General features: G+C 60.8%; 39 protein-coding genes (1 of these 39 cut by a window edge). 17 read left to right on the top strand and 22 right to left on the bottom strand.

The features are described 5' to 3' along the window. Positions 1-260, bottom strand: the beginning of a protein-coding gene (locus MF4836_RS20500; protein WP_078471778.1) for a prepilin peptidase. 613 nt of this gene lie to the left of the window's left edge; 260 of the gene's 873 nt are visible here — the first part of the coding sequence; its start codon is at positions 258-260; its stop codon lies off the left edge, out of view. A gap of 2 nt (positions 261-262) precedes the next feature. Continuing rightward, positions 263-1,480 (bottom strand): type II secretion system F family protein, encoded by a 1,218-nt coding sequence (locus MF4836_RS20505; protein ID WP_078471779.1) that lies wholly within the window; start codon positions 1,478-1,480, stop codon positions 263-265. Positions 1,481-1,827: 347 nt separating this feature from the next. Here MF4836_RS20505 and MF4836_RS20510 point away from each other — a divergent pair, with 347 nt between their 5' ends. Together MF4836_RS20510 and MF4836_RS20515 are read left to right on the top strand one after the other, a co-directional pair. After that, positions 1,828-2,244, top strand: a complete 417-nt coding sequence (locus tag MF4836_RS20510; RefSeq protein WP_020296480.1) for a pilin — start codon at positions 1,828-1,830, stop codon at positions 2,242-2,244. Between the two features lie 331 nt (positions 2,245-2,575). Further along, positions 2,576-2,932: a BON domain-containing protein gene (locus MF4836_RS20515; protein ID WP_078471780.1), complete on the top strand. Its 357-nt coding sequence runs from the start codon at positions 2,576-2,578 to the stop codon at positions 2,930-2,932. Between the two features lie 184 nt (positions 2,933-3,116). Here MF4836_RS20515 and MF4836_RS20520 read toward each other — a convergent pair whose 3' ends face one another. The 15 genes from MF4836_RS20520 to dksA all read right to left on the bottom strand — a co-directional run bounded on the left by MF4836_RS20520 (position 3,117) and on the right by dksA (position 23,394). Continuing rightward, positions 3,117-6,038: a DUF748 domain-containing protein gene (locus MF4836_RS20520; RefSeq protein WP_078471781.1), complete on the bottom strand. Its 2,922-nt coding sequence runs from the start codon at positions 6,036-6,038 to the stop codon at positions 3,117-3,119. Positions 6,039-6,146: 108 nt separating this feature from the next. Further along, entirely contained in the window at positions 6,147-7,163 is a 1,017-nt protein-coding gene (locus MF4836_RS20525; protein WP_078471782.1) for a class I SAM-dependent rRNA methyltransferase, read from the bottom strand. Between the two features lie 147 nt (positions 7,164-7,310). Beyond that, a complete protein-coding gene (locus tag MF4836_RS20530; protein ID WP_078471783.1) occupies positions 7,311-8,177 on the bottom strand; it encodes an oxygenase MpaB family protein in 867 nt (288 codons plus the stop codon). A 51-nt stretch (positions 8,178-8,228) separates the two neighbouring features. Continuing rightward, positions 8,229-10,166, bottom strand: coding sequence for an acetate--CoA ligase (gene acs, locus MF4836_RS20535; RefSeq protein WP_078471784.1), 1,938 nt, complete (start codon positions 10,164-10,166; stop codon positions 8,229-8,231). A 218-nt stretch (positions 10,167-10,384) separates the two neighbouring features. Further along, the gene (gene pgi, locus MF4836_RS20540; protein ID WP_078471785.1) at positions 10,385-12,049 is read right to left on the bottom strand and encodes a glucose-6-phosphate isomerase; all 1,665 of its coding nucleotides are present in this window, start codon (positions 12,047-12,049) and stop codon (positions 10,385-10,387) included. 241 nt (positions 12,050-12,290) lie between these two features. Then, the gene (gene panD / locus MF4836_RS20545) at positions 12,291-12,671 is read right to left on the bottom strand and encodes an aspartate 1-decarboxylase (protein WP_020296487.1); all 381 of its coding nucleotides are present in this window, start codon (positions 12,669-12,671) and stop codon (positions 12,291-12,293) included. A 105-nt stretch (positions 12,672-12,776) separates the two neighbouring features. Next, a complete protein-coding gene (panC, locus tag MF4836_RS20550; protein WP_078471786.1) occupies positions 12,777-13,637 on the bottom strand; it encodes a pantoate--beta-alanine ligase in 861 nt (286 codons plus the stop codon). Next, positions 13,634-14,434, bottom strand: a complete 801-nt coding sequence (gene panB / locus MF4836_RS20555) for a 3-methyl-2-oxobutanoate hydroxymethyltransferase (protein WP_078471788.1) — start codon at positions 14,432-14,434, stop codon at positions 13,634-13,636. The genes panC and panB overlap by 4 nt, the downstream gene beginning before the upstream one ends. A gap of 235 nt (positions 14,435-14,669) precedes the next feature. Continuing rightward, positions 14,670-15,149, bottom strand: a complete 480-nt coding sequence (gene folK / locus MF4836_RS20560; protein WP_078471789.1) for a 2-amino-4-hydroxy-6-hydroxymethyldihydropteridine diphosphokinase — start codon at positions 15,147-15,149, stop codon at positions 14,670-14,672. Between the two features lie 4 nt (positions 15,150-15,153). Then, positions 15,154-16,548 (bottom strand): polynucleotide adenylyltransferase PcnB, encoded by a 1,395-nt coding sequence (locus MF4836_RS20565; RefSeq protein WP_078471790.1) that lies wholly within the window; start codon positions 16,546-16,548, stop codon positions 15,154-15,156. Positions 16,549-17,270: 722 nt separating this feature from the next. Next, complete coding sequence (locus MF4836_RS20575; protein ID WP_078471793.1) at positions 17,271-18,707, bottom strand: sigma-54-dependent transcriptional regulator; 1,437 nt, start codon at positions 18,705-18,707, stop codon at positions 17,271-17,273. Positions 18,708-18,729: 22 nt separating this feature from the next. After that, on the bottom strand, positions 18,730-21,684 hold the full coding sequence (locus MF4836_RS20580; RefSeq protein ID WP_161955754.1) for a sensor histidine kinase: 2,955 nt from the start codon (positions 21,682-21,684) through the stop codon (positions 18,730-18,732). Next, positions 21,668-21,844 carry a hypothetical protein gene (locus tag MF4836_RS34740; RefSeq protein WP_003176118.1) on the bottom strand — a complete coding sequence of 59 codons (177 nt, stop codon included), beginning with the start codon at positions 21,842-21,844 and terminating at the stop codon, positions 21,668-21,670. Before MF4836_RS34740 ends, MF4836_RS20580 begins: the two co-directional genes overlap by 17 nt. Positions 21,845-21,921: 77 nt before the next feature. Beyond that, complete coding sequence (gene gluQRS / locus MF4836_RS20585) at positions 21,922-22,815, bottom strand: tRNA glutamyl-Q(34) synthetase GluQRS (RefSeq protein WP_078471795.1); 894 nt, start codon at positions 22,813-22,815, stop codon at positions 21,922-21,924. A gap of 135 nt (positions 22,816-22,950) precedes the next feature. Continuing rightward, complete coding sequence (gene dksA / locus MF4836_RS20590) at positions 22,951-23,394, bottom strand: RNA polymerase-binding protein DksA (protein ID WP_020296495.1); 444 nt, start codon at positions 23,392-23,394, stop codon at positions 22,951-22,953. Between the two features lie 343 nt (positions 23,395-23,737). Between dksA and MF4836_RS20595 the strand changes: the two genes are divergently transcribed. Together MF4836_RS20595 and sfsA are read left to right on the top strand one after the other, a co-directional pair. After that, positions 23,738-24,910: a pyridoxal phosphate-dependent aminotransferase gene (locus tag MF4836_RS20595; protein WP_078471797.1), complete on the top strand. Its 1,173-nt coding sequence runs from the start codon at positions 23,738-23,740 to the stop codon at positions 24,908-24,910. Further along, a complete protein-coding gene (gene sfsA, locus MF4836_RS20600; protein WP_078471798.1) occupies positions 24,910-25,623 on the top strand; it encodes a DNA/RNA nuclease SfsA in 714 nt (237 codons plus the stop codon). The genes MF4836_RS20595 and sfsA overlap by 1 nt, the downstream gene beginning before the upstream one ends. Here the strand turns inward: sfsA and MF4836_RS20605 are convergent. Continuing rightward, entirely contained in the window at positions 25,620-25,937 is a 318-nt protein-coding gene (locus tag MF4836_RS20605; protein WP_078471799.1) for a Rieske (2Fe-2S) protein, read from the bottom strand. The two genes, sfsA and MF4836_RS20605, sit on opposite strands and share 4 nt — an antisense overlap. A gap of 215 nt (positions 25,938-26,152) precedes the next feature. On the opposite strand from MF4836_RS20605, the gene MF4836_RS20610 reads away from it, so the two are divergent. The 4 genes from MF4836_RS20610 to MF4836_RS20625 are packed head-to-tail and all read left to right on the top strand — an operon-like array spanning position 26,153 to position 29,723. Further along, positions 26,153-27,037, top strand: coding sequence for a heme/hemin ABC transporter substrate-binding protein (locus MF4836_RS20610; RefSeq protein WP_078471801.1), 885 nt, complete (start codon positions 26,153-26,155; stop codon positions 27,035-27,037). A 50-nt stretch (positions 27,038-27,087) separates the two neighbouring features. Continuing rightward, the gene (locus MF4836_RS20615) at positions 27,088-28,071 is read left to right on the top strand and encodes a FecCD family ABC transporter permease (RefSeq protein WP_178102972.1); all 984 of its coding nucleotides are present in this window, start codon (positions 27,088-27,090) and stop codon (positions 28,069-28,071) included. Then, positions 28,071-28,838: a heme ABC transporter ATP-binding protein gene (locus MF4836_RS20620; protein ID WP_078471803.1), complete on the top strand. Its 768-nt coding sequence runs from the start codon at positions 28,071-28,073 to the stop codon at positions 28,836-28,838. The genes MF4836_RS20615 and MF4836_RS20620 overlap by 1 nt, the downstream gene beginning before the upstream one ends. A 21-nt stretch (positions 28,839-28,859) precedes the next feature. After that, positions 28,860-29,723, top strand: coding sequence for a ChaN family lipoprotein (locus tag MF4836_RS20625; protein WP_078471804.1), 864 nt, complete (start codon positions 28,860-28,862; stop codon positions 29,721-29,723). Positions 29,724-29,973: 250 nt separating this feature from the next. On the opposite strand, the gene MF4836_RS20630 is transcribed toward MF4836_RS20625, so the two are convergent. The 4 genes from MF4836_RS20630 to MF4836_RS20645 all read right to left on the bottom strand — a co-directional run bounded on the left by MF4836_RS20630 (position 29,974) and on the right by MF4836_RS20645 (position 33,273). Then, on the bottom strand, positions 29,974-30,774 hold the full coding sequence (locus MF4836_RS20630) for a Crp/Fnr family transcriptional regulator (protein ID WP_078471806.1): 801 nt from the start codon (positions 30,772-30,774) through the stop codon (positions 29,974-29,976). 17 nt (positions 30,775-30,791) lie between these two features. After that, positions 30,792-31,064, bottom strand: coding sequence for a TfoX/Sxy family protein (locus MF4836_RS20635; RefSeq protein ID WP_020296504.1), 273 nt, complete (start codon positions 31,062-31,064; stop codon positions 30,792-30,794). A gap of 216 nt (positions 31,065-31,280) precedes the next feature. Continuing rightward, positions 31,281-31,625: a pentapeptide repeat-containing protein gene (locus MF4836_RS20640; RefSeq protein ID WP_078471807.1), complete on the bottom strand. Its 345-nt coding sequence runs from the start codon at positions 31,623-31,625 to the stop codon at positions 31,281-31,283. 91 nt (positions 31,626-31,716) lie between these two features. Further along, on the bottom strand, positions 31,717-33,273 hold the full coding sequence (locus tag MF4836_RS20645) for a bifunctional aminoglycoside phosphotransferase/ATP-binding protein (protein WP_078471808.1): 1,557 nt from the start codon (positions 33,271-33,273) through the stop codon (positions 31,717-31,719). 117 nt (positions 33,274-33,390) lie between these two features. On the opposite strand from MF4836_RS20645, the gene mrcB reads away from it, so the two are divergent. From mrcB to msrQ, 9 genes are all read left to right on the top strand, one after another. Continuing rightward, a complete protein-coding gene (gene mrcB / locus MF4836_RS20650) occupies positions 33,391-35,715 on the top strand; it encodes a penicillin-binding protein 1B (RefSeq protein ID WP_078471810.1) in 2,325 nt (774 codons plus the stop codon). 16 nt (positions 35,716-35,731) lie between these two features. Further along, entirely contained in the window at positions 35,732-36,442 is a 711-nt protein-coding gene (locus MF4836_RS20655; protein WP_078471811.1) for a tetratricopeptide repeat protein, read from the top strand. Then, positions 36,442-36,777 (top strand): YqcC family protein, encoded by a 336-nt coding sequence (locus MF4836_RS20660; RefSeq protein ID WP_020296509.1) that lies wholly within the window; start codon positions 36,442-36,444, stop codon positions 36,775-36,777. The genes MF4836_RS20655 and MF4836_RS20660 overlap by 1 nt, the downstream gene beginning before the upstream one ends. Before the next feature lie 555 nt (positions 36,778-37,332). Beyond that, positions 37,333-39,057 carry an acetolactate synthase 3 large subunit gene (locus tag MF4836_RS20665; RefSeq protein WP_078471830.1) on the top strand — a complete coding sequence of 575 codons (1,725 nt, stop codon included), beginning with the start codon at positions 37,333-37,335 and terminating at the stop codon, positions 39,055-39,057. 2 nt (positions 39,058-39,059) lie between these two features. After that, positions 39,060-39,551 carry an acetolactate synthase small subunit gene (ilvN, locus tag MF4836_RS20670; protein ID WP_003176102.1) on the top strand — a complete coding sequence of 164 codons (492 nt, stop codon included), beginning with the start codon at positions 39,060-39,062 and terminating at the stop codon, positions 39,549-39,551. A 48-nt stretch (positions 39,552-39,599) separates the two neighbouring features. Further along, complete coding sequence (gene ilvC, locus MF4836_RS20675) at positions 39,600-40,616, top strand: ketol-acid reductoisomerase (protein ID WP_003228216.1); 1,017 nt, start codon at positions 39,600-39,602, stop codon at positions 40,614-40,616. 145 nt (positions 40,617-40,761) lie between these two features. Next, positions 40,762-41,619, top strand: coding sequence for a CDP-diacylglycerol--serine O-phosphatidyltransferase (pssA, locus tag MF4836_RS20680; protein WP_078471812.1), 858 nt, complete (start codon positions 40,762-40,764; stop codon positions 41,617-41,619). 63 nt (positions 41,620-41,682) lie between these two features. Then, positions 41,683-42,696 carry a protein-methionine-sulfoxide reductase catalytic subunit MsrP gene (gene msrP / locus MF4836_RS20685; protein ID WP_078471814.1) on the top strand — a complete coding sequence of 338 codons (1,014 nt, stop codon included), beginning with the start codon at positions 41,683-41,685 and terminating at the stop codon, positions 42,694-42,696. Then, positions 42,696-43,316 (top strand): protein-methionine-sulfoxide reductase heme-binding subunit MsrQ, encoded by a 621-nt coding sequence (gene msrQ / locus MF4836_RS20690; protein WP_078471815.1) that lies wholly within the window; start codon positions 42,696-42,698, stop codon positions 43,314-43,316. The genes msrP and msrQ overlap by 1 nt, the downstream gene beginning before the upstream one ends. Positions 43,317-43,738: the final 422 nt, after the last annotated feature.

Here is a 43,738-nt window from a genome sequence, read left to right on the forward strand (position 1 = left end):
AGCGGGATGTTCTCCCAGGCGCGGATCTGGTGGGCGCAGTGCGGGCAGTGGGAGTGCGGCAACAGCAGGTTATAGGTCGGCGCTGGCGACTGCTCGGGCAGACCCAGCACTTCATGGGCCTGTGCCTGCCAGTCGCGCTGGAGCATTTTGGGCAGGCGCCAGACCAGCACATTGAGGAAGCTGCCGATCAGCAGCCCGAGAGTCAGCGCGGATAACACGAAGGCCAATGGGTAGATGGCCAGAACTTCAGTCAAAGACATGCTCAGATCGCTGTGCCGAGTTGAAAGATGGGCAGGTACATGGCCACCACCAGGCCGCCGACGATGCTGCCCAAAATCACCATGATAAAGGGCTCCATGAGGCTGGTGAGGGTGTCGACCAAGTTGTCGACCTCGGCTTCATAGTAGGTCGCCACTTTTTCCAGCATGGAGTCCAGGGCGCCGGATTCTTCGCCGATCGCCGTCATCTGGATCGCCATAGTAGGGAACATTCCACAGGTGCGCATGGCGAAGTTCAGTTGCATGCCGCTGGCCACATCCTCCTTGACCTGCTGCACCGCTTTTTTGAACTGGCTGTTGCCGGTGGCGCCGCCTACCGAATCCAGGGCCTGCACCAGGGGCACGCCGGCAGCAAAGGTGGTGGCCAGGGTCCGGGCGTAACGCGCCACCGCCGACTTGTACAACAGCGGCCCGGCCAGTGGCAGCTTCAGCAGGCTGACATCCAACCAGTCGCGCAGCCCCTGGAAACGCCGATAGCCGTAGCGCGCCGCGAGCAACGCAAGGGCGCCAGCCAGCAGCATTTGCCACCAGCGCTCCTGCATAAACTGCGAGAGCCCGATGACGGCCTGGGTAAAAGCCGGCAGTTGGGTATTCAGCCCGGCGAACATCGACTGAAATTGCGGCACCACCTTGACCAGCAAAATGCCGCTGACGATCAAGGCGACGCAGATGACCGCCAAGGGATAGGTCATGGCCTTCTTGATCCTGGCCTTGAGGCTTTCGCTTTTTTCCTTGTAGGTGGCTACCCGCTCCAGCAGGGTGTCCAGGGCGCCGGCTTGCTCGCCGGCATCCACCAGGTTGCAATACAGCTCGTCGAACTGCCGGGGATGTTTGCGCAGGGCCCCGGCAAAGCTGTTGCCGGCTTCGATTTCACGCTTGAGCGCGTGGATCAGATTGCGCATGCGCGGCTTGTCGAAGCCCTCGGCGATGATATCGAACGACTGCAGCAGCGGCACACCGGCTTTCATCATGGTCGCCATCTGCCTGGTGAACAGCACGATATCTCGCGCAACGATGGCTTTGCCGCTGCTGAACAGCGCCACTGGCTTTTTCCGCACCCGCCCCGGGTTGATTCCTTGCTGACGCAATTGCGCCTTGATCAGTGCCGGATTGTGTCCGGTCAATTCGCCGCTCAGCTTGCGTCCGTTTCGGTCGCTGCCTTCCCAGGCGTAGACACTGACTCTTGCTGCTTTTACCGCCATGGTTCGGTCCTTGCTGGCGCCTTTGGACTATTCCGGGCCGCAGGCAATGGGTGTGACGCCTTTAAGGTCGCGCCGACCGCCTGATAGATCGTGATTGCCCCGAGATGTTCCTGAGCGCTGGGGAACGGCGCCTCCCTGGGCCGTTTTCCTGTGCAAGCCTAGCCAGCAAATACCCTCGGCCCCAGGCTGGCGGCTGACGAAAATTGTCAGTTTGTGCGACTCCTTGTGATGAAAGCCATCGGCCATCCCCGCTGCACGCCTTGATCTACGGGCTTTCAGGGGCTGGCACAGGCCATGCTTCAAGCACTTCAGGTCATGACATTCCCGTTCATGCTTGGAGCTTGTCCATGAAGAGTCAGAAGGGCTTTACCCTGATTGAATTGCTGGTGGTGGTCGCCATCATCGGCATCCTCGCCACCTTTGCCCTGCCGCTGTATTCCAAATACCAGGCTCGGGCCAAGGTGGTGGCGGCATTGGCCGAAGCCTCAGCGCTGAAGGTCAATTTCGAAGATCAGCTCAACCAGGGCAGTGACCCGACCCTTGAACTGGTCGGCGGTACGGCCCTCACCACCAATTGCCGCATGACCGCCAGCGGCACGGCGGCCAGCGGCGAGGGCGTGATTGCCTGCACCATCCTCAACGCGCCGGGCCCGGTACTGAACCAGACCCTGACCCTGAGTCGTACCAACACGTCCGGGTGGCTGTGCAACACCACGGTAGGGGCGGACTACGCGCCCAAGGGCTGCACGGCCGGCGGCGCATGATGTAACGCCGGGAACGAACTGCGGATGTCGCGCCCGCTGGGGCATGGGGCGCGCCAAGCCGGTCTTCCGGTTCAGATACGGCCGGAATCCAGGGCGCAGGGAAAGTTTCGCGATTTCAGACGGTTAAGGTTGAGCGAGAAACCGCAACTTGCACGCAGATCCGCAGGGTGTCATGCAAATTGCATGATTCCGGATTTTTGCTGTTTTTATAACTTATTGTTTTATAAGGGTTTTATCTGTTATCAGAAGTTGGCACAGCGCCTGCAATATCTCTGGTAACCCTGTTGCCAGGACACGGCGCAGGCTTTCCAGAAAAACAGGAGTTACTCGTATGAAGAAGTTCGCTATCGCTGCCGCAACTGCTACCGCTCTGACCCTGACCATGGCCAACGCAGCATTTGCGCAGACCACTCAAAACACCCAGGCACCGATGGTTGTGGCTGCCGGTGAAGTGACCAAGGCTAAAGAAGCTACCTCCGATACCTGGATCACCACCAAAGTTAAAAGCGACCTGGTTACCGAAAAAGGCATCCCAGGCACCGACATCAAAGTCGAAACCAACAAAGGTGTAGTGTCGCTGTCGTCCACCGTCGCGGTGACCGATGCGCAGAAAGCCACCGCTGTTGCCATCACCAAGAAAATCAAAGGCGTTAAAGCGGTTTCCGCTGATGGCCTGAAAGCCCAGTAAGAGTTCTTGCCTGGACTGGGAGATGAGGTGTAGGGCGAGCTGAGTAACACGCCTGGCGCTTCCTGAAGGTTCATGCGGAAGACCACAAGGATGTGGTCATTACAGGCCCCGGCACTTTGTGTCGGGGCCTGTTCTATTGCGGCGGGAAAAGACCGCGGCCTTCAGGCTGCGGCGCAGTCAGGGGTTATTCCGCATCCAGGTGCATCGGGGTGATGACTCGGCCATCGCTTTCGGCTTCACCGAGATTGGCGTCGATGAAGTAGACGCGGTCATCGGCCAGTTGGCCCTTGTCCACCAGGAAGTCCTTGATGCTGCTGGCGCGCTCCTGGCCCAGTTGGCGCAACAGTACATCGCTGCCACTCCAGAACTTGATCACCGCTTCACGCATTTTTGCGCTGCGTTCTTCCTTGCCCAGGTCCTTCCACTCGGCCGGCGGCTGGGTCTTGAGGCGAGTGCGATAAATGCCTTCGAGGAGCGGGCTCTTCTCGCTGTCGGGTACTTGCAGCAGCGACGCTTGGGCGGGCACCTTGTCCCCACGACGCTGGAGCATCTTGTAGTAGTTGTACTGGTATTCCCGTTCCAGTCGTTGCTGGGCCAGCAGTGGACCATCGCTGCTTTGCGCCGCAGTGCCTTCGATCTCCAGGCGCAGGGCCGGACGCTCCTTGAGTGCGTTGGCAAGTTTTACCAGCGCGGCTTCCGAGTCCTTGCCCAGATCGCTTGAGCCAGGGGCGAACGACACGCTGCCCAGGTCTTCCGAACCTCCACCCGCGATCAGTCCGCCAATAAGTTTGAAGGGCGCAGCGGCAGCCTTGACGATCAGGTTACGCAGGGTCTGCCAGACAATCGGCATGACACTGAACTGTGGGTTGTTGAGGTCGCCGGTCACGGGCAGCTCGATGGAAATCTTGCCATCGACGTCCTTGAGCAAGGCAATCGCCAGTTTCAGCGGCAGGCTCACCGCGTCCGGGCTGTCGACTTTTTCACCCAGTTGCAGCTGTTCGACCACCACCTTGTTCTCGGCCTTGAGTTGGCCGTTGGTGATCAGGTAGTGCAGGTCTAGGTTGAGTCGGCCCTTGCGGATGCGGTAGCCGGCGAACTTGCCCGAGTAGGGGGTGAGGGTGGTCAACTCCACGCGTTTGAAGCTGGTGGCGATATCCAGCGCGGCCATGGGGTCGAACGGGTTGACGCTGCCCTTGATGGTGACCGGCGCATAACGATCGACCTTGCCCTTGACGTCGACACTGGCCGGTTTTGCCTGGCGACTGTCGATGGTGCCGATCTGCCCGTTGAGTTGTTGCACCGCGGTGGCGAAGTTGGGCGTCAGGCTGAAGTCGGCAAAGTTGGCCGAGCCGTCATTGATGGCAATCGCACCAATGTGAATCCCCAGCGGTTTGTCCTTGCCTGGCGCGGGTTTGGCAGCAGGCTTGGCGCCGCTGTTGGCCGGTTGCGGAATCAGCAAGTCGTCGACGTTGGTGGTGCGGTCATCGTTGATCATGAACCGCGCATAAGGCTGGTACAGGTTGACCTTGTCGATCGACAGGCTGTCGCCGTGTTGATAGTTGAGACCTTCGACCACGACCTTTTGCCACTTCACGAAGTCGCGGGTTTTCAGGGTGTCGAGGGTGTGCAACTGGTTCACTTCGGCGCGGCCGGTGATGGCGAGTGTCAGCGGGTCGACTTTTTTCAGGTTGACCGCCAGGTCGCTGTCGAGCATGCCGCTGCGCAGTTCCAGGCGAATGAACGGGCTGATATAGGACTGCGCGACCCGCAGGTCGATATCCCGGGTCTGCACCTGGAGCTTGGCCGTGACCGGGTTCAGGTTGACCTCGCCGTTCGCTTGGAGCTTGCCCTGTTTGCCCAGCCCGCTGTCGAGCTTGAGGGTAAAGGGCGACTGGTTGAGGCTGTCGAAATTCTGCAGGTCCAGGTTCAGCGGACCGACTTCCAGGGCCACCGCAGGTTTGGCTTTACGGTCTGCGAGGTGCACCTGGTAATTGCGCAGTTGCACATCCTTGAGCAACACCTGCCAGGGTTTGCTCGGTGCTGCCGGCTGCGCCTTGGGGGTGTCGGCAGTCGCGGGCGCTGGGGCCGGTGCCGGTTTGGCCGGTTGGCTGGCGAACAGTTTTTGCCAATCCAGCTGGCCATCGGCTTCGAGGGCGGCCCAGGTTTCCAGCTTCTGGCTGCGAATCTTGCCGACCACCACCTGCTGCTTGGCCAGGTCTATCGTGGTTTCGCTGACATCCAGGCGCTCCAGGCGGGCCAGGGGACGGCCGTCCGGGGCCTTGATGGCGAAGGGCGCGACGCTCAGCGAAGTATCGCTGAGCAGCAACTCGGTTTCCTTGGACAGGTTGAGCGTGTAGTGCGTGCTGAGGTTGAGGATGCCGTCCTCGAGAACCAGCGGCACGGCGTCGCGAACGTAGGGCCACCAGACTTTCATCTTGCCGTCAGTGACCTTCAGGTTGCCCTCGGAAGTCAGCGGGATCAGGCTGAAGTTACCGGACCAGTCGATCTGTCCGCCTTCGGGCCCGGCCGCGACCAGGGTCATGTCGGCGTTGTCATCGGGCAGGGTGCTGAGGTTCTTCAACTCGAAGTCGAGTTTGTCGTACAGGAACTCGATCGGCTCGCTCGGGCGCAGGTCCTGGAAGTGCACATAACCGCTCGCCAGCTTGATGCGCTCGATACGCAGTGGGAACGGCTTGGCGTCGGGATCGGCAGGGGTCGGTTCGCTGGCGGGGATCTTGAACAGCCCCAGCAGATTGAGTTTGCCTTCCTTGTCAAACAGGATCTCGGTCTTGGGTTTATCCAGTTCGATATCCGCCAGATGCAGCGCGCGGGTCCACAGGCTGTCCAGTTGCAGGTTCAGATAGAGGCGTTCGAAGCCTACCTGCTCTTTACCTGGCGCACCGATATTCAGCCCCCAGAGCGTGAGCTCCAGGCTGTACGGATTGAATTCGATACGTTGGATATGGGCCGGGGTGGTGGCGTAGTTGGCGAGTTGCTGATTGGCCACCCGCAAGGCAATGCCCGGCAAGATCAGAAAGCCCAACAGACTGTAAAGGGCAAGAGCAGTCAACAGGGCGCCGATAGCGCGAATCAATCCTTTGGTCATGCGAGGGCTTCATCTATCTGATATCGGAAGTGCCTTGGAGTATGGCACGCGTTTCCGGTTCCGAAACAATCGGTGGATACAGGATTGTTCAGATTTGCCGCTACCGGGTCAGAGTTGCAGGACCAGGGTCTTGAGCGGTGGCTGTTGGTCCTGCGACGGGAAGTCCGCGCCGGGGGTCAGTACCTGGCAGTCACGCACCGGGCGCCCGGCCTTTTCGGCGCAACGCAGCACCTGTCCACGCCAGTCGTCCATCGATACCTTTGCCAGGTTGTTGCAGCAGATCAGCACCCCATCCTCGGCGGTGGCCAGCAACGCCGGCTTCAGCAGGCTCTGGTAATCGCGCAACAGGTCGACGGTGCCGAAGGCGCTCTTGGCCCAGGCGGGCGGGTCGAGCAATACCAGGTCGTATTGACGCTGTTCCAGGCGCGGATAACTGGGCAGTTTCTGCCCGCGACGCTGGCTGATGGGCAGTCCGGCCAATTGGCGAATGGCCGGGAAGTAATCGGACTGCACGAACTCCATGGTCGGCAACTGCGGGTTCAGCGCACCGTTCTCCCGGCCCACCGCCAGGTTGCCTTCGGCGAAGTCCAGGTTGCAGACCTCGCGGGCGCCGCCGGCTGCGGCACTCAGGCCGACGCCACAGGTATAGGCAAACAGGTTGAGCACGCTTTTGCCGGCGCTGTGTGCCTTGACCCAGCCGCGGGCGTTGCGCAGGTCGAGAAACAGCAGGGGATCCTGCCCCGCATGTCGGCCGCGGACCCGGTAGTTCAAGCCCCATTCATGGCCCACCAGGTCTTGCAGCGCGGCCTCATCGGCGCGATACACCGTGTCTTCGCGGTCGATCCGCGAGTTGCCCCGAGAGCGGTCGTTGTAGACCAGCAGGGTGTCCAGGCCCAGGTGTTGGTTGATGGCCTGGTGCAGTTCCAGCAGCGTGTCGCGTTCCAGGCTCTGGTGAAAGCTCTGCACCAGCAGTTGCGGGCCATAGCGGTCGACGGTCAGGCCGCCGGCCCCTTCCTGGCTGCCGTGGAACAGGCGATAGCAATCGGTGCCTTGCTGATGCAACTCGGCGAGCAGGTCCTGGCGATGATCGAGGGCGGCGCGCAGCGCCTGATTCAAGGAAGACATGCGGGCGCCTTGCGAATGATTGGGCGCGGCAGTTTACCAGCTATGTCGCCAGAGGGCTTGTTCCTGCTGGCCTGCGCCCTGGGAGCGCAACCTATTCAACCGCCCCCGGGCAACTCATCAGTTTCTGCGTCCTTTACTGCTTCGGTCTTACAGCCCCATGCGCCGTTTCGCCCGTTGTACCGAGCCATTACGCACCGCCCAGCGCAGCATGGGCGCACTGCGGTTGACGCTGGCGCGGATCAACTGGCGTTGCAGCGGGTTCTGGCTGACGTCGAGCATCGCACTGGCCCAGTCCGGCAGCAGATCGATTCCGGCCTTCATCATCAGTGCGCCAAAAGGCTTAGCCAGACGGCTGGGAGCGGGGGCCGCCAGCAACAGCCGCAGCACTTCTCGACTGCGTTCGTCACACAACAACTGCTGTTGCATGCGGGCCAGGTAATCGCCGACCTCCCGGCGCGAGCGCGGGATATCGCGGGCGCCGAGGCGTTCGGCAACCAGCGCGATCTCGGCGTAATACCGGTCTTGATCGGCGGGTGACAAGTTCGGGTTGCGGTAGCGCAAGTGGGCCGCGAGGAAGCTGCTGACTTCAGCCACATGCACCCAGGTCAGCAGGTCAGGGTCGCTGGCGGCGTAGGGGCGGCCATCGGGCGCGGTGCCCACCACCTGCAGGTGAATGGTGCGCACCTTGTCGATCAGCCATTCAGCATCCTGGCGCGAACCGAAGGTGGTGCCGGAAATGAACTGGCCGGTGCGGCGCAGGCGGCCGAGCATGTCCTGGCGAAAGTTTGAATGGTCCCAGACCCCGGCCAGGGCCAGTGGGTGCAGAGCCTGCATCAATAGGGCACTGATGCCGCCGATCAGCATGCTGCTGAAATCGCCATGCACTTGCCAACTGACCGAGTCCGGGCCGAACAGGCCCGGGTCGCCCTTGGGGTTTTCCAGGTCGAGTTTGCCCAGCGACAGGCCGGACAGGCTCATGACTTGGTTTTCGATGCGGCTACGAATGAATTCCATGACAGCTCGGTGATGTCTTCATGAGAGAAGCGCGGCCTGGGCCGCGCCGATTCAGAGGTTCAGGCGTTTGTCGATCAGCCCCTCGACCACGCTGGGGTCGGCCAGGGTCGAGGTGTCGCCCAGGCTGTCCAGCTCGTTGCAGGCGATCTTGCGCAGGATACGCCGCATGATCTTGCCCGACCGGGTTTTCGGCAAGGCCGGCGCCCATTGCAGCAGTTCCGGCTTGGCGAAGCTGCCGATTTCCTTGCTGACCAGGGCCAGCAGTTGTTTCTTCAAGTCATCGTTGGCTTCGACCCCGTTCATTGGGGTGACGAAGGCATAGATGCCCTGGCCCTTGAGGTCATGGGGGTAACCGACCACGGCGGCTTCGGCAACGCTGTCATGCAGCACCAGCGCGCTCTCGACCTCGGCGGTGCCGATGCGATGGCCGGAGACATTGATCACGTCATCGATGCGCCCGGTGATCCAGTAATCGCCGTCCTCGTCGCGGCGTGCGCCGTCACCGGTGAAGTAGTAGCCGGGGTAAGGTTTGAAATAGGTGTCGACCATGCGCTGCGGATCGCCATAGACGCTGCGGATCTGCCCAGGCCAGCTGGCTTTGATGGCCAGCACGCCGCTGCCGGCGCCGGTGATTTCCTTGCCCTGTTCGTCCAGCAGCACGGGTTGTACGCCAAACATGGGCTGGGTGGCGCAGCCGGGCTTGATCCGGGTTGCGCTGACCAGGGGGCTGAGCATGATGCCGCCGGTCTCGGTCTGCCACCAGGTATCGACGATCGGGCAGCGTTGCTCGCCCACCACATTGAAATACCACTCCCAGGCTTCCGGGTTGATCGGTTCGCCGACGCTGCCAAGCAGGCGCAGGCTGCTGCGCGAGGTTTGCTGCAAGGGTTCGGGGCCTTCGCGCATCAAGGCCCGCAGAGCGGTTGGCGCGGTGTAGAAAATATTCACCTGGTGTTTGTCGATGACCTCCCAGAACCGCGAGCTGCTCGGGTAGCTGGGCACGCCCTCGAAGATCAGGGTCGTGGCGCCATTGGCCAGCGGGCCGTAGACGATGTAGCTGTGGCCGGTGACCCAGCCGACATCCGCAGTGCACCAGAAGACTTCGCCGTCGCGGTAGTCGAGCACGTACTTGAAGGTCATGGCCGCCTGCAGCAGGTAACCGCCGGTGGTATGCAGCACGCCCTTGGGTTTGCCAGTGCTGCCCGAGGTATAGAGGATAAACAGCGGGTCTTCGGCGTCCATGGGCTCCGGCGGGCAGTCATCGTCGACGCTGCGCAGGGCCTGGTGATACCAGAGGTCGCGGCCTTCGACCCAGTTCACCGGGTTTTGCGTGCGCTCGACCACCACGACGGTACTGACTCCGGGGCAGTTGAGCAGGGCTTGGTCGACGTTGTTTTTGAGCGGTACGAACTTGCCGCCGCGCACGCCTTCATCGGCGGTGATGACGGTGCGGCAATCCGCATCCAGAATCCGGTCGCGCAAGGCATCCGGGGAGAAGCCACCAAAGACCACCGAGTGCACGGCGCCGATTCGCGTGCAGGCGAGCATGGCGTAAGCGGCTTCGGGGATCATCGGCATGTAGATGCACACCCGGTCGCCCTTCTTCACGCCACGGCTTTTCAACACGTTGGCCAGGCGACACACGTAGTGGTGGAGCTTTTTATAGGTGATCTGCAGCGACTCGGCCGGATCGTCGCCTTCCCAGAGAATGGCCACCTGATCGCCACGCTGTTCCAGGTGACGGTCTATGCAGTTGTAGCTGACGTTCAGCTCGGCACCGGCAAACCAGCTGGCGGAACCGGTTTTCAGGTCATAGCGCTGGACGGTCTGCCACGGTTTGCTCCAGTCGAGAAAACGTGTGGCCTGGTCGGCCCAGAAGACGCTGGGGTGTTCGATGGATTGTCGGTACAGGCGCTGGTAATCGTCCTGGCTCAGTTGTGCTGCCCGGCGGACGGCATCGGCTTTGGGGAACGTGCTGATATCGAACATGACGGTTCCTTATTCTTGTTTTTGCGACAAGTAATAAAGATGCGCCGAGCGGGGGGAGGGTTCAAGAGGCAGGCCCGCCGTCGAGGTCGAGGCGGGGTTGGCCTGGGTCGCAGCAGGTTAGGCGGTGCGCGGCTTGCGGGTGCATCGCCGGTTGGCCGTTGCCTTTGTTACAGGAGGTGAAAGCGTGGCCCGTTGATCAGGCCACGCCGAACAACCCGTCAGCCGCGGTGGCGACCGCGGAAGTAGTTGATCAAACCCTGAGTGGAGGCATCGTCAGCCGGTGTTTCCTCGCTGCCAACCAGGCGGTTGTAGACGCCTTTGCCCAGCTCCTTGCCCAGCTCCACGCCCCATTGGTCAAAGGCGTTGATGCCCCACACCACGCTCTGCACGAACACCTTGTGTTCATACAGCGCCACCAGTGCGCCCAGGCGACGCGGGCTGATGCGCTCGACCACCAGGGTGTTGCTTGGGCGGTTGCCCGGAATCACCTTGTGCGGCGCAAGCTTCTGCACTTCGTCTTCGCTCAGGCCTTTGTCGCGCAGTTCGGTTTCGGCTTCGGCGCGGGTCTTGCCCAGCATCAGCGCCTGGCTTTGCGACAGGCAGTTGGCGTACAGCCACTGGTGGTGGTCGGAGACCGGGTTGAAGCTGACGATCGGCACGATGAAATCGGCCGGAATCAGTTGGGTGCCTTGGTGCAGCAACTGGTGGTAAGCGTGCTGACCGTTGCAGCCGACGCCGCCCCAAATGACCGGGCCGGTATCAGTGGACACCGGGGTACCGTCCTGGCGCACGCTCTTGCCGTTGGACTCCATGTCCAACTGCTGCAAGTGCTTGGTGATGTTACGCAGGTAGTGGTCGTACGGCAGGATCGCGTGGCTCTGCGCGCCCCAGAAGTTGCCGTACCAGACGCCCAGCAACGCCAGCAGTACCGGCATGTTCTGTTCGAATGGCGCGCTCTGGAAATGCTGGTCCATGGTGTAGGCACCGGACAGCAGTTCCTTGAAGTTCGACATGCCGATGGCCAGGGCGATCGGCAACCCGATGGCCGACCACAGCGAATAGCGGCCGCCGACCCAATCCCACATCGGGAAGATGTTTTCTTCGCGGATACCGAACGCCACGGCAGCGGCGTTGTTGCTGGAAACCGCAATGAAGTGCCGATACAGCTCGGCTTCCGAACCACCCTGGGCCAGGTACCAGGCGCGTGCGGCCTGGGCGTTTTTCAGGGTTTCCAGGGTATTGAAGGATTTCGACGAGACGATGAACAGCGTGGTCTCGGCGCGCAGCTTGAGGGTCAGCTCATGGAACTCACTGCCGTCGATGTTCGCCAGGTAATGGCAGCGCACGCCTTTTTGGGCATAGGACAGCAGGGCTTCGGAAACCAGTTCCGGGCCCAGGAACGAGCCACCGATACCGATGTTCACCACGTCGGTGATCGGTTTTTCGGTGTAGCCACGCCACAGGCCGTCGTGAATGCGACCCACCAGGTCGGTGATCTGATTCAGCACCTTGTGCACGTCAGGCATCACGTTGACGCCATTGACCGACAGTTTGTCGCCTACCGGGCGGCGCAGGGCGGTATGCAGGGCCGGGCGCCCTTCGGAAGAGTTGACCAACTCGCCATTGAACAGCGCCCTGATCGCGTCCTGCAGGCCGACTTCGTCAGCCAGGCCCACCAGCAGGTCGCGGGTTTCGCTGTTGATCAGGTTTTTTGAATAATCGAGAAAAAGCCCACAGCTGCTCAGGCTGAAATGATGAAAGCGCTGCGGGTCGGCATTGAAGGCTTCGCGCATGCTGAAATCCTGCATGGCTTGGCGGTGGTCATTCAACGCCTGCCAGGCGGGCAGAGCGGTAACGTCATGAGGGGTGCGGTAATACGCCATCGCTGCGGTTTTCCTTTTGCTTGAACTGCCTTTTGGACACTGAAAAGCCCGGAACGTCCTGTTGGATGACAGGCCTCGTTCGGTCGACCCTGCGTCAACACGATAAATGGCGCGGGGCAATTACAGTAACCCTCGCGTGTTGATCTGTCTTGGCTTTGTCTGACCTGTGGCCGGTACTTTTTTATACCGGCGCGCACGGCGGGTGCAACAAAGGGGTGTGGATTGTTAGAAAAGAGTGGTTTCAGGCGACCTGAACCGGGATGGCATTGCTGGTGTGGCTCAGCTCGTTGCCGGGGGCCATGTACAGCATGCGCGGCTGGAAGTTGAGCAGCTCGGCTTCGCTGTAGTGGGCATAGGCGCAGATGATCACCCGATCGCCGACCTTGGCCTTGTGCGCTGCGGCGCCGTTGACCGAGATCATGCGCGAACCGGGCTCGCCGCGAATGGCGTAGGTGGTGAAACGTTCGCCATTGTCGACGTTGTAGATCTGGATCTGTTCGTACTCACGGATGCCAGACAGGTCCAGCCATTCGCCATCGATGGCGCAAGAGCCTTCGTAATCGAGCACAGCGTGGGTGACTTCGGCGCGATGCAGCTTGGCCTTGAGCATGATGGCGTGCATGGGGTGTATCCCTTGTCAGATCCTCGGGCGGGGCGCGGCAATAGTGGCTGCGGGCCCCTGGCGGCGGCAGTTTGCCCGAAGGTCCTGCTTCGGGCAATCATGCTTTTATGCCGTGGCGTCGAGGTTCAGATGAAGGTTATCGATCAGGCGTGTGGCGCCCAGATACGCGGCCGCCAGAATCACCAGGTCGCGGTCATCTGCCGTGGCCAGGCGCAGGTTCGTGGCGTGGCGGATCTCCAGGTAATCGGGACGTAGACCGGCCGCTTCCAGTTGCTGGCGTTGTTCGCCCAGCAGCTTGGGATAATCCCGTTCGCCCTGTTCGATAGCCTGGGCGATCTGGCTCAGGCTGCGGTACAGCGCCGGCGCGATGGCGCGTTGTTGCTCGTCGAGGTAGCCGTTGCGCGAAGACAAGGCCAGGCCGTCGGCGGCCCGTACGGTCGGCTCGCCGATAATCTGGATCGGCATGTTCAGGTCCTGGACCAGGGCACGAATGACCGCCAGTTGCTGAAAGTCCTTCTGGCCAAACACCGCGAGGTCCGGCTGCACCATGTTGAACAGCTTGCAGACCACGGTCGCCACGCCCTCGAAATGCCCGGGACGGCTGGCGCCGCACAGGCCTTCGGAAAGCTGAGGGACGCTGACTCGGGTCTGGCCGCTCATGCCTTCCGGATACACCTCTTCAACGCTGGGGGCGAAGAGCAGGTGGCAGCCGGCTTGCAGCAGTTTTTCCTGGTCGGCGGCCAGGGTCCGAGGGTACTTGTCGAGGTCTTCGCCCGCGCCGAATTGCAGCGGGTTGACGAAAATGCTCGCCACCACGAAATCCACTCGCTGCGCCGCCTTGGTCACCAGTGCGGCATGGCCGCTGTGCAGGTTGCCCATGGTCGGGACCAGACCGATACGTTTGCCTTCGCTACGGGCGCGAGCCACCGCCGCGCGCAGCTCGCGCACAGTTTTAACAGTATTCATGCAGAGAATCCGTGTTCAGCGCCCGGGAAAGTCCCGGCTTTGACTTCATTGACGTAGGCGGCCAGGGCGGACTGGATGCTGTCCTGGCCGGCCATGAAGTTCTTCACGAACTTGGGCGCACGGCCGCTCAGTGACAGCCCGAGCATGTCGTGGATCACCAGAACCTGGCCGTCGGTGGCGCTGCCGGCGCCGATGCCGATCACCGGGATTTTCACCGCCTGGGTGATTTCAGTGGCCAGCTCGCTGGGCACGCATTCGAGCAGCAGCATCGCTGCCCCCGCCTGCTCCAGGGCGATGGCATCCGCGCGCATCTGCCGGGCCTGGTTCTCGTTGCGGCCCTGGACCTTGTACCCACCCAGGATATTCACCGACTGTGGGGTCAGGCCCATGTGCGCGCACACCGGAATGCCGCGCTCGGCCAGCAGGCGAATCGAATCCGCCAGCCACAGTGCACCTTCGACCTTGACCATGTGCGCACCGGCCTGCATCAGCTGGGCGCTGTTGTTGAGGGCTTGTTCGGTGGTGGCATAGGCCATGAAGGGCAGGTCGGCGAGGATCAGCGCACCACTGTTACCGCGTTTGACCGAAGCCACGTGGTAGGCCATTTCGGCGGTGGTAACAGGGAGGGTGCTGTCGTGCCCTTGCAAGACCATGCCGAGGGAGTCGCCCACCAGCAGAACGTCGACGCCCGCTTCGCAGCAGGTGTGGGCGAAGGTGGCGTCATAGCAGGTCAACATGGCGATCTTCTCGCCTTTCTGCTTGAGGTTTTGCAGGGTGGTCAGGGTGATATCCGGCATCAAAAGGTCCTCATTCAGGCGCTTTGGAAACTACTGCGAGTAACGCGCGTGATTCTTCGTTTATTCAGGCGCACGGTCTTTTGTCGTGCTTATAAGGCCTGGATTGCGCCCTTTAACGCCAGGTTGGCGGCAACGGGACGCCTATAGTCGTGAGGAGAACTCGGGAAGTCAATTGGATGTGTTACCGCATTGTTACGCCGCGGGTGTTACCGCGGTTACTGATGCGTTTCAGCTGTCAGGCCAGCCGTTCCAGCCCGACAAAAGGGCAGGCCGCGAGGAGTTCGCGCAGGGTACGGCCGTCGGCCAGTTGCAGGTTTTCCGGAGCCAGTTCCGCCAGGGGGTAGAGGACAAAGGCCCGGGCGTGCATGTGGTAGTGCGGGACCTTGAGCCGCGGCTCGTCGATCAGGCGGTCACCGAACAGCAGGATATCCAGATCAAGGGTGCGCGGGCCCCAGCGCTCGTTGCGCTCCCGGCCCTGGCTGTTTTCGATGGCTTGCAGCGCATCCAGCAAGGCCAGAGGGGACAGGCGGCTATCAAACGCCGCGACTGCGTTGGTGTAGCGCGGTTGGCCGGGCAGCAGGGAGTCGCTCTGATAGAAAGACGACACGCCCACCCACTCGGTCTCGGGCAGCTGCGCCAGGGCATCAGTTGCGCTGCGCAGTTGTTGCGTCGGGGCAGCCAGATTGCTGCCCATGCCGATGTAGATGCGCTCCATCAACTTACTCGCCGGATGGGCCCGCGCTGCGTTTGCGCTTGGCGCCGCTGCTGCGGCGGCGTTTACGTGGAGCGCCGCTGGCACTGTCATCCTTGCCGCTGAGGTCGCGGATCATGTCGCGGCGTTCGGCATCGTTGGCATCCTGATAATCAGTCCACCACTCGCCCAGGCCATCGGTCTGCTCACCTGCGCTCTCACGCAGCAGCAGGAAGTCATAGCCGGCACGAAAACGCGGGTTGTCCAGTAACTGGTCGGCGCGCTTGCCGCTACGACGTGGCAGGCGCTCCTGCATGTCCCAGATCTCGCGGATCGGCATGGTGAAGCGTTTCGGAATTGCTATGCGCTGGCACTGTTCGGCGATCAGCTCATGTGCCGCTTCCTGCATCGCCGGAATTGGCGGCATGCCGCGTTCCTGCAGGCGCAACACGCGGGCTGGAAGGGCCGGCCAGAGCAGGGCGGCGAAGAGGAAGGCCGGGGTCACCGGTTTGTTCTGCTTGATGCGCAGATCGGTATTGGCCAGGGCTTCGCTGATCAGGGTATGGGTATAAGTCGGGTTGTACTCAAGGGCCTCGGCGCTGGCCGGGAACAACGGATCGAACAGTTGCAGGTCCACCAGCATCTCAAAGGTGTCTGCTGCGTGGCCCGAGAGGAACAGCTTGAGCACTTCCTCGAACAGGCGTGCCGACGGGATCTCCCGCAGCATCGGGGCCAGGTCGCGAATCGGCGCGGCGGTGTGCTTCTCGATGCCGAAATCCAGCTTGGCTGCGAAGCGCACGGCCCGCAGCATCCGCACCGGGTCTTCCTGGTAGCGTTGCTGAGGGTCGCCGATTAGGCGGATCAGATGATTGCGGATGTCGTGCACGCCATTGGCGTAATCGAGAATGCGCTCACTGACCGGATCGTAATACAGGGCGTTGATGGTGAAGTCGCGGCGTTGGGCATCTTCTTCGAGGGTGCCGTAGACGTTGTCGCGCAGGATCCGCCCGCTTTCATTACGCGAGGACTGATTGCTGTCTTCCTCTTCGTCGTTCTGCGGGTGGTTGGCGCGGAAGGTCGCGACCTCGATGATTTCGCGACCAAAATGGATATGCACCAGTTTGAAACGGCGACCGATGATGCGCGCGTTACGAAACTCTGCCCGCACCTGTTCCGGTGTGGCGCTGGTGGCGACGTCGAAATCCTTGGGCGTGATATTGAGCAGCATGTCGCGCACGCAACCACCTACCAGGTACGCCTGATAGCCAGCGTTCTGCAGGCGTTCGACGATGTTCACCGCATAGCGGCTGAACTGGGCGCGTTGCAGCGAATGTTGGCTGCTGTTGAGCACTTCAGGCGTGCTACGGATGTGTTGCGTATGACGCTTGGGCGAACGGAATGACTGGAACAACTTCTTCAGCATGGGATGCACTGTTTGAAGGAATGTTCGGCCATAACGAAGAATGACCGCATGATGGGCCGGGATTCTAGCATTTAGTCGGGGGATGGTGTAGGACGGCGGAGTTTTGAGCTGAAAGCCGTGAGCGGCATGGGTTGGGCGGGGAAAGCTGAATCGCGGAAACTACAAGGGGAGCCGAAGCTCCCCCAGAAGTAGTTGCGTGCTCTATTTTTATTATTGGTTTTGGGCTTCTTGTTTTTGTTTAACGCCCGTGTCACCTGGTTTACCCAGAGTGACCCTCCCAATCGGGAGCCAAGAGCAAACGGATTGCTTTGATCGCTGTGTTGCAATGATCTGATGATCCAACCAGTTCAGGCTCTGCCTTAGGGCAGTTTTTGTTGTTCTCGGCCTGGTTGTGGGGCAAGCCCCAAATACAACGCCTCTCCAAAAGAATCAGTTAGCTGCGCCTCCGCCGTGTTGTTTTTATTATGCGTGAGTCGATTCGTCTTATTTTTATTGTCTTATGCATTGCTTGTTATTGTTCTTGTACCAGACATATAGCAGATGCCGTGCCAACTTTTGCGAGCCCCAATGAAACTGGGGGTTGACCGGTGTTTTGGGTTTTTTACGGGCAAAAAAAAGCCGGGGCTTCGTTACCTTTAGCCCCGGCTTTTGTTACGTGAAATTGCAGAGGTAACAGTTTTTTCACAAAGTCGAGTGTTACCCGCACTTCCTACAGCGAAGGTTCAGCTTTCGCTGGCGACCCCGGTCTTGCGTCGTGGAATGCCCAGGCGCTGGCGCCGTTCCCACAGGCACTTGCGGCTGACGCCCAGTTTGCGTGCCAGTTCGGTCTCGGTCATATGGTCCTGATGCTCGAGCACGAAATGCTGGAAGTAGTCTTCCAGAGACAGATCTTCGGTGGGCTCGTGGCTGGTGGTATTGGCGCCGCCCTGTTGCGGAGCCAGGCCGATGAAGTCGTCATCGTCCAGGTCGCTCAGTTCGATATCGATGCCCAGCAGCTCGGCAGAAATCTCCGGGCTTTCACACAGGATCACCGCACGCTCGACGGCGTTTTCCAGCTCCCGCACGTTTCCTGGCCAGGAATAATGACGAATGGCCTGTTCGGCGTCCGGGGCAAACCTCAGGTCGGTGCGGCCCACGCGTGCGCTCTGGCGTGCCAGAAAGGCGGTGGCGATCTCGTTGACGTCGGCGCCACGTTCACGCAGTGCGGGCAGCTTGAGGGCAATCACGTGCAGTCGGTAATAAAGGTCTTCACGGAACTGGCCGATCTTGGCCAGGCTCTTGAGGTCCCTGTGGGTTGCAGCGATCAGGCGCACATCCACCTTCTGCGACTGCACCGAGCCGACACGACGGATTTCGCCTTCCTGCAGTACCCGCAACAGGCGCGCCTGGGCTTCCAGGGGCAGCTCGCCAATTTCGTCGAGGAACAGCGTGCCGCCGTCCGCTGCTTCCACCAAGCCCGCGCGCCCGGCGCTGGCCCCGGTGAATGCACCTTTTTCGTGGCCGAACAGTTCGGACTCGATCAGGGTTTCCGGAATGGCTGCACAGTTGACCGAAATCATCGGCGCCTTGGCACGTTTCGACAGATTGTGCAGGGCGCGGGCCACCAGTTCCTTGCCGGTCCCGGATTCGCCCTGGATCAGTACATTGGAGTCGGTCGGGGCGACCTTGCGGATCTTGCTGTACATGTCCTGCATCGGCGGGCATGAGCCGATGATGCCGATTTCGCCATTACTGTTTCCGGCGCCGGCTTTCTCGCCAGCGTTGGCTGCCTTGCCCGCCGGACGCTCAGCCGGGTTGGCCTGGGCGCTTTGCCGGTCGCGCAGGATGCGCGCCACGGCCTGGAGCATTTCGTCGTGGTCGAAAGGTTTGGCGATGTAATCCACCGCGCCCATCTTCATTGAGTCAACGGCCGAACGCAGGCTGGCGTAGCTGGTCATGATCAGCACCGGCGTGCCCTGGCCGAGCTTGATCAGCTCGGTACCGGGGGCGCCCGGCAAGCGCAAATCACTGACGATCAGGTCGAACGTGGGGATGCTGAAACGCTCCTGCGCTTCCTGCACCGAGCCGGCTTCGCTGACCTGGTACTGGTTGCGCTCCAGCAGACGACGCAAGGCGGAGCGGATGATGGTTTCGTCTTCGACGATCAGAATGTGCGGCATTGATTCAATTCTCTCGACGGTCTCAGTTCACAGCGGACGTCGCTTCGACATGACGCGGTAGAGTCACCCGGATACGGGTGCCGCGTTGGCTTTCGGTGTCAGCCGGGCTGTCGATGGTGATTTGTCCATAATGCTCTTCAACGATGGAATAGACCAGTGCAAGGCCCAGTCCGGTGCCTTCGCCAGGATCCTTGGTGGTGAAGAAAGGTTCGAACAATCGGTCCATGATGTTCTTCGGAATGCCGCTGCCTTCGTCTTCTACGATCAGATCGATCGTATGTTCCGAGGCCTCGCTTTTCACTCGTACTGCACTGCCCGCCGGTGAGGCGTCGCGGGCGTTGGACAGCAGATTGATCAGAACCTGGGCGAGCCGTTGCGGGTCGCCGTCGACCCAGTGATCGGGGTCGCACAGGTTGAAAAATTGCACTTCGAAATTGCGCCGGTTCAGCGCCAGCAGACCGATGGCGTCCTGGGCGACTTCGGCCAGGCAGACCGGCTCGTCGTTGTGCTGATGGCTGCCGGCATGGGCGAAGCTCATCAGCGATTGCACGATGCGCGACACCCGCTTGGTCTGCTCAAGGATCTGGCCGCTGATTTCGGTCAGCTCGCTGTCATCTTCCCGTTCTTCGCGCAGGTTTTGCGCCAGGCAGGCAATACCGGTGATCGGGTTGCCAATTTCGTGGGCCACGCCCGCAGCCAGGCGGCCGATGCTGGCCAGTCGCTCGGAGTGCACCAGCTTGTCTTCGAGCATCTGGGTTTCGGTCAGGTCCTCCACCAGCAGCACCAGGCCGCTATTGCCCGGGGCCAGGGGCTCATCGATGGCAGCCTTGTGCAGGTTGAGCCAGCGGGTCTGGCCGTCGAGGGCCAGGTGCTGTTTGTGCAAATGTTCGTCAGGCAGGTTGATGAAACCCTGCAGCAGTTCTTTCCAGGGATCGGCAATGGTGCTCAGGCGCGAGCCGACCACGTGTTGCGCCGGGATATTGGTCAGCTCCTCCATGGCCTTGTTCCACATCAGGATCTCCTGATCCTTGGCCAGGGAGCAGACCCCCATCGGCAGTTCCTGCAGGGTTTGCCGGTGGTAGCGGCGCAAGGCGTCGAGCTCGGCGGCAAGGCCTGTCAGGCGCGAGTGGTAATCCTCCAGCCGGCTCTCAATAAAGTGGATGTCTTCAGTGACGTAGTTTTCGCCGCTGGCCTTATAGGGCAAGAAGGTCTCGACCATGTCCTGGGCCACGCTGGGCCCCATCAGCCCGGACAGGTTGGCCTCGATGCGGTCGCGCAGGCGGCGCAGGGCGTACGGACGGCGCTCGTCGAAGGGCAGATAAAGGTCGCGCAAGGCCTGTTCGACTTCCTTCTGCGCAGCCTTGGCGCCCAGGGGCTTGGCCAGCTGTGTGGCGAATTCCTGGGGTGAAGCCGCATGCAGTTCACGGCGCTGCGGGCGGCGCACGTTGTCCACCGCACAGGCTTCGGCGGCGCTGGCCTCTTCGGCGCTGGCGTTGGTGAACAGCGAGATCAGGGTGAACATCAACACGTTGGCGGCCAGGGAGGCGATCGCCGCCATATGCCAACTGGTGTCATCCAGCACGTAGATCATGTTCAACAGCGGAATATAGAAACCCTGCAAGTTGCCGATCAACGGCAGCAGCATGGTCACCAGCCATACCAGGATCCCCGCCAGCAAGCCGGCGATAAAGCCCCGGCGGTTGGCGGTCGGCCAATAGAGTACGGACAGCACGCCGGGCAAGAATTGCAGGGTGGCGACAAAGGCGACGATGCCCAGGTTCGCCAGGTCCTGCTCGGCGCCCAGCAGCAGGTAGAAGGCGTAGCCGGCCATGATAATGGCGACGATCAGCGCGCGACGGGTCCATTTCAGCCAGCGGTAGATATTGCCCTCGGCCGGTGGCTGATACAGCGGCAGCACCAGGTGGTTCAGGGCCATGCCCGACAGTGCCAGGGTCGTGACGATGATCAAGCCGCTGGCCGCCGACAGCCCGCCGACATAAGCCAGCAGCGCCAAGGCCTTGCTGTTGGCGGCGATGCCGATGCCAAGGGTGAAATATTCCGGGTTGGTGGTGGCGCCCAGTTTCAGGCCTGCCCAGAGGATCAGCGGCACCGCCAGGCTCATCAGCAGCAGGAACAACGGCAGGCCCCAGCTGGCGCTGACCAGTGAGCGCGGGTTGAGGTTCTCGGTGAAGGTCATGTGGTACATGTGCGGCATCACAATCGCCGAGGCGAAGAACACCAGCAGCAGGGTGCGCCACGGACCTTCCTGCAGCGGGGTGTGCAGTGCGGCGAGGGCGGTCTGGTTCTGCAGGAGCCAGATTTCCAGCTGCTGCGGACCATCGAACACGCCATACAAGGCGTAGAGGCCGACGCCGCCGATGGCGATTAGCTTGATCACCGACTCGAAGGCAATGGCAAACACCAGGCCTTCGTGTTTTTCCCGGGTGGCGATATGCCGGGACCCAAAGAAGATGGTGAACAGGGTGATCAGTGCGCAGAAGCTCAGGGCAACCCGATGCTGCACCGGCTCGCGGGTGAGAATGCCAATGGAGTCGGCGACCGCCTGGATTTGCAGCGCCAGCAGCGGCAGCACACCGATCAGCATGAAAATCGTGGTCAGTGCGCCGGCCCAGGTGCTGCGAAAACGGAAGGCGAACAGATCGGCCAGGGATGACAGCTGGTAGGTGCGGGTAATTTTCAGAATCGGGTAGAGCAGTACCGGTGCCAGCAGAAAGGCCCCGGACACCCCCAGGTAACTGGACAGGAAGCCGTAACCGTACTGATACGCCAGGCCGACCGTACCGTAGAACGCCCAGGCACTGGCGTAGACCCCGAGGGACAGGGTGTAGGTCAGCGGGTGGCGAATGATCGAGCGCGGAATCATTCCGCGTTCACTGATCCAGGCGACGCCGAACAGCACGGCCAGGTAGGCGGCGCTGATCAGGATCATCTGGGTCAGGCTAAAGCTCATCGGCATCTTTTTGGCTCTGCAGGATGAAGGTCACGACGATCAGAATCAGCCAGAGCAGATACGGGCGATACCAGGCGCCAGTAGCATCGATCCACCAATCCATGATGGCGGGGGAAAACAGATAGATCCCCACTACCAGGAGCAGGACCAAGCGATAGATGTACATCCCGGCCTCTCTTTATTGTGTGCGTGCCCGAAAACGTGCGGCGATGGTAACGGATGGGCGCCAAGCTGCAAGTGGCGTCAGCGTAATTGCGCTTCCGGCACGCTGAGGGTGCGCGGGTTCAACCCGGCGTCCCAGTGAGTGATACCCCAGTTCAGCACTTCTCGCGGGGTGGCGTCGTCCAGTTCACTGCCGGGTATCTGCCCCAGCGCCCGCAATGCGCGCAGTAACAGGGCGGTGGCCTGATCTTCGGCCAGCGGCGGTGAGCGGTAGGACTTGCCCAGCTTGTTGCCGTCCGGCTGGGTTATCAAGGGCACGTGCAGGTAGCGTGGCTGCGGCAGCCCAAGCAACTCCTGCAGGTATAGCTGGCGTGGGGTGGAGTCCAGGAGGTCGGCGCCGCGCACAATATCGGTCACGCCCTGCCAGGCATCGTCCAGCACCACCGCCAGTTGATAGGCGTACAGGCCGTCACGCCGTCGAATCACGAAATCGCCGACCTCACGCCCCAGATGCTGGCGAAACTCGCCCTGTACTCGATCGTTGAAATGGTATTCCAGCTCCGGCACGCGCAGACGGATCGCGGCATTATCCTGGCCATGGCCAGCGTTGCGGCACAGCCCTGGGTAGATCCCGTGGTAGGGCTCAAGCTGTTTGCGCGAGCAAGTGCAGGCGTAGGCCAGGCCATGGTTGAACAGGCGATTCAGGACCTCGGCGTAGGCGTCATGGCGCTCGCTCTGGCGGACCATTTCGCCGTCCCATTCAAAGCCGTAGCTTTCCAGGGCCTTGAGAATCGCCGCCTGGGCGCCGGGCTCTTCCCGTGGTGGGTCAAGGTCTTCCATGCGCAACAGCCAGCGCCCACCGGAGGCGCGTGCGTCCAGGTACGAGGCGAGGGCTGCCACCAGCGAGCCGAAATGCAGGTAGCCGCTGGGAGTCGGGGCGAAACGCCCGATGTATGAGGAGTTCGAGGCAGTCATGGGAGGGCGATTACATGCTCTGGTTCGGTCGACACGAGGTTGTCGCGTGCTGCGGGCTCAGGGAGCACCATCGGTTGAAATGCCAGAAACAAAAACGGAGCGTTCGCACGCTCCGTTTTTCACTCGGGCCGGCTGTTATTTGCCGACCTGTTTTTCCTTGATTTCGGCCAAGGTCTTGCAGTCGACGCACATGTCGGCTGTAGGACGGGCTTCCAGACGGCGAATACCAATCTCGACGCCGCAGGATTCACACCAGCCGTATTCTTCGTCTTCGATCAGTTGCAGGGTCTTGTCGATCTTCTTGATCAACTTGCGCTCACGGTCGCGGGCACGCAGTTCAAGGCTGAACTCTTCTTCCTGGCTGGCACGGTCGGCCGGGTCAGGGAAGTTGGCGGCTTCGTCTTTCATGTGGTCAACCGTGCGGTCGACCTCCTGCATCAAGTCCTGTTTCCACTTGTTCAGGATCTTGGTGAAGTGCTCGCGCATGGGCTTGCCCATGTACTCTTCGCCCTTCGTTTCAACGTAGGGTTCGAAGCCACTGATCGATTGGCTGCTCTGTTGCTTTGCTTGGGTGGGCATGAATGGACCGCCTCTACTCTTGTAATCCATTGCGCAGGATTGCTCCATCTCCGACGGTTGCCGGCCCTGCGCCTGCAAGCGGGCGAACTTACCAGAACAAGTCGGACCGCGCTACTCCCGGTTGTCGAGCCCCCAGCCCACGGCGCTTGCAGATCCTGGAGAGGGTTGCTCCGGCCAGTCCGAGGGCCTGGCCAAAATGTAATTTTAGTCAGTTTTTTGCCCCACGTTGGTGCTCATGGCTCCCGGCCATCGGGCGGAGCCAAGCGCTTTAGACTCTCTCCTCGCTCCCCGGTTGGGTAGAATCGAGCTTTTGTTCCCTCTCTTATTATATGAAGGAAGGCTAATGGCTCAGCCCTACAGTGCGCGCAGCCGCGCTATCGAACCTTTCCATGTGATGGCCCTTTTGGCTCGTGCCAATGAATTGCAGGCCGCCGGTCGGGATGTCATTCACCTGGAGATCGGCGAGCCGGACTTCACCACGGCCGAGCCGATCATCCAGGCCGGCCAGGCCGCGCTGACCGCCGGTAAGACCCGTTACACCGCTGCTCGCGGCATTCCCGAGCTGCGCGCGGCCATTTCCGGCTTCTATCAACAGCGCTACGGCCTGGATATCGACCCGCAGCGCATCCTGATCACCCCGGGCGGCTCCGGGGCCTTGTTGTTGGCCAGCAGCCTGCTGGTCGATCCCGGCAAGCACTGGCTGCTGGCGGACCCGGGCTATCCGTGCAACCGGCATTTCCTGCGGCTGGTGGAGGGGGCGGCGCAGTTGGTGCCGGTTGGCCCGGATGTGCGTTACCAGCTGACTCCGGATCTGGTGGAGCGCTACTGGGATCAGGACAGTGTCGGCGCACTGGTGGCGTCGCCGGCCAACCCGACCGGGACCATCCTGACTCGCGATGAGCTGGCCGGCCTGTCGGCTGCGATCAAGGCGCGAAATGGTCACCTGGTGGTGGACGAGATCTACCACGGCCTGACCTACGGCACAGATGCCGCCAGTGTGCTGGAGGTGGATGACAGCGCCTTTGTGCTGAACAGTTTTTCCAAGTACTTCGGCATGACCGGCTGGCGCCTGGGATGGCTGGTGGCCCCGCCAGCGGCCGTCGGTGAGCTCGAAAAGTTGGCGCAGAACCTCTACATCAGTGCCCCGAGCATGGCCCAGTATGCGGCGTTGGCCTGTTTTGAGCCCGCGACCATCAGCATCCTTGAAGAGCGCCGCGCAGAGTTCGGCCGGCGGCGGGACTTTCTCCTGCCGGCGTTACGCGAGCTGGGCTTTGGCATTGCCGTCGAGCCCGAAGGCGCGTTTTACCTGTATGCAGACATCAGCGCGTTTGGCGGTGATGCCTTTGCCTTCTGTCGACACTTTCTCGAAACCGAGTCCGTGGCGTTCACCCCGGGCCTGGATTTCGGTCGGCATCAGGCCGGGCACCATGTGCGCTTTGCCTACACCCAAAGCCTGCCGCGCCTGCAGGAAGCGGTGGAGCGCATTGCTCGTGGCTTGCGGAGCTGGCAAGGCTGATGCGCTTTCATCCTCCTCTCGAAGAAGGCCGTCTGATACGGCGCTACAAACGGTTCCTGGCGGATATCGAGACCGCCAGCGGCGAGCTTCTGACAATCCACTGCCCCAACACCGGCTCGATGTTCAACTGCATGGTCGAGGGCGGGCAGGTCTGGTTCAGTCGGTCCAACGACCCCAAGCGCAAGTTGCCCGGTACCTGGGAAATCAGCGAAACCCCACAAGGGCGCCTGGCCTGTGTCAACACTGCGCGGGCCAATCCGCTGATTGAAGAGGCGCTGCAGGCCGGGCTGATCAGTGAACTCAATGGATTTACAGCGCTCAAGCGCGAGGTGCCGTACGGCCAGGAAAACAGCCGCATCGATTTTCGTCTCGACTATGCCGACGGCCCGGCCTTTGTCGAAGTCAAAAGCGTGACCCTGGGGTTCGACGGCACGCCGGTGGCAGCTTTTCCGGATGCGGTGACCCAGCGGGGGGCCAAGCATTTGCGCGAATTGGCATGCCTGGCGCGCGAAGGCGTGCGGGCAGTGCAGTTGTATTGCGTCAACCTGAGCGGGATCGAGGCCGTGCGCCCGGCCCAGGAAATCGACCCGGCCTACGCTGCCGCATTGCGCGAGGCGGTGGCGGCAGGAGTTGAAGTGCTGGCCTATGGCGTGCGTCTGACGGCTGAAGAAGTCTGTGTCGAGCGGCGTCTGGAGGTCTTGCTCAACGGTTAAAGCTGGACCCAGACCCCCTGCTGATCTTCGCGGCAGGGGATGGCAGTCAGGGACTGGCCGGCGCAGGGGCCGGCGACGCATTCACCGTCCTCGATCAGAAACAGGGCGCCGTGGGTCGCGCATTGAATGAGGCTGGCGCTCTGATCAAGGAATTGGTCGGGCTGCCACTCCAGGGCCACGCCCCGGTGCGGGCAGCGGTTGGCGTAGACGTACACCTGCTGGTTGCGGCGCACGGCGAACAGCTTGACCCCGTCAAGCTCGAAGCCCCGGCTGCAAGCGTCGGGCAGGTCGTCATTGGCGCAAAGAAACTTCATTTCAATCCTCGGGCGCCGGAGGCTCTAAGCTCAGGCTGTCGGTGCGTTTTCGGGTGATTTGCTGAAACACGTCTGTGCTTGACTGCTAAATGCAAACAATTATCAAATAGCCGCTTCGCCCGTTTGTGGCGCTTGCTCATTTCGATGCCCGGGTTGCAGGGCATGTCACATGGACGGCGGCGTCATCGGCTCAATCTTCTATAGGAAATGCTTTTATGCGCCTGAGTGCCAGCGCAATCGCGCTCTGTATCGCAATGCTGGCCGGCCATGCCAACGCGGCCGAGTTGCCGCAACGTTGGGTGAGTGCCGGCGGTGCATTGTCCGAGTGGGTCAGTGCGCTGGGAGCCGAATCGAAGCTGGTCGGTGTCGACACCACCAGCCAGCATCCGGAGTCGCTCAAGGCGCTGCCGAGTATTGGTTATCAGCGTCAGTTGTCCGCCGAGGGCATCTTGAGCCTGCGTCCGCAGATTTTGGTCGGCACCGAGGAAATGGGGCCGCCACCCGTGCTGTCGCAGGTTCGCAGCGCTGGGGTGCAGGTCGAATTGTTCTCGGCCCAGGCTGATCTGCCGACGCTGCAGCACACGCTAGAGCATCTGGGCCAACTGCTGGGTAACGAGGCCCAGGCCGCGCAATTGTTCCAGGGTTATCAGCGGCAGCTTGAGCAACAGCAGGCCAGCGTCAGCCAGGCCCAGGCCAAGCATGCGGCCCCGGGTGTGCTGTTGTTGCTCGGGCATGCCGGTGGCAAGCCGCTGATCGCGGGCAAGGACACGGCGGCTGATTGGGTATTACGCCAGGCGGGCGGCCGTAACTTGGCGACCCACAGCGGTTACAAACCCTTTTCGGTGGAATCGCTGGCCAGTCTCAGCCCGGATGTACTGGTGTTTGCCGACCGCAGCTTGACCGGTGATGCGGCGCGCGCGGCCTTGTTCAAGGAAAACCCGATTCTGGCCTCCACCGCGGCAGCCAAGTCTGGACGCGTGGTTGAGCTGGATCCAACGCTCCTCGTGGGTGGATTGGGGCCGCGCCTGCCGCAAAGCCTCAAGGTGCTGTCGGCGACCTTCTACCCTGATGCAGCGAGTGCGGCGAACTCCGCTCCATGAAGCCTCTGGTCAAACCTCGTAGTTTATTTATCGGCCTGAGTTGTCTCTGCCTGCTGGCGATCTGGCTGTCCCTGGCCCTGGGGCCGGTCAGCCTGCCTCTGCTGGATACTCTGCGGGCGGCCTTGCGCATGCTCGGGCTGCCGATCGACGGCCAGGGCCTGGAGCAGGCCGAACTGATCCTTGGGCAGATCCGCCTGCCGCGTACCTTGCTAGGCCTGGCCGTGGGCGGGGTGCTGGCGTTGTCCGGGGTGGCGATGCAAGGCCTGTTTCGCAACCCGCTGGCCGATCCCGGGCTGGTGGGGGTCTCCAGCGGCGCAGCCTTGGGCGCGGCGCTGGCGATTGTCGGCGGCTCCCTGTTTGGTGGATTGCCGGAGGCCGTTGGACCTTATTTGCTGTCGTTGTGCGCGTTTCTTGGCGGCTTGGGAGTGACCGCACTGGTATATCGCCTGGGGCGGCGTAATGGCCAGACCAACGTAGCGACCATGCTCCTTGCGGGCATCGCGCTGACTGCCCTGGCGAGCTCCGCGGTGGGGCTGTTCACTTATCTGGCGGACGACGCCACCTTGCGCACCCTGACGTTCTGGAACCTGGGCAGCCTCAATGGCGCCAGTTACTCGCGCTTGTGGCCCTTGGTGCTGGTGAGCGCGGGCGTGGCGTTGTGGTTGCCGCGCCGCGCTCGGGCGCTGAATGCCCTGTTGCTGGGGGAGTCGGAAGCCAGTCACCTGGGCATCGATGTCGAGCGGCTCAAGCGTGAACTGGTGTTCTGTACTGCGCTGGGGGTCGGCGCGGCAGTTGCCGCCGCCGGGATGATCGGCTTCGTCGGGCTAGTGGTGCCGCACCTGATACGTCTGCTGGCGGGCCCAGATCATCGGACTTTGTTGCCTGCTTCGATCCTGGCGGGCGCCAGCCTGTTGCTGCTGGCGGACCTGGTGGCGCGCCTGGCCCTGGCGCCGGCCGAGTTGCCCATCGGTATCGTCACCGCCTTCATTGGTGCTCCGTTCTTTTTGTATTTGCTATTGCGAGGGCGTGCCTGATGTTGTGCGTACACAACCTGCATGTCCTGCGCGGCAAAAAAGCGGTGCTGACGGCCATCGACCTTGAGCTCAAACCGGGTGAAGTGCTTGGCGTACTGGGCCCCAATGGCGCGGGCAAGAGCACCTTGCTGGGGGCGTTGTGTGGTGAGTTGCAGCCCGATCAGGGCCAGGTCCTCCTCGATCAGCGCGAACTGGCGCAATGGGGAGGCGCACAACGGGCCCAGCGGCTGGCGGTCTTGCCTCAACACTCAACGCTGGATTTTGCCTTTCGTGTGGAAGAGGTCGTAGGGATGGGGCGCTTGCCGCACCAGAGCGGGCGGGTCCGGGATGACGAAATCGTCCTTGAGGCCCTGCAAGCGGCAGACGCCGCCCATTTGCAAGGGCGCAGCTACCTCGCGCTGTCTGGCGGTGAGCGCCAGCGTGTTCACCTGGCGCGGGTGTTGGCTCAGCTATGGCCAGGGCAGGTGGGGCAGACGTTATTGCTCGATGAGCCCACCTCGGCCCTTGATCCCTTGCACCAGCACATCACCTTGCAGGCAATTCGGGCATTTGCCGATCGTGGGGTCGCGGTGCTGGTGATCCTGCATGATCTGAACCTGGCCGCGCGCTATTGTGACCGGGTGCTGCTGCTTCAGGGGGGCAGTCCCCATGCGCTGGACACTCCGGAGCAGGTCCTGCGCCCCGAGCCGCTCAAGGCGGTGTTTGGCCTGGAGGTGCTGGTGCAGGCACATCCGGAGCGCGGTCATCCCCTGATCATTGCTCGTTGAGCCATTTGCGGAGAGCGATCCATGCGCGGGCTGATAGGGTTACTCGCGGTACTGCTGGTTGCGGGGTGCCAAGGCGTGGCGCTGCCGCCGTTACCTGAGGCGCAGCGGGCCAGCGAGATTATTGAGTTGCGCAGCGGACGGTCACTGTCAACTGCGGAGCTGGTCGAGCGACTGGCCCAGGCGCCCCGGGTGATTGTCGGCGAGCAGCACGACAATGCCGATCACCATGTCCTGCAGCTGTGGCTGATGCGGGCACTGGCCAGCCAACGCCCGCAAGGCAGCCTGTTGCTGGAGATGTTGGTTGCGCAGCAGCAATCGCGGGTCGATACCGTGCGTCAGCAATTGAAGTCCCAGGGTTGGCCCGAGGATTTGCCGGCGGCGCTGGCCTGGCAGCCGGGCTGGGATTGGGCCTTGTATGGGCCGATTGTGCGCTTCGCCCTGGCGCAGCCTTATCCACTGCTGGCGGCCAACCTGGACGCCAGCGAAATTCGCCGTATTTATGCGCAGCCTCCGGTTCTGAGTGGCGTCCATGCCAACTCCCAGGCGGTCAAGGACCTTTTGCAGACCCAAATTCGCGATGCGCATTGCGGTTTGTTGCCCGAGAGCCAGGTGCCAGCCATGTTGGCGGTCCAGCAGCAGCGCGACCGGCGCATGGCCGAACGTTTATTGGCGGCGCCGGTTCCAGCACTGTTTTTCACGGGGGCTTACCACGCCCGCAAGGATGTGGGAGTGCCGGTGCACCTGGCCGATCTCGGCGCGGCCCAGGGCACGGCGGTGCTGATTCTTGCCCAGCAGGGGACACCGGTGGCTGCCGACAGCGCCGATTACGTCTGGTACAGCGCACGGATGCCGGATCAGGATGACTGCGCGCCCTTGCGCAAATAAAACTAAGGCGTTGTTACCAGGCACTTTTCCACAGGCAAAAAAAGACCCGGCAAGAGCCGGGTCAAATAACCGTGATTAGCCTGATGAGGAGATAATCTGAGAGTCCGAACCACTGGTCTTCCAGGTTATCGACTGATCTCGCGACCAGTTGTGATAATCATAACGATTCTCATTTCTATGTCAACAAAGGTTTTTCAAGTTTCTTTGATTTCTGCCAAACGCTCGTTTGGATTGCCCGTAAACAGTGGTCTCAGGCGCGGTTGCTCAGGGCGTGCAGCCGGGTGACTTCCTTGTTCAGCAGGTCGATGCGCCGTGCCATGCTCTCGATAAGGCTGTGGGCGATGCGCGGATTGCTCATGGTCAGGCTGAGAAACTGCTCCTTGGGAATCAGCATCACGGTGCTGGGCTCGCTGGCAATCACGCTGGCGCTGCGTTTTTCGCCGGTGAATACCGCCATCGCACCGAAGATTTCATCTTTGGGTACTTCACCGACGTTGTGACCGTCGACATAGGCCTGCGCATGGCCTTCGATGATCACGAACACATGGTCGGCCTCATCGCCCTGATGGATCAGCACCTCGCCAGTGTCCACCCGCCTGAAGCCGTTGCTGCTGCGAAACTCCGGTGGTTTCAGCCGCGCCACCGCGTCCGCGAGCAGGGCAGTCTGGCCAAGCAGGTATTGCAGGAACAGTTCGGCGCGCTGCTCGTCGGCGTAGATATGCTGGAACACCGCCGAACGCAGGTACGGAATCAGGCTCAACTCGGTCTCGCAGCGCAAATGCCAGGCTGGCTGCTCACTGCCGCGCCGTAGCCCAAGCAGGTCACCCTCATGCAGATAGAACAGCGGGCGCTGGTCGATGCTGGCCTGCACCTGGCCACTTTCGAGTAGGAACAACTGATGTCCCGCAAGCACACTGGAGAGGTCCTGGGTGGCGTCGATCAGCACATGATCGCCTGCCGGAGCCAGGCCTTCCAGCAGCTGTGTCGGGATACTTTGCAGTCGATTGATCAGGCTGTCGGCATACGCCGGTTGTTCCCCCAGTAAGTACATGCAGCCCCCTCGCGAGGTCAGTTCTGATGGCGCGCGGAAATCGCTTCCAGCTGCCGGTTCAGCGCTTCTTTGCGCTCGGCCGGAATGTCGTTCCAATGCACATCCATCAATGCACCTTCAATGGCATACAGCAGAACTTTCGAGGCACGAAAGCCGCGGGTGCGTACAGCCCTGTAAGCATCCACCGCGCCCAGGCGACGCAAGTCCGACGCACTATGGATACCCACTGCATGCAGCCATTGTGCGGACGTCTTGCCAAGGTTTTTCAGATGTTGCAGTTCATCATTCATCAAGCCTCCTTGCGACGGCCGAATGGTGCGTGGGCAAGTCTCAGAGGAGTGTAGCGCTCAGTAGGAAAAGCGCTGTTCTTTGGTCGGTTTCAACGCAAATGCTTCTAAGCCGGACGCTGCGGGGCGCTCGGTGGGGCATTTGGGGGGAGCAAAAGAAGAGGCAAAGCGAGGAGTCCAGCGCAAATCCTGGGGCGCCGGACCTGTAGCAGCAGGTTGTTACTTGGTGCGATAACGCAGGCGGGTGCCGAAATTGACCGACATGAGAATTTCATCTGCCGTCAGTTCCGGAGGAAAGTAGGTCCCGGAGATCTGCGCATGGGACAGGCTGGCGCCTTCCATGGCCGAACTGCGCAAATCCAGGCCGCGCAAATCGGCGGAGCGGAAATAGGCGTCGGTGAAATCGATACCCTCGGCGTTCAGATCGCGCAGGTCGAGGCCACGAAAGTCGCCGCCACGCATGTCGATCGGCTGGTCCGTTGGGCGTTCGCGGTTGAATCCGGTGATGTCATCTTTGTGCAGCAGGGCGTACAGCGGGGTGTCGAGAAGCTTTGGTTGGCTCATGGCAACGTCACCTGTTGGATTTATGACGCCATTATAGTGCCACTGTTTTTCAGCCGCGAAGTCTTTCCCTCTTCGCGGCTGAAATAGTTGCTTACAGGCCTGGCAGACGCTGGCGAATATTCGCCACCAGCGCGTCGAGGCTTCCGCTTTCATTGGTTTCCACGCGCTTGCTGCGCAGTACTTCTTCGGCGCTCAGCGGTTCGCGATTGGCCTGCTGAGCTTCGATGACGGCCAGGTTGGCATCCGATGGGTCGTTTTGATCCGCCTGACGCTGCGCCAACCAGCTGGCGATGACCGCGGGTGGAGCATTGCAGTCGATGATCAGGCAGGGCGCGCCAGTGGCTTCGGCCACCTGGGCAGCCGCATCGCGTTGCGCACGTTTGAGGTAAGTGGCATCGATGACCACCGGAAAACCGGCCCGCAGGATGATGTCGGCGATTTCGTGCAGGCGTGCGTAAGTCGCAGCACTGGCGTCGCTGCTGTAAATGCCAGCATTCGGGTCGTTTTGCACTTGCTGCTCACCGAACAGGCGCTTGCGCTCGACATCGGAACGCAGGCGCACTGCGCCCAGGGCCTCGACCAGGCGCATGGCGACGTGGCTTTTACCGACAGCAGACACACCGCAGGTGATCGCCATGAACCGCGAAGGGATGGTGCTGTAGCTTTCCGCCAGGTTGGCGTAGTTGCGGTATTGGCGCAGGGTGGTGGCACGCTGCACCGGAGTGGCGTCGGCCGGCATGCTGAACAGGCTGACCTTGGCCCGGACCAGGGCACGGTAGGCTTTATAGAAGTTCAGCAACTCCAGGCCTTGATAGTCGCCGGTCAGCTCCAGGTACTGGCTGATAAAGCGGCGAGCGAGACTTTTCAGGCCACGGTCTTCAAGGTCCATCGCCAGGAAGCCGGTATCGGCATAGACGTCGGTGAAGCGGAACGGTTCGTTGAATTCGATGCAGTCGAAAATCACTACCTGGCCGTCGATCACGGTGGCGTTGCCCAGGTGGATATCACCGTGGCATTCGCGAATGAAACCGTCAGCCTTGCGCTGGGCGAACAGTGGCTTGAGGCGTTCGAAGCTGCTTTCGGCCCAGGCCTGCAACGCATCCAGTTGCTGCAGGTCAGCCTTGTCGCTGAGGAAAGGGCGGATCTGCTCGAAGTTCTGCCGCACCGGTGCCATCACGCTGTCCGGCGTGCCAGCTTCGTGATCGGCTGGAACACGCGGTGCGTTGAGGTGGAACTGGGCAATCTGCTTGGCCATCTGGTCGATATGCGCGGCGGTCAGTTCGCCGTTGGCTTGCAGTGTGCTGAGCAGTTGGCTTTGCGGGAACTGACGCATTTTCAGGGCATAGTCGACAACCGGCCCGCTGCCACCAAACTCTGGGGCCTCGGCGCTGCCGGTGATCGGCAGCACTTCAAGGTACAAATCTTCGGTCAGGCGCTGATTCAAACGCAGCTCTTCGCCACAGAAATGCTCGCGAGCCTCGAGGCCGGTGAAGTCGAGGAAGCCGAAATTGACCGGTTTCTTCACTTTATAAGCAAAGGGGCCAGTGAGCAGCACCCAGGAAATGTGGGTCTCGATGACCTGGAACCCGTCGACGGGGTGTGGATAAAGGGCCGGGTTTTGCAGGGCGGCGATCAGGGACTGGCTCACAGGCGATCCTTCAGAGACGGAGAAAATTCAAGGCCGTCATTATGGCCGCTCGGGGGGCTGACGCAAACCTCGGGACGCTCCTGTTGAGTATGAATAAAGTGCGTATAATCCGCCGCCATGACTCGTACTCGATCCCCTCGCTCCGCTAAAAAACGTCCCTCTGGTGGCCTGCGCCCCTGGCTGGGCTGGGCTCTTAAGCTCAGTCTGGTCGGCTTGGTGGTGCTCGCCGGCTTTGCGGTTTATCTCGACGCTATCGTCCAGGAGAAATTCTCCGGCAAGCGCTGGACTATTCCGGCCAAGGTCTACGCCCGGCCGTTGGAACTGTTCGTCGGCCAGAAGCTGAGCAAGGAAGACTTCCTCACCGAACTCGACGCTCTGGGCTATCGCCGCGAAAGCGTGGCCAACGGCCCGGGGGCGGCGGCCGTGAATGGCAATGTCGTGGATTTGAATACCCGCGGCTTTCAGTTCTATGAGGGCCTGGAGCAGGCGCAGCCGGTACGGGTGCGGTTTTCCGGTGACTATGTAGCCGAGCTGGCGGGAGCCAAGGGGTCGAAACTGGCGGTGGTGCGCCTGGAGCCCTTGCTGATTGGCGGGTTGTATCCGAAGAACCTCGAAGACCGGATCCTGATCAAGATCGATCAGGTCCCGCCGTACCTGCTGGAAACCCTGGTGACCGTGGAAGACCGGGACTTCTACCATCACTTTGGCGTCTCGCCGAAGTCGATTGCCCGGGCGGTCTGGGTCAACACCTCGTCCGGAAAGATGCGTCAGGGCGGTAGTACCTTGACCCAGCAGTTGGTAAAGAACTTTTACCTGACCAACGAGCGCAGCCTGTCACGCAAACTCACCGAGGCCATGATGGCCCTGCTGCTTGAGATGCATTACGACAAGCGCGAGATTCTCGAGGCCTACCTCAACGAGGTTTTCGTCGGGCAGGACGGTCAGCGCGCGGTGCATGGTTTCGGTCTGGCCAGTCAGTTCTTCTTCAGTCAGCCGCTGTCCGAACTCAAGTTGCACCAGGTGGCTTTGCTGGTGGGCATGGTCAAGGGGCCTTCGGCCTACAACCCTCGGCGGTATCCGGAGCGCGCGCTTGAACGGCGCAACCTGGTGCTCGACCTGCTGGCGCAACAAGGCGTCGCCACGCCCGAGCAAGTTGAAGCAGCGAAGAAGATGCCGCTGGGCGTGACCAAACGCGGCAGCCTTGCCGACAGCTCATTCCCGGGTTTCCTCGACCTGGTCAAGCGTCAATTGCGTGAAGACTACCGCGACGAAGACTTGACCGAGGAAGGGCTGCGTATTTTCACCAGCTTCGACCCGATCCTGCAGATGAAGGCCGAAGCCTCGGTCAACGACACCTTCAAGCGCCTGGCAGGGCGCAAGGGGTCCGAGGATGTCGAAGCCGCGATGGTCGTGACCAACCCGGAAACCGGAGAGGTTCAGGCCATGATTGGCAGCCGCCAGGCCAGCTTTGCCGGTTTCAACCGGGCGCTGGACGCAGTTCGCCCGATCGGCTCGCTGATCAAGCCGGCGGTCTACCTGACAGCGCTGGAAAAACCCAGTCAGTACACCCTGACCAGTTGGTTGTCCGATGAGGCGTTCTCGGTCAAAGGCGCGGACGGCCAGGTATGGAAGCCGCAGAACTACGATCGCCGCTCCCACGGTACGGTATTCCTCTATCAGGGCCTGGCTCATTCCTACAACCTGTCGACCGCCCGTCTTGGCCTGGAAGTCGGCGTCCCGAACGTGCTCAAGACCCTGGCGCGGCTGGGCGTTTCCCGCGAATTCCCGGCATTCCCTTCGATGCTGCTGGGGGCGGGCGGCTTGAGTCCGATGGAAGTGGCGACCATGTACCAGACCCTGGCCAACGGCGGTTTCAACACGCCGATGCGCGGGATCCGCAGCGTGCTGACGGCCGAGGGCGAGCCGCTCAAACGCTACCCGTTCCAGATCCAGCAGCGTTTTGACCCAGGTTCGATTTACCTGATCCAGAGCGCCATGCAGCGGGTGATGCGTGAAGGTACTGGCAGCTCGGTCTATAACGTGCTGCCCAAATCCCTGGCGTTGGCGGGCAAGACCGGTACAAGTAACGATTCGCGCGACAGTTGGTTTGCCGGGTTCAGCCAGGATCTGCTGGCCGTGGTCTGGCTGGGGCGTGACGATAACGGCAAGACGCCGTTCACCGGTGCCACCGGCGCACTGCAGGTCTGGACCAGTTTTATGCGCAAGGCCGACCCATTGCCGCTGGATATGCCACAACCGGATAACGTGGTTCAGGCATGGGTCGATTCCCGGACCGGACAGGGCTCCGATGCCAACTGTCCGGGAGCGGTGCAGATGCCGTATATTCGCGGCAGCGAACCGCCTCCCGGCGCTGCGTGCGGTGGCGAAAGCCCTGCATCCGGCGACTCGGTGTCGGATTGGATCAAAGGCTGGATGAACTAAGCGAAGAGGGTTTGACGTGAACAAGTGGTGGGTTCCAGCTATTACAGCTCTGGCTTTGCTCAACGGCTGCTCCAGTGTGCAGCGCGGTTCGATCCCGGTGGTCGATGCCGGTACTGCGGTCTCCAACAGTGAGCGGATTTCGGCTAACGGCGGCTTCCGGCAGACGACTATCAAGCGTCCGGCTCAGGCGCAGTCGCAGAATATCCCGCAGGATTCCGGCGTGGTGGTGATGGTGCCAGGAGGCGGTGCGACGACATCGGCCCCTATCAGCTCATCGCCTATTACCCCGGGTCCGATTATTCCAGGGCCGGTTGATTCGGCGCCGATCAACCAGGGCACCTACAACATGCCGTCGAGTTCGATCCCGTCGGCCAGCGCCGGCGGTTTGTCGGCGGACGAGCAGTTGGATGGTCCGGTGCTGGCCTTGCTCAGTACCGCCCAGCAACAGCAGGCCAGCGGTGACCTGAATGGCGCCTCGTCGAGCCTTGAGCGAGCGCAACGGGTAGCCCCGCGCGAGCCACAGGTGCTCTACCGTCTGGCGCAGGTGCGCATGGAGCAGGGCGACGCGCCTCAGGCCGAACAGTTCGCTCGCCGTGGGCTGACCCTGGCTTCCGGTCGTCCGGCCCTGCAGGCTAGCTTGTGGGGGCTGATCGCCCAGGCGCGCGAGAAGCAGGGCGATGCCGCCGGCGCCGCGCTGGCTCGTCAAAAAGCCAAGGTCGCACTCTGATGGATGGGCGCTTTCCCGAGATCGCCGAACAGTTGCTGCTGATCGAGCGTGAACTGCGGCTGCTGGGGTTGTGGGATGAGGTTTCGCCCAGTGCCGAAGCCTTGTCCAGCCAAGAACCGTTCAGCGTCGACACGCTGGATTTCGAGCAGTGGCTGCAGTGGATTTTCCTGCCGCGCATGAAACTGATTCTGGAGCAGGACCTGCCGTTGCCCAATGCCTCGGGCATTCAGGAAATGGCCGAAATGGTCTTCGCCAGTCGGGACATGCAAGGCCGGGATCGGCAATTGCAGGTCTTGCTCAAAGAGTTCGATCAACTGATCGTTGCCACGCGCTGAACCTCAACCGCCAGTTTTCACTGGCGGTTTTTCTTTGGGCGTCGGACGCTTGACTCAGGCTCCTGGTCTTTCAAGTCGCGCACATTTTCCCCGGTCAGATTTCAATGGCGTGCAGCTCGCGAAGGGTGTTCGTCAAGGCTTGCGGGTTCGCAGATGTCCCAGACCTGCAAGAGATTGCGCAATTGAGACTTACGCAGTTGCCGTTTTGAGGTTTTTTCTTGCGTTCTCATGCGCTTAGTTCGAATTAAGTACATTGACGTCTTGACTTGGAGAGGGCGAAACAGAAGAATCTCAAGTCCGCTGTAGAGGGACTGCCAGAAGCAGGCCCACTCAGCAGATCATGAGGCGCATATCCGCGCCGACCTGCTACACCCGCAACGCGTTACCTCGCGCTGGGTGGGAAGCCCCCGCAACACTTTGGGGCGCTCCCAATACTTGCTCAGTCAGTGCTGACGTAGTCGGCGACCACCGTCGCTCATGCTCTGCTGAGAAGTAAACCTATTAAGACCCGCCTCCTTTTGAGGGCGGTATTCTGGCGTTTTAGAGGTGAACAACGTGGAGCTTTTATCTGGCGGTGAGATGCTCGTCCGCTTTTTGCGTGACGAAGGCGTCAAATATATCTATGGGTACCCAGGTGGTGCTCTCCTTCATGTCTACGATGCCCTGTTCAAAGAACCGGAAGTGACCCATATCCTGGTTCGTCACGAACAGGCTGCTACCCATATGGCTGACGGCTATGCCCGTGCCACCGGTAAAGCCGGCGTGGTACTGGTGACTTCCGGCCCTGGCGCGACCAATGCCATCACCGGTATCGCCACTGCCTATATGGACTCGATTCCAATGGTGATCATCTCCGGTCAGGTGCCCAGCACCATGGTCGGCACCGACGCGTTCCAGGAAACCGACATGATCGGTATCTCCCGGCCGATCGTGAAGCACAGCTTCATGATCAAGCACGCTTCGGAAATCCCGGAAGTCATGAAGAAAGCCTTCTACCTGGCGCAATCCGGTCGTCCGGGCCCGGTGGTGGTCGATATCCCTAAAGATATGACCAACCCGGCTGAAAAGTTCGAATACGTTTTTCCCAAGAAAGCCAAGCTGCGCTCCTACAGCCCGGCGGTCCGCGGTCACTCCGGGCAAATCCGCAAGGCGGCAGAAATGCTCCTGGCGGCCAAGCGTCCTGTGCTGTACGCAGGCGGTGGGGTGATCCTCGGTGGTGGTTCCGCACCGCTGACCGAGCTGGCCAAGATGCTCAATCTGCCCGTAACCAATACCTTGATGGGCCTGGGCGCCTATCCGGGTACTGATCGGCAGTTCGTCGGCATGCTCGGCATGCACGGCAGCTACACCGCCAACCTGACCATGCACCATGCCGACGTGATTCTTGCAGTGGGTGCGCGCTTCGATGACCGTGTTATCAACGGTGCGCCGAAGTTCTGCCCGAATGCCAAGATCATCCATGTCGATATCGACCCGGCTTCCATCTCCAAGACCATCAAGGCCGATGTGCCTATCGTGGGTCCGGTAGAGAGCGTCTTGACCGAGATGGTCGCGGCACTCAAGGAAATCGGCGATTCCCCGAACAAGGACACGGTTGCCAGTTGGTGGAAGCAGATCGAAGAGTGGCGCGGTGATCGTGGCCTGTTCCCTTATGACAAGGGTGACGGCAGCATCATCAAGCCGCAGACCGTGATCGAAACCCTGTGCGAAGTGACCAAGGGCGATGCCTATGTTGCTTCCGACGTGGGCCAGCACCAAATGTTCGCGGCGCAGTACTACAAGTTCGACAAGCCTAACCGCTGGATCAACTCCGGCGGCCTGGGCACCATGGGCTTCGGTTTCCCGGCGGCCATGGGCATCAAGTTGAGCTTCCCGGATGCCGACGTCGTCTGCGTGACAGGCGAGGGCAGTATCCAGATGAACATTCAGGAACTGTCCACCTGCCTGCAATATGGTTTGCCGGTCAAAATCGTCATCCTGAACAACGGTGTTCTGGGCATGGTTCGCCAGTGGCAAGACATGAGCTATGGCAGCCGTCACTCCCATTCCTACATGGAATCGCTGCCTGACTTCGTCAAGCTGGCTGAGGCCTATGGCCACGTTGGCATGCGTATCAGCGACTCGAAAGAATTGAAGTCGAAGATGCAAGAGGCTTTTGCCATGAAGGATCGCCTGGTGGTGCTCGATATTTCGGTCGACACCAGCGAGCACGTCTACCCGATGCAGATCAAAGACGGCTCGATGCGCGATATGTGGCTGAGCAAGACGGAGCGTACTTAATCATGCGGCACATTATCTCCTTGCTTCTGGAAAACGAACCGGGTGCTTTGTCTCGTGTAGTCGGCCTGTTTTCGCAACGTAACTACAACATCGAAAGCCTGACCGTGGCCCCGACCGAAGACCCGACCCTGTCGCGTCTGACGCTGACCACTGTCGGCCACGATGAGGTGATTGAGCAGATCACCAAGAACCTGAACAAACTGATCGAAGTGGTCAAGTTGGTCGACCTGTCGGAGAGCGCTCATATCGAGCGTGAACTGATGCTGGTCAAGGTCAAGGCCACCGGCGCCCAGCGTGCCGAGATCAAGCGCACCACCGATATTTACCGTGGGCAGATCGTAGATGTCAGCGCCAGCGTGTATACCGTTCAATTGACCGGTACCAGCGACAAGCTCGACAGCTTCATTCAGTCCATCGGCACCGCCTCGATTCTGGAAACCGTCCGTAGCGGCGTAACCGGCATTGCTCGCGGCGACAAAGTACTCAGCATCTAAACCAAATTAGCGAATGGCCTGAACGGCCTGGATATATAGGGGAAATTCATGAAAGTTTTCTACGATAAAGACTGCGACCTGTCGATCATCCAGGGCAAGAAAGTTGCCATCATTGGTTACGGTTCCCAGGGCCACGCTCAAGCGTGCAACCTGAAAGACTCCGGCGTTGACGTTACTGTCGGCCTGCGTAAAGGCTCGGCTACCGTTGCCAAGGCTGAAGCTCACGGTTTGAAAGTGACTGACGTTGCTTCCGCTGTTGCTGCTGCCGACCTGGTCATGATCCTGACCCCGGACGAGTTCCAGTCCTCGCTGTACAAGAACGAAATCGAGCCGAACATCAAGAAAGGCGCCACCCTGGCCTTCTCCCACGGCTTCGCGATCCACTACAACCAGGTTGTGCCGCGCGCTGACCTCGACGTGATCATGATCGCGCCGAAAGCTCCGGGCCACACCGTACGTTCCGAGTTCGTGAAGGGCGGCGGTATTCCTGACCTGATCGCTATCTACCAGGACGCTTCGGGCAACGCCAAGAATGTTGCACTGTCTTACGCGGCAGGCGTGGGCGGCGGCCGTACCGGCATCATCGAAACCACCTTCAAGGACGAGACTGAAACCGACCTGTTCGGCGAACAAGCCGTTCTGTGCGGCGGTACCGTTGAGCTGGTCAAGGCCGGTTTCGAAACCCTGGTTGAAGCTGGCTACGCGCCAGAAATGGCCTACTTCGAGTGCCTGCACGAACTGAAACTGATCGTCGACCTCATGTACGAAGGCGGTATCGCCAACATGAACTACTCGATCTCCAACAACGCCGAGTACGGCGAGTACGTGACCGGTCCGGAAGTGATCAACGCCGAATCCCGTCAGGCCATGCGCAACGCCCTGAAACGCATTCAGGACGGTGAGTACGCGAAGATGTTCATCAGCGAAGGTGCAACCGGCTACCCTTCGATGACTGCCAAGCGTCGCAACAACGCTGCACACGGCATCGAAATCATCGGTGAGCAACTGCGCTCGATGATGCCGTGGATCGGTGCCAACAAGATCGTCGACAAAGCCAAAAACTAAGTCGCGAACTTGCACGGAAAACGCGGCCTAGGCCGCGTTTTTTCGTTTGGGGGGCTGGTTCTGGTATAAAGCTGCATCGTTTGCGATGCGAACCGTTGTTGCAGACACCTGTCGAAACTTTCCACACCGTTGCAAGGTAATGTCCATGAGCGAACGTCCCGAAGAGCCAAACCAGGCCTCTGACGCCGAAAGCCTGCTACCGATCGATGAGCATGTCGAAGAAGGGCATGATGCTGAAGGCCGTAAAGTCCGGCATCGTGGTATCTATCTGCTGCCGAATCTGTTCACCACTGCGAACCTGTTCGCCGGGTTCTACTCCATCATCAGTTCCATGAGTGCGCAAAGTGCAATGAGTGCGGGCGACTCCGTTGCCGCGAGCAAGTACTTTGCCTTCGCCGCCATTGCGATTTTCGTCGCCATGGTGCTCGACGGTCTGGACGGTCGCGTTGCCCGGATGACCAATACCCAGAGCGCCTTTGGCGCCGAATACGATTCTTTGTCTGACATGGTCGCGTTCGGTGTTGCCCCGGCCTTGCTGGCATTTGGCTGGGCCTTGGGCGATATGGGCAAGGTCGGGTGGATGGTTGCCTTCATCTATGTGGCTGGGGCGGCGTTGCGCCTGGCGCGGTTCAATACCCAGGTTGGGACTGCCGACAAGCGTTACTTCATCGGTCTGGCCAGTCCGGCAGCGGCGGGTGTCGTGGCGGGGGTTGTCTGGGCGTTCAGTGACTACGGGATCCAGGGTTCGAAAATGTCGTTCCTGGTGGCGCTGCTGGTTGCGGCGGCCGGCATGCTGATGGTCAGCAACATCAAGTACAACAGCTTCAAGGAGCTGGACCTCAGGGGGCGGGTGCCTTTTGTGGCGATCCTGGCGGTAGTCCTGGTGTTTGCGGTGGTGTTCAGCGACCCGCCGCGTATTCTGCTGCTGGTTTTCCTCGCCTATGCGGCCTCCGGCCCGGTTCAGTACTTGTTGCGCCTTCGTCGGCATAAAAGCGGCGAGTGATGTAATTTCCCCCATACTCCGCAGTCTATTGGTGCATCAGTTCTCCAATCCTGCGGAGTTGCCATGTTGATCAAAGTGCCAAAGGCGTCTGACTGCAAAGAGTCGGATGTCACCCCGGAATCCCTCTATTTCTCTCGACGCACCCTGCTGGGCGGAGCGATGGCCGGCCTGGCGGTCAGTGGCCTGCCGCGTTGGGCTAGCGCCGCTGAGGCATCGCGTTATGCGGATGTCGAGGCGGGCAGGGCGCCCTCGTGGTTTGCCGAAAAGTTGCCAGCCACACACTGGCAGGCGGTGACGGTCAAGGACGAGGCGATCACACCCTTCAAGGATGCGACCCACTACAACAACTTCTATGAGTTCGGCACTGACAAGGGGGATCCGGCGGCTAATGCGGGATCGCTGAAGACCGAGCCCTGGAGTGTGGTGATCGACGGTGAAGTGGCCAAGCCAGGTCGCTATGCGCTGGAGGACTTCATGAAGCCCTACGCATTGGAGGAGCGCATCTACCGTCTGCGCTGTGTCGAGGCTTGGTCGATGGTGATCCCCTGGATCGGTTTTCCCATCTCGGCGTTGCTCAAGCAGGTCGAACCAACCGCCAGCGCCAAGTTCATTCGTTTCGAAACCCTGCAGGATCCTAAAAGCATGCCCGGTCAGCGTTCAGGTTTCGCCTTGATCGACTGGCCTTATGTAGAGGGTCTGCGTCTGGATGAAGCGATGAATCCGTTGGCGATCCTCGCCGTCGGCATGTACGGGCGTGAGCTGCCCAATCAGAACGGGGCTCCACTGCGGCTGGTGGTACCGTGGAAATATGGTTTCAAGAGCATCAAATCCATAGTGCGTATCAGTCTGGTGAGCGAGCAGCCGAAAACCACCTGGCAGAGCATTGCGGCCGATGAGTACGGCTTTTATGCGAACGTGAATCCCACCGTCGACCACCCGCGCTGGACCCAGGCGCGGGAACGGCGTCTGCCCAGCGGCCTGTTCAAGCCCAATGTGCGTGAGACCCAGATGTTCAACGGTTACTCGGATGAGGTCGCCTCCTTATATAGTGGCCTCGATTTGCGGACGAACTACTGATGCGTTATCCGCTCTGGCGCGTGGCGGTATTTATCACAGCGGCGGTATGGCCGCTGTATTGGCTATTCCAGGCGGGAGACTCGGCGCTGGGGCCGGATCCTGGCAAGGTGCTGGTTGAGCGCCTGGGGCTGGGTACGTTGATTCTGCTGTTGATCACCCTGGGCATGACCCCTTTGCAAAAGCTGACGGGGTGGGCTGGCTGGATTGCGGTGCGACGGCAACTGGGTTTGTGGTGTTTTGCCTATGTGGTGCTGCACTTGAGCGCCTACGCCGTGTTTATCCTGGCGCTGGACTGGTCGCAGTTGGGTGTGGAGCTGCGCAAGCGGCCTTACATTATTGTCGGCACCCTGGGTTTTGCAGGATTGCTGGTGTTGGCGGTGACATCCAATCGCTACAGTCAGCGTCGGCTCGGTAGTGGATGGAAGAAGTTGCACCGTTTGGTCTACGTCATTTTGGGGTTGGGTCTGTTGCATATGCTGTGGATCGTTCGCGCCGATCTCAAGGAGTGGGCGATCTATGCCTTTATAGGGGGGCTGTTATTGGTGCTGCGCATACCCCCTGTAACGCGCCGGATACCCCGCTTAATAGCTAAAAAGTCATCTTCTGCAACAAAAGCGTAATTAACCCTTGACGGCAGATTCTGGAAGTCTATAATTCGCCCCACTTCCGGCGCAGTCGAAACGGAAAACTCCTTGGTAAACAAAGAGTTACGCGGTTTTCGACAGCGAGTTGCTTCAGATCATCGAAGCCCAGAAGGAGTTGATAGAGCGGTGTTGTTTGGCTCTATTAACATTAACGGTTCGATCTTCTCGGTCGAAAGCGGTGAAAAGAAGGTGTTGACAACAGCGAGTAACGCTGTAGAATTCGCCTCCCGCTAACGAGAGATCGGAAGCGCAAGTGGTTGAAGTTGTTGAAGAAATCTTCGAAAACTTCTGAAAATAATCACTTGACAGCAAATGAGGCTGCTGTAGAATGCGCGCCTCGGTTGAGACGAAAGATCTTAACCAACCGCTCTTTAACAACTGAATCAAGCAATTCGTGT

This window comes from Pseudomonas sp. MF4836 (assembly GCF_002018875.1).
In the GTDB taxonomy this organism is placed as follows: domain Bacteria; phylum Pseudomonadota; class Gammaproteobacteria; order Pseudomonadales; family Pseudomonadaceae; genus Aquipseudomonas.

Coding starts and splice junctions, on each gene's coding strand:
- MF4836_RS20505 (WP_078471779.1), bottom strand. CDS start 1,480: ATGGCGGTAAAAGCAGCAAGAGTCAGTGTCTACGCCTGGGAAGGCAGC.
- MF4836_RS20510 (WP_020296480.1), top strand. CDS start 1,828: ATGAAGAGTCAGAAGGGCTTTACCCTGATTGAATTGCTGGTGGTGGTC.
- MF4836_RS20515 (WP_078471780.1), top strand. CDS start 2,576: ATGAAGAAGTTCGCTATCGCTGCCGCAACTGCTACCGCTCTGACCCTG.
- MF4836_RS20520 (WP_078471781.1), bottom strand. CDS start 6,038: ATGACCAAAGGATTGATTCGCGCTATCGGCGCCCTGTTGACTGCTCTT.
- MF4836_RS20525 (WP_078471782.1), bottom strand. CDS start 7,163: ATGTCTTCCTTGAATCAGGCGCTGCGCGCCGCCCTCGATCATCGCCAG.
- MF4836_RS20530 (WP_078471783.1), bottom strand. CDS start 8,177: ATGGAATTCATTCGTAGCCGCATCGAAAACCAAGTCATGAGCCTGTCC.
- acs (WP_078471784.1), bottom strand. CDS start 10,166: ATGTTCGATATCAGCACGTTCCCCAAAGCCGATGCCGTCCGCCGGGCA.
- pgi (WP_078471785.1), bottom strand. CDS start 12,049: ATGGCGTATTACCGCACCCCTCATGACGTTACCGCTCTGCCCGCCTGG.
- panD (WP_020296487.1), bottom strand. CDS start 12,671: ATGCACGCCATCATGCTCAAGGCCAAGCTGCATCGCGCCGAAGTCACC.
- panC (WP_078471786.1), bottom strand. CDS start 13,637: ATGAATACTGTTAAAACTGTGCGCGAGCTGCGCGCGGCGGTGGCTCGC.
- panB (WP_078471788.1), bottom strand. CDS start 14,434: ATGCCGGATATCACCCTGACCACCCTGCAAAACCTCAAGCAGAAAGGC.
- folK (WP_078471789.1), bottom strand. CDS start 15,149: ATGGAGCGCATCTACATCGGCATGGGCAGCAATCTGGCTGCCCCGACG.
- MF4836_RS20565 (WP_078471790.1), bottom strand. CDS start 16,548: ATGCTGAAGAAGTTGTTCCAGTCATTCCGTTCGCCCAAGCGTCATACG.
- MF4836_RS20575 (WP_078471793.1), bottom strand. CDS start 18,707: ATGCCGCACATTCTGATCGTCGAAGACGAAACCATCATCCGCTCCGCC.
- MF4836_RS20580 (WP_161955754.1), bottom strand. CDS start 21,684: ATGCCGATGAGCTTTAGCCTGACCCAGATGATCCTGATCAGCGCCGCC.
- MF4836_RS34740 (WP_003176118.1), bottom strand. CDS start 21,844: ATGTACATCTATCGCTTGGTCCTGCTCCTGGTAGTGGGGATCTATCTG.
- gluQRS (WP_078471795.1), bottom strand. CDS start 22,815: ATGACTGCCTCGAACTCCTCATACATCGGGCGTTTCGCCCCGACTCCC.
- dksA (WP_020296495.1), bottom strand. CDS start 23,394: ATGCCCACCCAAGCAAAGCAACAGAGCAGCCAATCGATCAGTGGCTTC.
- MF4836_RS20595 (WP_078471797.1), top strand. CDS start 23,738: ATGGCTCAGCCCTACAGTGCGCGCAGCCGCGCTATCGAACCTTTCCAT.
- sfsA (WP_078471798.1), top strand. CDS start 24,910: ATGCGCTTTCATCCTCCTCTCGAAGAAGGCCGTCTGATACGGCGCTAC.
- MF4836_RS20605 (WP_078471799.1), bottom strand. CDS start 25,937: ATGAAGTTTCTTTGCGCCAATGACGACCTGCCCGACGCTTGCAGCCGG.
- MF4836_RS20610 (WP_078471801.1), top strand. CDS start 26,153: ATGCGCCTGAGTGCCAGCGCAATCGCGCTCTGTATCGCAATGCTGGCC.
- MF4836_RS20620 (WP_078471803.1), top strand. CDS start 28,071: ATGTTGTGCGTACACAACCTGCATGTCCTGCGCGGCAAAAAAGCGGTG.
- MF4836_RS20625 (WP_078471804.1), top strand. CDS start 28,860: ATGCGCGGGCTGATAGGGTTACTCGCGGTACTGCTGGTTGCGGGGTGC.
- MF4836_RS20630 (WP_078471806.1), bottom strand. CDS start 30,774: ATGTACTTACTGGGGGAACAACCGGCGTATGCCGACAGCCTGATCAAT.
- MF4836_RS20635 (WP_020296504.1), bottom strand. CDS start 31,064: ATGAATGATGAACTGCAACATCTGAAAAACCTTGGCAAGACGTCCGCA.
- MF4836_RS20640 (WP_078471807.1), bottom strand. CDS start 31,625: ATGAGCCAACCAAAGCTTCTCGACACCCCGCTGTACGCCCTGCTGCAC.
- mrcB (WP_078471810.1), top strand. CDS start 33,391: ATGACTCGTACTCGATCCCCTCGCTCCGCTAAAAAACGTCCCTCTGGT.
- MF4836_RS20660 (WP_020296509.1), top strand. CDS start 36,442: ATGGATGGGCGCTTTCCCGAGATCGCCGAACAGTTGCTGCTGATCGAG.
- ilvN (WP_003176102.1), top strand. CDS start 39,060: ATGCGGCACATTATCTCCTTGCTTCTGGAAAACGAACCGGGTGCTTTG.
- ilvC (WP_003228216.1), top strand. CDS start 39,600: ATGAAAGTTTTCTACGATAAAGACTGCGACCTGTCGATCATCCAGGGC.
- pssA (WP_078471812.1), top strand. CDS start 40,762: ATGAGCGAACGTCCCGAAGAGCCAAACCAGGCCTCTGACGCCGAAAGC.
- msrP (WP_078471814.1), top strand. CDS start 41,683: ATGTTGATCAAAGTGCCAAAGGCGTCTGACTGCAAAGAGTCGGATGTC.
- msrQ (WP_078471815.1), top strand. CDS start 42,696: ATGCGTTATCCGCTCTGGCGCGTGGCGGTATTTATCACAGCGGCGGTA.